This is a genomic window from Janthinobacterium sp. PSPC1-1, assembly GCF_049897625.1.
GTDB lineage: Bacteria > Pseudomonadota > Gammaproteobacteria > Burkholderiales > Burkholderiaceae_D > Janthinobacterium > Janthinobacterium tructae.
Genome location: NZ_JAFCWP010000001.1, coordinates 626,853 through 681,971, shown reverse-complemented (window position 1 = coordinate 681,971; position 55,119 = coordinate 626,853). Strand labels below are relative to the sequence as shown.

The following is a 55,119-nucleotide window of genomic DNA, read 5'->3' as shown; positions in this document are numbered from 1 at the left end:
TGCTGGAAAAGGTCAAGCTGGGATGAGCGCCGCCTGCCGGCATCGCGTCTTATAATTGGCTGTCTCGTTGAACTTCCAGGGAGCCGTCTCATGCATGATGACTTGATCCACACCTTGCAAACCCGCTTCAGCCGGCACATGCAACGCCATGCCGGCCTGGCTTGGGATGCAGTGCTGTCCCGCCTGAACGCCGCTCCCGCCAGCTTGGCCGTCTTGCAGCAAATGGAAGACACGGGCGGCGAACCGGATGTCATCGGGCACGTCAGTGATACTGGCGCCGTCACGTTTTGCGATTGCTCAGTAGAAAGTCCGATCGGCCGGCGCAGCCTGTGTTTCGATGCCGCGGCCCTGGCCGCGCGCAAGACCAACAAGCCGGCCGGCAGCGCCATGGCCATGGCGCAAGCGATGGGTATCGCATTGCTGACGCAGACGCAGTACCGCCAATTGCAGGAGCTAGGGCCGTTCGACCGGAAAACCTCGAGCTGGATTGCGACGCCGGACAATATCCGGGCGCTGGGCGGCGCCCTGTTCTGCGACCGCCGCTATGAACAGGTCTTCATCTATCACAATGGCGCCGAATCGTATTATGCGAGCCGAGGCTTTCGTGGCTTGCTACGCGTCTGATCGCCGCTTGCTCAGGCCAGCTCTTCCAGCCGCAACTGCCGGCCTTCATCGAGCATCAGCTCGAATTCGGCCGCCGGCACGGCAGGACTGAACAGATAACCTTGCAGCTGGTCGCAGCCGAGTTCGCGCAAGAAACGCATCTGCTCGGCCGTTTCCACCCCTTCGGCGACGATTTCCTGGCGCAGCTGCTGCGCCATGGTGACGATGGCGCGGGCGATGGCGCAATCGTTTTCCTCGAACGGCAAGCCGATGACAAACGAGCGGTCGATTTTCAGGGTGCTGATGGGGAATTTCTTCAAATACGCCAGGCTGGAATAACCGGTGCCGAAGTCGTCCAGCGCCAGCGCCAGGCCCATGGCCACCAGCTGGTTCATGATGTCGATCACCTTGTCGGCACCGCGCATCAACAGGCTTTCCGTGATTTCCAGCATGATCTGGTCGGGCCGCACGCCGTAGCGTTCCAGCACGGCCGCTATGCGCGCCGGCAACTGTTCATCGAACTGGCGCGCCGACAGGTTGACGGCGATGGCCGGCATGTGCAGGCCACGGTCTTCCCAGTTGCGGATCTGGCGGCAAGCCTCGTCCAGCACCCAGGTGCCCAGTTCCAGAATCAAACTGGTTTCCTCGGCAACGGGAATGAAGAGGCCCGGCGAGACCATGCCGCGCATCGGATGCTTCCAGCGCAGCAAGGCTTCCGCGCCCACGATGCGCCCGCTGGCCAGGCTCACTTTCGGCTGGTAATGCAATTCCAGTTCCTTGTCGCCCAGGGCCAGGCGCATTTCGCTTTCCAGGCGCAAATGTTCCTTGGCCCGCCGGTTCATGTCTTCGCGGTAAAACAGGAAGGTCGATTCGATGGTCTGCCCCGCCTTGGCCACGGCCACGTCGGCAAAGCGGAACAGGGCCGGCGCTTCCAGGCCGTCTTCCGGATACACGGTGATGCCGATGCTGGCGCCCACGTGCAGCGCGTGCGCATCGATATTGATGGGCGCCTCTAACAGGTTGAGCAGCTTTTGCGCCACGTTCGCCGCGTGTTCGCGCTTTTCGATATGCAACAGCGCCACGACGAACTTGCTGTTGTCGACCCGCGCCAGGATGTCCGCGTCGCGCAAGGCGCCACGGAACAGCTGGCCGATGGCGATCACCAGCTGGTCGCCCACTTCGTGGCCCAAGGTGTCGCTGATGGAACCGATGCGGCTGATGTCGATGACCATCAGCGCGCCATGCGTGCCTTGCCGTTTCGCTTCGGCCAGGCCCTGGCCCACCAGCTGGTTCAGCAGGCAGCGGTTGGGCAAGCCCGTCAGGCTGTCGTAGTTGGCCATGCGCTGCATGCGCGCCTCGGCATCCTTGTGCACCGAGATATCGGAAAACAGGGAAAACACATGGCTGATTTCGCCAAATTCGTCGCGCACGACGCTGATGGTGACGTCTTGCGGGAAGAGTTCGCCATTCTTGCGCTTGCCGATGATTTCGCCGCGCCAGGAGCCGTGCCCGCGCATGGCGGCGCGCACCTTGGCGCGGAAGTCGGGGTCGTGCACGCCCGAGCGCAGCAAGTCTGGCGTACGGCCGATGGCTTCGGCCGGCGAAAAGCCGGTGATGCGGGAAAACGAACTGTTGATGGAGACGATGCGCTCTTCCGCGTCCGTGATCAGCACGGCTTGCTCGCTATCTTCGATGATGCGTGCGTGCAACCTCACCTTGTCCACGTCGGACAGCGGTTCGCTCATGGCCGACAGGCGCACGGCCATGCCGCAAGCCTTGCCCGCCTGGTCGTGGATCACATGGCGGTGCATGCGCAGCCACGTTACCATGCCCGACTTCTTGCGCCGGCGCACATCGGTGGCCACCTCACCCTGCTTGAAATGCAGTTCCAGCACGCTCGCTTCCGCGTCGTCTTCCGGATACAAAAACAGGATGTGCTGGCCCAGCGCTTCCAGTTCGGAATAGCCGAACATCTGTTCGGCACCATGGTTCCAGCCGATCAGGAAGCCATCGGGATCGATTTCCAGCAAAGCGTCGGCGGGCGCCACGCGCACCACGGGCCGGCTGACGCCGCGCAGCCGCTCCAGCTCCTCCTGCAGCCGCGCCAGGGTGGCGGCCTGCTGCGGCCCCGCCTGTTCACGGGCGTCCTGGGCCAGGCGCAGGCACAGCGCGACCTTCGCCTCAAGCATGGCAGCCCCGCGCGTGTGGCAGGTCAGGGGAACATATCAGGGGCGCTGCGGTATATGTAATCATCAAAATCCCACGATGGGGCGTGCAAGTCGGAGCAGAAAGACGGTCGAAATACTATGAATATGGTAACTTAAAAATGTTGGCATATGTCAACATTTTAAGACCTAGGCCGAATGGCCCGGCAGATGCTGCGCCAGGCGGGCAAACACATCCGGTTCGCGCATGCGCGCCATCCACCAGCGCAGCGCGGCGCCATCCTCGCCCACTCTCCACGCCAGGTAAAACGTTTCCGACGGTTTCGGCTCTTCCACGGCCTTTTCCACCAGCTGGCCGCGCGCAATGGCGGCGCGCGCGCACGGTCCCGGCAGGAAGCCAAAGCCCAGTCCCAGCACCTGGTAGTCGAACTTGACCTGCATGCTCGGCACGCTCAAGGCATCTTGCCCCAGCAGCAGCCCCACCGTGCGCGGCGCCATCTGGCGCGCCGAGTCGGCCACCACCACGGCCCGGTACTGCTGCAGATGGCCGCGCGACAAGGGCTCCGCCACCTGCGCCAGCGGATGCGTGGGCGCCACGGCAAAGACGAAGTCGAGCATGCCGATCGGCTGCGCGATATAGCCGCCGCCCGCCGGCCCGTCGCCGGGCGCGCCCACCAGCAAGTCAACCCGCCGGTCCAGCAACGCTTCCCAGGTGCCCGACAGGGTATCTTGCGACAGGCGCAAGCGCGTCTGTTGCGCAACCTCATAGAAGGCGCGCACGTCGTCGGCCAGGGCCACGGCGGAAAACATGGAATCAATGCCGATGGACAATTCCGTTTCCCAGCCGGACGCCACCCGGCGTACGCGGTGTTCGAGGTCCTGTGCCGCCTTCAGCAGATAGCGGCCCTCTTTGAGCAATTCCTGGCCGGCCGCCGTCAGCATGACTTTGGGACCATTGCGCCGGAACACTTGCACGCCCAGGTCGTCTTCCAGCTTGGCCACCGTATAGGAAATGGTGGATGGCACTTTATGCAATTCCTTGCCGGCCGACGAGAACGATCCGCGGCGGTCGATGGCGTCAACGATTTGCAAGGCTTCCAGGCTCAGTCTTAACATTCGATTTTTTCGATCATAGGTCGCAAGATTTTCCGTTTTTCTTTCTGGAGCGGGCGGCCTATACTTTCTCCATCGTACAGCGAAGGGCAGCAAAGGCGACACGGCAACTGCCAGGCAACGGTCCTTCGAAATTATCGCACATTCATTCATAGAAACGGAGTCCACCATGTTACAGATTCGTCACAGCGAAGAACGCGGCGCCGCCAACCACGGCTGGCTCAATTCCCACCACAGCTTTTCCTTCGGCAGCTACCACGATCCGTTGCACATGGGTTTTGGCCCCTTGCTGGTGATCAATGAAGACCGGGTCACGCCGGGCCAGGGTTTCGGCACGCACGGCCACCGCGACATGGAAATCATTTCGTATGTGCTCGACGGCGCGCTGGAGCACAAGGACAGCATGGGCACCGGTTCCGTGCTGCACTACGGCGATGTGCAGCGCATGAGCGCCGGCAGCGGCGTGCGCCACAGCGAGTTCAATCATTCCGCCACGGACGGCTTGCACTTCCTGCAGATCTGGATCCAGCCGAACGTGACGGGCATAGCGCCCAGCTATGAAGAGAAACATTTTACGCCGGAAAGCAAACGGGGCAAGCTGCGTCTGATCGCCTCCTCCGACGGGCGCCAGGGTTCCGTGCTGATCCACCAGGACGCGGCCATCTACGCCAGCATCCTGCAGGAAGGCGAGCAAGCCGAACATGCGCTGGACGAAGGCCGCCTCGCGTATGTGCACCTGATCCGCGGCAGCCTGGTGGTCAACGGCACGCCCCTGAAAGCGGGCGATGCGCTGAAATTGACACAAGAGGCAGCAGTGACGTTGACGCAGGCCGAGGATGCCGAGGTGCTGGTCTTCGATCTGCCTCGATAAGGATCGCTGGCCAAACCCGCATGCGGTTGCCGGTGGAACGGGGCTTCGGCAAGGCCAGCCGTCTTGCAAAAGGCTGATCCGGCCGCAATTAGAGGGATAGTACCAGGCATTCCAGCCTTCAAATCTCAGCCAGGGGAAATGGTTTCCCCTGCTTTTTGGTATGATGACAGCGCACGCCGGCACCGCAGTGGTACGGCGCGCCTCTATTTTTGACAATTACCTATATGAGCACAACCATGCAAAGCGGCGCAGACCTCCTGGCGACAGGCGAATTGGATTACACGACTTCCTGCGCACTGCCGACGCCGTGGGCCCAGTTCACCCTGCACGCCTTTGTCGAACACGCCACGGGCAAGGAACACCTGGCCATGGTGCTGGGCGATGTCGGCAACGGCGAACCGGTACTGGCACGCGTGCATTCCGAGTGCCTGACGGGCGACGTGCTGTTTTCCCAGCGCTGCGACTGCGGCGCCCAGCTCGAAGGCGCCTTGAAGCGCATCGCCGAGGAAGGCCGCGGCATTTTGCTGTATCTGCGCCAGGAAGGGCGCGGCATCGGCCTGATCAACAAGATCCGCGCCTATCGCCTGCAAGAAGCAGGCGCCGACACGGTGCAGGCGAATGAACAGCTGGGCTTCAAGGCCGACGCGCGCAACTACACCTTGTGCAAACCCATGTTTGCGCAATTCGGCATCAACAGCCTGCGTTTGATGACGAACAACCCGCGCAAGATCGCCGCCATGGAAGGGCTGGGCATCACGGTGGCCGAACGGGTGCCGCTGCTGGTCAACCGCAACGCCTTCAACCAGCACTACCTGAACACCAAGCAAAGCAAGCTCGGTCACATGATGACGCCGGAAACGGCGCCGGCGCTGGAAGACGGCGCCCTGTAATTGCCCGGGCTGGCGCGGAATGGCGCGTCACTTGGGCGCCGGGCCGGCCTCGCTCCGGCTCACGCACAAAGGATGCATGAAATTATCTAACTTCGCCTTCTTGCTGGCCAGCCTGTGCGCTGCCGCAGGCGCCCACGCGGCCCCCACTGCCTCGACTCCCCCCGCCAAGCCGCCACCGGCCACCGCCGCACCCGCTGCCACCGAACATGCAGCCTTGCCGCCGCCCTCGTCCGCCGCGCAAAAACTGTACACGGCCGCGCGCGCCGACATCCTGCAAGTGCGCGTGCTGCTGAAAAACGGCCGCACGCAATCGTCGGTGGGCTCGGGCTTTTTGATCGGCACGGGCGACCTGGTAGTGAGCAACTATCACGTCGTGTCGCAATTCGCGCTCGACCCCGATACCTACGTGGGCGAATGGGTCGACACCAGCGGCCAGCGGGGCAATGTGGAATTGCTGGCCGTCGACGTGCTGCACGACTTGGCCGTGCTGCGCGTGAACCGCCATGGCACGGGCTTTTTCAAGATGCCGGAATCGCTGGCACCCCTGACGCAGGGCCAGTACCTGTATTCGATGGGCAATCCGCTGGACCTGGGTTTCGCCATCTCGGAAGGCTCGTACAACGGCGTCGTCACGCGCAGCTTCTACGACCAGCTGATGTTTACGGGACCGATCAATGCCGGCATGAGCGGCGGCCCCAGCGTCACGGCCAGCGGCGACGTGGCCGGCGTGAACGTCTCGAAACGCCTCGATGGCGAACTCGTGAGTTTTCTCGTGCCGGCCCGCTATGCCCAGCAATTGCTGGCCAAGGTGGCCCAGCAAGGCAAGGCGCCGAAAGACTTCAAGCCGCTGGTGACGGCGCAGCTGCTGGCGCACCAGGAAGTGATGCTGGCGCGCCTGCTCGACACGCCCTTGAGCCTGAAAGCCATGGGCCCGTATCGCGTGCCCGTGCGCGAATCGGACCAGATGCGCTGCTGGGGCCGCTCCAACGTCAAGTCCGACAAGCCCTACATGCTCGACAACACCAGTTGCGCCATGGAATCGGCCATCTTCATCTCGGGCGCCCTGCAGACGGGGCAAGTGTCGATGCGCCACGAATTCCTGCGCAGCAGCGAACTGGGTGCACTGCGCTTTTCCGAGCTGGCCAGCGCCTCGTTCAAGAATGAAAGTTTTGGCAGCTACAAAAGCGTGCACCTGACGGCCCCCCATTGCACCGAACAGTTCGTCAAGAATGCCACCCTGCCCTTGCGCGCCGTGCTGTGCGTGCGCGCCTACCGCAAGTTTACCGGCCTGTACGACTTTGCCCTGCTGGCCGCCAGTACCGATGAACCACTGATGAGCCTGCAAAGCCGCATCGACGCGCGCGGCGTGTCCTACGCCAACGGCATGCGCGTCACGCGCACCTTCCTCGACGCGCTGTCGCGCGCACCATCGACCACCGGGACGCGCAAGCCATGACAGCACCGTATTTCATCGAAATCCTCACCGAGAATGGCGAAGTACAGCAGCGCCAGCGCATCGATGCCTTGCCGATCCGCATCGGCCGCGGCTACGACAACGACTTCATCCTCGACGACGCGCACACGGCGGCCAGGCACGCCATTGTCGAAGACGATGGCGCAGGCGGCCTGCTGCTGCGCGACCTGGGCAGCCAGAATGGCGTGATCCACCGGGGCCAACGGCAACTGCAAGTGGCCCTGAGCGGCAACAGCATCGTACGCCTGGGCCACACGCGCCTGCGCGTGCGCGCCAGCGACCAGCCTGTTGCGCCTGAATTGAGCGATACCACCAGGCACGACTGGGAAGGCTTGCGCCCCGCCGTCGCCGGCCTGGCCATGATCGGCGCCTCGGCCGCCTTCAGCAACTGGCTCAGTGATGCGGACGCCTTCGAGCCGATTTCCTACCTGATGATCATCGCCTACGCACTGGCCGGCGGCCTCGTGTGGGCGTCGATCTGGGCCGTAGCGAACCGCCTGTTCGGCCATGTGGCGCGCTTCGGCCGCCACCTGTTCATCATCGGCTGCGGCTTGCTGGCCATGGAAGTGTGGGAACTGGGCAGCAATGTGGCGGCGTATGCACTGTCGCTGGAAGTGCTGACGCGCTATGGGCGGCATATGTTCATCGTCATCGTCTGTACCATGATCTACTACCATTTGCGCACGATCAAACCCCAGCATCCGCGCCGCTTCGGCCTCGTCGCCGTCGTGCTGGCCATCCTCGGCTCGACCCTGATCCTGCTGAGCAACCTGCAGATCAGCGGCCGCCTGGCCGACGAGGCCTACATGTCGGTGATCTACCCGCCGGCACTGCGCCTGAGTCCAAATCAGACGACGCAGGCCTTCTTCCGCGATGCGGCCGGCCTGCAGCGCGCCGTCGACGCCGAGCGCGGCAAGGCGGCCAGGGGGGCCGACGAAGACGAGGACAGCGGCGATTAACAAAGCGCATGCAAAAAGCCCGCCGGTCTGTCAAGACACGGCGGGCTTTTTTACGTGCGCCGCGAGGTGCGCAGAGTATGGCTGCTTAGAACTTGCGCTTAAAACTTCGCGTCCTGCTTGCGGCGCGCCGTAAAGCCCAGCAGGCCCAGGCCGATCAGCAGCATGGCATAGGTGCTTGGCTCCGGCACGGCCGACACCAGGCCATCGGTGCTGGTAAAGCTGGCGAAATTGCTGTTGCCCGCCTTGAACTGGGCTTGCTGGCCACCATCGCAGCAGCCTTCCAGGCCATAGATGCTCAGGGTATGGTTGCCGGCCGCCAGCAAGCTCGAACCGCTGAGGTACTGGCTGCTATTGTTGTAGTTGCCTGCCCACCACATGTCGTTGCTTTTGAAGTCCAGCGCCACGCCATCGAGGAACAGGGCGCCGCCCTTGCCGAAGTCGACGCCGCTACGGAAGCTCCAGGCGCCCGCATCGGCCGTGCTGACGCCAAAATTGATCACCGACTTGAAGGCGATGTTCGAACCACTGCCGAACAGGCTGCTATTCGTGACATTGTCGTAGCTGGCAATCGTCGTCGTGCCATAACCGGCGCCCGGCGTAGCCACGGCGGCATTCACCACGGACTGGTAAGCGGCGGCGGAAGCTTGCGCGCTGGCGTTCGAGAAACCGGTGGACACGGTGACGGTGCTGGCGTTCGCGTGGGCAAACACACCGACAGCGATCAGGGACAGGGCAATTTTAGGCAAATTTTTCATGATTATATCCAGTAGTTATTCAGTAGGCATGCGGGTGATTGGAATCAATGCACGCTGCACTGAGGCGTGTCGGTGGGAGCGCTAGAGACTGCAAAGATGAGCGGTCGGGGGCTGGAACTACCGCGCAAGATCGCGGACTTGCTACGCAATTGCACTGCGCTGCAAGCGTCCAGGAAAGGGGTCGGGTTTCCGGGACAGGTTCAGACGGTTGACGGGTCGGGCAAGACGATGAAGCTATTTTATCCTAATTTTCTTTTAAGAAAAGTATTTTTCTTTTAACCACTAAAGATTCTATTATAACAAGCATCATCGCCTGCCCCGATTGTCGCGACCACGCCACAGATGGCGCCGCCACTGTCGCATCTTGCGCATTTCTTTTCACATGCCGCTGCACCACGGGGCGAAACAGCATGGCAAAATGCAGTCATGCAGCTATCTGTCCGATGAGGGGGAAAGAGGAAATGGTCGACCTGGAAGAACTACGCTATCTGGCACTGTCGTTTCCCGACGCCACCGAGGAAGAACACCACGACCGTCCAGCCTTCCGCGTGGGCGGGAAGATCTTTGCCACCCTGCCCGACGACGAGCACATCAACGTGCTGCTCGATGCGGAAGCGGCGCATATCGCCACCGTCATCACACCGTCCGGCTGTCAAAAGCTGTGGTGGGGCGAGCGCCTTGCCGGCATCACGGTGCGCCTGGCGGATGCCGAGCTGGACATGCTGGCCGCCGCCCTGACGGCCGCCTGGCGGCGCAAGGCGCCCAGCGACCTGGCCAAGACTATCGCCCCGACCGGGTAGTTACATCGGCCAATTGCGCAGCAGCAAGCCCACCATCTGCTGCAATTGCTCGCGCGATACGCCCGCCGCCGCCTGGATGGCCATGCCCTGCGACAAAGTCACGACAAAGCGCGCCTGCTGCTCGGGACAGGAATCAGGCGGCAAATCGCCCTCCTCCCTGGCACGCCGCAAGCGGTCGCGCAATTTGATTTCACCGCGCAGCCGGCGCGCAAACAATTCATCGCGGATCGGCAAGGCATCGTCGCTGCAGGCGAGCGCCGCATTGACGCCCATGCAGCCGTGCGGGCCGTCCGGCATGGTTTGCGCATCGACATACTGCGTTAACAGGGCTTCCACCACCTGGCGCGCCGTCGGCTGTTCCAGCGCCGCATCGAAAAACTGCATGCGCGTGTCGCTGTAGCGTTCGAGCGCCTTGTGAAATAGCTGCTCCTTGTTGCCGAAGACGGCATACAGGCTGGGCCGGTTCATGCCCATGGCTTTCGTCAGTTCCGGCAGGGAACTGCCTTCATAGCCCTTTTCCCAGAACACTTTCATGGCGCAATCGAGCGCTTCGTCGGCGTCGAAGGTGCGTGGCCGGCCCGTTTTCGCCTTGACCGCTGGCTCTTTTTTATCTTGTTTCATACCGATCGGTAAAAAATTATTGACAACACTGTCTGCCTGCCCCGATTATATACCGACCGGTTAAAAACCTCCCGGCTTTTCAGGAACCTCATATGCAAACACTTTCCAACGCTACTGACAACGATACCACCGTGGCGCCCTGGCTGGCCGTCTTATCTGTCGGCATCGGCGCCTTCGCCCTCGTCACGTCCGAATTCCTGCCCGTCGGGCTGCTGCCGGCCATGGCCGCCGAACTGGCCATCAGCAAGGGCCAGGCGGGACTGATGATCACCACGCCCGGCATCGTTGCCGCGTTTGCCGCCATCTTCGTCACCGTCGGCTCGGGCCGCCTGGACCGCCGCATCGTGCTGCTGGCCCTCACCGCCCTGCTGGTCGCATCGAACCTGCTGGTGGCACTGGCCCCCTCGTATGCGTGGATACTGCTGGGCCGCGCCATGCTCGGCGTGGGCGTGGGCGGCTTCTGGGCCATCGGCAGCGCCATCGGCCCGCGCCTGGTGGCGCCGCAACATGCGTCGCGCGCCATGTCCATCATCTTTGCCGGCGTCTCGCTGGGCACGGTGGCGGGCGTGCCGGCCGGTGCGCTGGTGGGCGAGCTGGTCGGCTGGCGCGTGGCCTTTGGCGCTGCCAGCGCCATTGCCGTGCTGGTCTTCCTCGGGCAGCTGTTGCTGTTGCCCAAGCTGCCGCCGACGCAGGCCATCCGCCTGCGCCAGTTGCCGATGATTTTCAGCATCCGCAAGGCCAGGCTGGGCCTGATCGCCACGGCCATGCTCTTCACGGGACAGTTCGCCGCCTACACGTATATCGCGCCCTTCCTCACACAGATTTCACACCTGGCGGCCGGCACGGTCAGCGCCATGCTGCTGGTGTATGGCGCTTCCGGCTTCATCGGCAACCTGGTGGGCGGCTGGGCCGCCGGCCGCTACGAACGGGCCGCGCTGATGCTGACGGGCGCCGTGCTGGGCTTGTCCACGCTGGCGCTGGCCGCGTTCGGCAGCCATTCGGTGACGGCGATGCTGCTGGTGGCCGTGTGGGGCTTCGGTTTCGGCGCGATGCCGATCGCCGTGCAGACGTGGATGTTCAAGGCTGCGCCACACTTGATGGAAGGCAGCAGCGCACTGTTTGTCGCCATCGTGCAAGTGTCACTGGCGTCGGGCGCCTTGCTCGGCGGCATGGCCGTCGACCGGCTGGGCGTGTCCAGCGCGATGGTGCTGGGCGGCGTATTCGCCCTCGGCTGCGCGCTGACGATAGGAACATTCGGCAAGCAACAGCCTGTCAAACAGGCTGCCGCCTGCGGCGCCTGAGCGGCGCTCAAGCCGGCTGGCTTGCCGCTTTCACACGCAATGACTTGCCGGCATGCTGGCGGCGGGCCAGCAGCACGCCCAGGCCAGCCAGCAGCAGATACACCGTGGTCGGCTCCGGCACGGGAGCGGCGAACGTGCGGAAGGCATAGTCGAAGTTGGCAAAGCTTTGATAGCCCGTGTTCGCATAGACCTGGCCCAGGCCGTAACCATTGTTCGTGTCGCCGGCGATGGACAAGGTATTATTGCCGCCGAACACCAGGTAATACGTCGTATTGGCGGCGATGGCAACAGGCGACCAGAACACGTCCGCCCATTGGCCGGCGGTCCCGGCAACGGAAGCTTGCGCCAGCATAGTGCCGGCGGCGTTCGGCAAATTATTCCACAAGGAAATGGTCACGGTATCCGTGTTGCCCAGATTCGGCGCCAAAAAGATACCTGCGCCCGCAATCGTCGCCGCCGATTGCTGGAACGACTGGGCCAGGTCTCCCTGCCAAAAATGGGCCATGTTCACCGCATGGACATTGGCTTCCTGATTGATGAGGGGCGTCGCGCCGGCCAGCGGCGCTGCGGCGAGCACGGCCATGCTGCAGAGCCAGGATTTCCAAGAATTTTTCATTTGCATTCCCTTTTTGATGGCCGCCTATCGAGCAGGCCTGATTATTTTATTGTCACTATAAGTTACCATTTTAATAGTAGCATATAGATATTTCCAAGTATCAATAAAATAACAGCCATCATGCAGTGTATGCCGCGCGCCACACAGCCACGACGCGCTGGCGCAAGGGTTCATGCAGGGGGGGGAACAGCGGGCTTGCGGGAGACCCGGTGGTTCAGATGCGCCCGCGGCGAAATTCGCCGAGAAATTTCGTCACGTCGGCCGGCGTCATCACCACATCCGCGTCGCCATGATATGCATACAGGAAGGGCGTACCGCCCAGGCGGTCCGTCAGCTTGGCAAAGAGTAAAAAGCGGCTGCCGAGCGGATAGCGCTGCAGGTCGACCAGGCGGCGCGAGCACTGCACGGCCAGTTCGGGCGAAAAGGCCTGACCCGGCACGGGGCGAATTTCCACGCGGCCATTGATCGCGCGCGATTCGACGGCGACGTGCCGGTATGCATAAGTATCACGGGCCATGCCGCCACCTTGAATGAAGTAAAGGCGCCATCTTAAGCGAAGTGGGCGCCTGCCGTATTACTGCGGCACGATGCGCAGCAGACGGCCGTTGTCTTCATCCGTCAGCGCATACAGGTAGCCATCCGGCCCCTGGCGCACGTCGCGCACGCGCGCGCCGATGGCCAGGCGGTCCTGCCCCGTCACCTTGCCATTCGCATCGACGGCGATGCGGCGGATATCCTTGGCCGCCAGGCCGCCGCTGAAGATGCTGCCACGCCAGGCGGCAATCTTGTCGCCCGTGTAGACGGCCAGCCCCGACGGGGCCGGCGATGGCACCCAGGCCACGCTCGGGTTGAGCATGCCCGGCACTTCATGCTGGCCAACGGGTTCATGCGTCTTGTAGTCGGCGCCATAGCTTTGCAGGGGCCAGCCGTAGTTGCCGCCCGCCACCACCAGGTTCAGCTCGTCGCCGCCGTACGGACCGTGCTCCGTGGCCCATACGCGCCCCGAAACGGGATCGAGCGCCAGGCCCTGCACGTTGCGGTGGCCAACCGACCAGATTTCCGGCAAGGCGCCCTTGGCCGCCAGCGGATTGCCGGGCGCCGGTTTGCCATCTTCCGTCAGGCGCAGGATGGAACCCTGGTGCGTGGCCAGGTTTTGCGCCTGCTCGCGCGCCAGGCGGTCGCCTATGCGCAGCGGCGGATTGCCGCCATCGGCCACGCTCATCAGCAAAGTGCCGTCCGGCAGCCACAGCAAGCGCGAGCCAAAATGCTGGCCGCCGCTCTTGTCGTTGGCCACCTGGAACAGGGTCTGGATGCCCGTCACACGCTTGCCATCGAACACGCCGCGCACCAGGGTCGTGCGGTTGGCGTCATTCGTGCCCGTCGATACCGTCATGTACACGCGCGGGTTCGGCTTGTCGGCATCTTGCGGATGCAGCACGATATCGAGCAAGCCGCCCTGCCCGCCCGTGAAGACTTTGGGCATGCCTTCCAGCGCGACATCCTCGAAGCTCTTGCCATTCAGCAGATGCAATGTGCCCTGCTTGCTGGTGACCAGCGCGCGCCCCTCGCCCAGCCAGGCGATGCCCCACGGCTGGCGCACCCCCTGCGCAACGGTCTCGGCCTTCCAGCCCTGTCTGGCGGCGGGCGGCTCGCCCGTGGCTTGCAGTTCGGCCCAGGCCGATGGCGCGGCGGTCAGTGCCAATGCAAGCAAGATGCTGGTGCGGCGTAACTGGAACATGCTCTCTCCTGTTGGTCAATGCTGCGAAGGTGGTGGTTCAGGCGCGCAACAGCAAGGCCACGGCTTCGGCCGCGATGCCTTCTTCACGGCCCAGGTAGCCCAGCTTTTCATTCGTCTTGGCCTTGATGTTCACCTGGCCCACACTCACGCCCAGGTCTTCGGCCACGTTGGCGCACATGGCGGCGATGTGCGGCGCCATTTTCGGGCGCTGGGCGATGATGGTGGCGTCGATATTGCCGATGATATAACCGGTGGCTTGCACGCGGCGCACGGCTTCGCGCAGCAGGGTGCGCGAATCGGCGCCCTTGAATTGCGCGTCCGTGTCAGGGAAATGGCGGCCGATGTCGCCCAGGGCGGCGGCGCCGAAGATGGCGTCGGTAATCGCGTGCAGCAGCACGTCCGCGTCGGAATGGCCGAGCAAGCCCAAATGATGGGGAATCTTCACGCCGCCGATGATCAGGTCGCGGTGTTCCACCAGCGCGTGGCAGTCATAGCCCTGGCCGATGCGGAAAGGCAGTACGGGAGTGGTGATGGTCGTCATGCGGTCTTTCTGTTCAGGATTCAAGGATGGGCCAAGTACAGCTCGGCCGTGTGTATGTCGCGCGGCAGGGTTACCTTCAGGTTGCGCGGGTGGCCCTCAATGAGCCTGGGCGCCAGGCCCAGCGCTTCGACGGCGCTGGCGTCGTCCGTGATGGCCTGCGGATCGGGCGCTTGCGACAGCGCCCGGTGCAGCAAGGCATAGCTGAACATTTGCGGCGTCTGCGCCAGCCACAGGCCGTCGCGCGGCACCGTTTGCGCCGACACGCTCGCCGGCCCGGCCCGCTTGACGGTGTCGACCACGGGCAAGGCCAGCAAGCCGCCGGCCGGATGTGCACCGACTTCGGTAATGAGCTTTGCAATCAGCGCCGGCGTCAGGCCGGGCCGCGCCGCGTCGTGCACCAGCACATGGTCGTGTGCATCGATGCTGCCGTGCAGCGCCTGCAGGCCATTCAAGATCGTTTCCATGCGCGTGGCGCCGCCGCAGCGCAGCACAGTCACGCCGCTGTTGTTCCCTTGCGGCACGACGGCATCTATCTGGCCATCCTCCGCGCTGACGACGACATACGTATGCGCGATCAGGGGGCTGGCGAGAAAGGCGTCGAGCGCGTGGCGCAGCATGGGCTTGCCCGCGATGGGTAAATATTGCTTGGGACTACCCGCCTCCATGCGTGCGCCCACGCCGGCGGCGGGGATCAGCGCAAAATAACGGGGACGATTCGATACTGCTGTCATGCGCTTCCTTGTCTTGTCACTGCTGGGCGGACTGTACCTTGCCCGCCAATATGTTCTGGATTTCGCCTTTGCACGCCTTGCCCAGGCGCGCATATTCCTGCGGCGAATCGATGGCCGCCTGCAAGACTTCCACCTTGCGCATCTCGGCCTTGATATACGGCAACCAGCCCGTATCGATCTCGCGCGCCAGCGCCGCCCTGGCCGTGCCGCTGGGCGCGTACAGGGGGCGCGCCTCGAAACGCCTGGCCAGCGCGGCGCGCACGGTCTTTTCCACGCGCGGCAAATGCTCCATATAGGTCTTCATGTGCCGCAGTTCATGCGCGAGTATCTCATCATACGCGCAAGTGCCCGGGGCAAATTCACGGCCGATATAGATCACCACGGGAGCGTAGTTGAGCTTGACGGAAATCTGCGGCGCCACGCATTCGTAGCCGCTGGCAGGATCTTGCAGCATGGGCCCGGCCAGGCCAATTTGCACTTGCGACTCGGTCTTCGTCAGGCCCAGCACCCAGGTATTCGCGCGCGCCGTGCCCTTCATGACGGTCAGCGCCTTGTACGGCAGATGCGTATCGATGCTGTAGCCGTTCTGTTGCGCCGTCAGCACGGACACCGTCTTGCTGATCGTGTCTTCGCAGCGCACCTGGAACGGCGTGCGCGCCTGCGCCTGTGCACCCAGGGTGACACAGGCAAGCAGCAGGAAAATGGGCAGGCGCAGGCGCAGGCGCAAGATCAAGCCGCTTGCCAGGCGCCGCTGGTGATCTTGTCGAGCCAGAAGATGCCGATGACGGTTTTCACGTCGGTGATCGTGCCATCCTTGACCCAGTCGAGCAGCTGCGGCACGGTGGCCGTAAACGTTTCCAGGAACTCGCCCTCGTCCAGACTGCGCTCGCCGGCGACCAGGCCCCGCGCCAAAAACAGTTCCAGGTGTTCATCCGAATACGCGATGGCGTTATGGATGGTGGAGACGAATTGCCAGTCGCTGGCCGTGTAGCCCGTTTCTTCCAGCAACTCGCGCTGGGCGCAGGCCAGGTGGGACTCACCGGCGTCGATCTTGCCGGCGGGGAATTCAATAAAGACCCTGTCCAGCGGATAGCGGTACTGGCGTTCCATCAGCACCGTGCCATCGTCGAGCAGCGGCAGGATGACGACGGCGCCCGGGTGCAGGATGAATTCGCGCGCCGTGATCTTGCCGTCCGGCAGGGTCACGCGGTCGCGCTGCACGCGCAGGAAGCCGCCCTGGTAGACGAGCTCGCCGTCCACCTTGGTTTCAGTTAAGTTCATATCCATGCGTTCTGTATCCATACGTTGATTATGCTCAATAAAAAAAAACGGCGCCAGAGGCGCCGCTTTCGGTCGATGGGGCTAGCGCCGCTTGCGCAGGTAGCGTCCGACAAAGCCGGGGAAAGCCAGCACCAGGAACAAACACCCGGTGATGGCATAAAACTCCCACGTCTGCGGGAAAGCGTTGCCGATGCGCGCTTCGAGCGCGATCGCCACGGCGCCGACGATGAAATACAGAATCACCATCTCCAGCAGGCGCAGCGCCAGCGGCTTGCGCCAGCCCTGCTCTGCCTGCGCCGCCTTCTTCAGCGGCACGGCGGCAAACAGTTTCTCATTCAGAAATGGCAGGTTGGCGCCCAGGATACCCAGGGCGATCACCAGCCAGCTCGAGGCGGTGACATCCATCGATCAGGACGCCAGCGTCTTGGTAATCGCTGTCGCGCAGGCAGCCAGGATGCTGTTAGGCATCACACCGAGGGCCAGGACAAACACGCCGTTCAGGGCCAGCACGACGCGCATGTCGCCATGCACGACCAGCGCGTTGGTGTCCGTCGGCTCGTCGAACCACATCATCTTCACGACGCGCAGGTAGTAGAAGGCGCCGATCAGCGAGAACAGCACGGCAGCGATGGTCAGCCACAGCTGGCCCGTGGCCAGCACGGAAGCGAGCACCGAGTACTTGGCCATGAAGCCCATCAGCGGCGGCACGCCGGCCAGCGAGAACATGAACAGGGTCATCACCAGCGCGAAGATCGGGCTGCGTTTGCCCAGGCCCTTGAAGTCGGCCAGTTCTTCTGCTTCGAAACCATTGCGTGCCAGCAACATGATCACGCCAAAGGTACCCAAGGTGGTGAACACGTAGGTGATGACGTAGTACATCGAGGCGCCGTAGGCGGTGGCTGCGCCAGCCGCGTTCAGGGTATTGTTCGGTGCGTCAACGGTGCCCGACAGCAGACCCAGCAGCACGAAGCCCATTTGCGCGATGGTCGAGTACGCCAACATGCGCTTCAAATTGGTTTGCGCGATGGCGGTGAAGTTACCGATAGCCAGCGACATCACGGCCAGCACCAGCAGCATTTGCTGCCAGTCATGCGCCATCGGCAGCAAGCCCTCGCCCAGCAAACGCAGGGTGATGGCAAACGCGGCCAGTTTCGGCGCGCCGCCCAGCAGCAAGGTCACGGCCGTTGGCGAACCTTGATACACGTCAGGCACCCACATGTGGAATGGCACGACGCCCAGTTTGAAGGCCAGGCCCGCTACCAGGAACACCAGGCCGAAGACCATGATGGTGCCGTTGGTCTTGCCGTTTTCCAGCGCCACGCGCAGTTCGCCCAGGTCCAGCGTGCCGGAGGCGCCGTACAGCATCGAGATACCGTACAACATGAAACCGGAAGCCAGCGCGCCCAGGATGAAGTATTTCATGGCCGCTTCCGTGGCCTTGGCATTGTCACGGCGCAAGGCGATCAGTGCGTACAGCGACAGCGACATCAGTTCCAGACCCAGGTAGATGATCAGGAAGTTGTTGGCCGAGATCATGATCATCTGGCCCAGCAGTGCAAACAGGGCCAGCACGTAGAACTCGCCGCCCAGGTTACCCGACAGCATGCTGCGGTCGGTGGCATAGGCACGCGAGTAGATCAGGGTCAGCGCCACGGCGCCGTACGAGAACAGTTTCAGCAGCTGCGACATCGGGTCCGACACGAACATGTTATGGAACGTGTAGACGGTGGTGCCCGCGTTGAAGTCGCCCACGGTCAGCAAGGCGCAGCCTGCCAAAGTCAGCAGCGACAGCGCATAGGTGATCGAACGCTTCGCCGCAGGCAAGAACATATCGATCAGCAAGAGCGCCGACGTGGCGATCAGCAGAAAGATTTCCGCGTACAGCGGTACCAGATTAGGTGCATTAGTCATGTTATCGGTCTTCTATTTAAGGCAACTTGCTGATGGCGACATGCTGCAGCAGGTCGGCAACCGAAGTTTGCATCGTGTCGGTGAACGGGGCTGGGTACAGACCCATCACGAGCACGGCGATGGCCAGCACAGCAAGCATGAAGAATTCACGTTTGTTGATGTCGGTCAATTCGGCCACATGCTTGTTCTTGATCTTGCCGAACACCACGCGCTTGGCCATCCACAGCGAGTACGCCGCGCCCCAGATCAGTGCCGTTGCAGCCAGCAAGCCGATCCAGAAGTTGTATTGCACCGCGCCCAGGATCACCATGAACTCGCCGACGAAGCCGGAAGTCGCTGGCAGACCGCAGTTGGCCATCGAGAACAGCACGAACAAGGCGGCAAATTTTGGCATGCGGTTCACGACGCCGCCGTAGTCGGCGATGTTGCGGGTATGCATGCGGTCATACAGCACGCCGATGCACAGGAACATCGCAGCGGAGATGAAGCCGTGCGAGACCATCTGCACGATACCGCCCTGCACCGAAATGTCGTTGAACATGAAGAAGCCCAGGGTGACAAAACCCATGTGCGCGATCGACGAATAGGCGACCAGTTTTTTCATGTCGGTTTGCACCAGGGCAACCAGACCGATGTAGATGACGGCGATCAGCGACAAGGCGATCATGAAGCCCGACAGGTAGTGGCTGGCGTCCGGCGTGATCGGCAGCGAAAAACGCAGGAAGCCGTAGGCGCCCAGTTTCAGCATGATGGCGGCCAGCACGGCGGAACCACCGGTAGGCGCTTCCACGTGGACGTCCGGCAACCACGTGTGGACCGGGAACATCGGCACTTTCACCGCGAAGGCCATCAGGAAGGCCAGGAAGATGAAGATCTGTTCGTTCATCGTCAGCTTGAACGCATGCCAGGCCAGGATGTCGAAGGTACCCGACACATTGCGCAGGTAGATGATGGCAACCAGGGTCAGCAGCGAACCGAAGAAGGTGTACAGGAAGAACTTGAACGACGCGTACACGCGGTTCGAGCCGCCCCAGATACCGATGATGATGAACATCGGGATCAGGGTTGCTTCAAAGAAGAAGTAGAACAGCAAGCCGTCCAGCGCACAGAACACGCCGATCATCAGACCCGACAGGATCAAGAAGGCACCCATGTACTGGGCGATGCGCTTCTCGATCACTTGCCAGGCCGAAATGACGACGATGACCGTGATAAAGGCCGTCAGTGGAATGAACCACAGCGACAGGCCATCGATACCCAGCGAGTACCAGATATTGAAAGTTTCAATCCACGGTGCTTTTTCGACGAATTGCATGCCGTGTGCGGCGTTGTCGAAATGCTGGATCAGCGGCAAGGTGCACAGCATGCTGAGCACGGCGCCAGCCAGCGACAGCCAGCGGGTAAAGCCCGCTTTGCTGTCACGGCCAAGAGCCAGGACCAAGACGCCGCAAATGATCGGCACCCAGATCGACAGACTCAGGTAAGGAGGTAATGTAGAAATCGTAGACTGCATCATGGTTCTCAGTATTCTTTTATCAGGTCAGCTTACTTAGCGGGCCAGAATGGCAGGAAATAGATCAGGAAGCCCAGCACGCCCAGGATCATCACGAATGCATAGTGATAGATGTAGCCGGTCTGCAAGCCTCGCGACAGCGAGGACAGCCAGGCGACGACCTTGGCGCTGCCATTGACGACGAAACCGTCGATCAGCTTCTTGTCACCGAAGTTCCACAGGCCATTACCCAGCAAACGGGCACCGCCGGCGAACACGACTTCATTGAACTTGTCCAGGTAGTACTTATTGTCCAGCAGGGTGTGGATCGCGTGGAACTTGGCAAAGAACCAGGCCGGTACACGCGGGTTGACCATGTAGCAGTAGTAGGCTGCCACCACGCCGGACAATGCCAGCCAGAACGGTGCCGTCGACAGGCCGTGGATCGCCATCGCCATCGCGCCGTGGAATTCATGCGACAACTCTTCCATTGCTGGATGGTTTTCGCCGACGAAGATCACGCCCTTGAAGAAATCGCCATGCAGCATCGGGCCGATCGTCAGGTAACCGATCAGCAGCGACGGGATCGCCAGCATCACCAGCGGGAACCACACGACGAATGGGGATTCATGCGGCTTCTGGCCAGGTTCCAGACCGTGGTGCGCGTGGTCGTCTTCGTCTTCTTCATCGTGCGCGTCCGAATCATGCTTGGCCGCAGGCGCGTGGTGGTCGTCATGGCCGTGCGCATGCGCCTGACCGAAACGTTCCTTGCCGTGGAAGACGAGGAAATACATGCGGAACGAGTAGAAGGCGGTGACGAACACGCCAGCCAGCACGGCGAACTGGGCAAAGCCAGCGCCCCAGATGTGCGTCGCTTCGACGGCTTCGATGATGCTGTCTTTCGAGTAGAAACCGGAGAACAGCGGCGTGCCGATCAGGGCCAGCGAACCGACCAGGGATGTGATCCAGGTGATCGGCATGTACTTGCGCAGGCCACCCATGTTGCGGATGTCCTGGTCGTGGTGCATGCCGATGATGACGGAACCGGCGCCCAGGAACAGCAGTGCCTTGAAGAAGGCGTGCGTCATCAGGTGGAACACGGCCACGGAGTACGCGGACGAACCCAGCGCGACGGTCATGTAGCCGAGCTGCGACAGGGTCGAGTAAGCGACGACGCGCTTGATGTCGTTCTGGATGATGCCCAAAAAGCCCATGAACAGCGCCGTGATGGAACCGATCACCAGGATGAAGGACAGTGCCGTGTCGGACAGTTCGAACAGCGGCGACATGCGCGAGACCATGAAGATACCGGCTGTCACCATCGTCGCGGCGTGAATCAGTGCCGAGATCGGGGTAGGACCTTCCATCGAGTCAGGCAGCCACACGTGCAGCGGGAACTGCGCCGATTTGCCCATCGCGCCGATGAACAGGCAGATGCAGGCGACGGTCAGCAGGGCCCAGTCGGTACCTGGCAGTGTCAGGAGGGACAAGGCTTCCTTCTTGGCGAAGATTTCCTGGTAATCCAGCGATTGACCATACGCCAGCAGCAGGCCGATGCCCAGGATGAAGCCGAAGTCGCCCACGCGGTTGACCAGGAAAGCCTTCATGTTGGCCACGATGGCCGTCGGACGCTGGTACCAGAAACCGATCAAGAGGTAAGAGACCAGGCCCACGGCTTCCCAACCGAAGAACAGTTGCAGGAAGTTGTTGGCCATGACCAGCATCAGCATCGAGAACGTGAACAGCGAGATGTAGGCGAAGAAGCGGTTGTAGCCTTCGTCGTCCTTCATGTAGCCGATCGTGTAGATGTGCACCATCAGGGAGACGAAGGTGACCACGCACATCATCATCGCCGACAGCGAATCGATCTGGAAGCCCACTTCCATCTTCAGGGTGCCGATCGTCATCCAGTTATAGATCGTGCCATTGAATGTCGCGCCATCCATCACTGCCAGCAGTGTCTGCACGGACAGGATGAACGCTATCAGTACGCCCAGGATCGTCGCGGTATGCGACGTCTTGCGTCCGACCAAATTACCCAGGAACTGGGTGCCAAGCAAACCTGCAATCGCGGCACCGGCCAGCGGCGCCAGCGGTACGGCAAGAAGGAGGTTAGGGTTGAGGAGTTGCCCCGCCATGATGAACCTTAATCGTTATTATTCGAGAGATCGAGTCTGAAAAACATCAGCCTTTGAGGCTGTCCAGGTCTTCGACGTTGATGGTATCCAGATTACGGAACATCACCACCAGAATAGCCAGACCGATAGCCGACTCAGCGGCGGCAACCGTCAGGATGAAGAAAACGAAGATCTGACCGGCCGCGTCGCCCATGAAATGGGAGAACGCGATGAAATTCATATTCACCGCCAGCAGCATCAATTCGATTGCCATCAGCAATACGATGATGTTCTTGCGGTTCAGGAAAATACCGACGATCGAGATTGCGAACAGGATCGCGCCCAGGACCAAAAAATGTGTGAGCGATAATGTCATGGTGCCTCCTTAACTTCCGGCTCAGCCGCAGGACGCTCGACGACCGCGTCCATCTTGATGATCTTCAGGCGGTCGTTGCGCTTGACGCGTACCGCATCGCCTGGAGCAAAATGCTTGGTGTCCTTGCGTTTGCGCAGGGTCAGTGCAACTGCGGCTACGATGGCCACCAGCAGCACGACGGCAGCGATCTCGAAGGCGAACACATATTCCGTGTAGATCAGCAGGCCCAGTTCCTTGGTGCCGCCCAGGTTGACGTTCACCGGAGCGATGCTAGGCGTAAAGTTGCGGAAACCATGCCACAGGACAGCGGCCATTTCCAGCACGATGATCACGCCCACCGTCACCGACAAAGGCAGATAGCCCCAGAAACCTTCGCGCATGCGGTCGATATTGATATCGAGCATCATGACCACGAAGAGGAACAGCACCATCACGGCGCCGACATACACCAATACCAGCACGATGGCCAGGAATTCAGCTTGCAGCAGCATCCAGATGCCCGCTGCGGAAAAGAAGGACAGTACCAAAAACAGTACTGCGTGGACCGGATTACGGGCCGTGATGACGCGCGTCGCTGCCAGAATCAAGATCAGCGCGAAGGCGTAAAACAAAATTGTTTTAAAGTCCATAAAAAACCCAATAGACGTACAGATGAACGAGGGGCGCGCCGCAGCCAAGGGCTACGGCGCATCCATCAGCGATAAGGTGCGTCGGCGGCGCGCGCAGCGGCGATGTCATTTTCATAACGATCACCCACGGCCAGCAACATCTCTTTCGTGTAATACAAATCCCCGCGTTTCTCGCCGTGGTACTCCAGGATTTGCGTCTCGACGATCGAATCGACCGGGCAGGACTCTTCGCAGAAACCGCAGAAGATGCACTTGGTCAAGTCAATATCGTAACGCGTGGTGCGGCGCGAACCGTCGTCACGCTGTTCCGATTCGATCGTGATGGCCATCGCCGGGCAAACTGCTTCGCACAGTTTGCAGGCGATGCAACGTTCCTCGCCGTTCGGGTAGCGGCGCAGCGCGTGCAAGCCACGGAAACGCGGCGAGATCGGTGTCTTCTCTTCCGGGAATTGCACCGTGATCTTGCGCGAAAACATGTACTTGCCTGTCAACGCCATGCCCTTGATCAGCTCGCCCAACAACAGGCTGCTGAGGAAATCTTTTACCTTATCCATTCGTATGCACTCTCTTACTTCCAAATATTCCAGGATGTCTGCATCCAGGCAGCGACGAAGACCAGGTAGACCAGCGTCAACGGGATAAACACTTTCCAGCCGAGGCGCATGATCTGGTCATAACGGTAGCGTGGGAACGTACCGCGCACCCAGATGAACACCGAGACGATGAAGAAGGTCTTGGCGAACAGCCAGAAGAAGCCGCCGAAACCACCCCAGAACTCAAGGAAAGCAAACGGTGCGGACCAGCCACCGAGGAACATGATCGCAGCCAGCGCGCCGATCAGGATCATGTTGGCGTATTCGGCCAGCATGAACATGGCGTAGGCCATGCCCGAGTACTCGACCATGTGGCCGGCAACGATTTCCGACTCGCCTTCGACGACGTCGAACGGGTGACGGTTGGCTTCAGCCAGGCCCGACACCAGGTAGATGACGAACATCGGCAGCAGCGGCAGCCAGTTCCACGACATGAAGTTCACGCCCTTGTCGGCGAAGTAGCCGATTTGCTGGCCGCCGACGATGTCGATGAAGTTCAGGCTACCCGAGACCATCAGCACGATGACCATCACGAAGCCCATCGGGATTTCATACGAAATCATCTGTGCCGAAGCGCGCATGGCGCCCATGAACGAGTACTTCGAGTTCGACGCCCAGCCGGCGATGATGATGCCGTAGACTTCCATCGAGGTAATCGCCAGCAGCAGCAGCAAGCCCGCGTTGACGTTGGCCAGCACGGCTTCCGGACCGAACGGCACGACCGACCAGGCGGCCAGGGCCGGCATGATGGTCATGATCGGGCCGATCACGAACAGGCCCTTGGCGGCCTTGGCCGGGATGATGATCTCTTTGAACAAGAGTTTCAGCGCATCGGCGATCGGTTGCAGCAAGCCCAGGGGACCCACGCGGTTCGGACCGACGCGGATCTGGATCCAGCCGATCAGCTTGCGCTCCCACAGGGTGGCGTAAGCAACCAGGCCCATCAGCGGCAACAGCACGCACAGGATCTTGATCAGGGTCCAGAAGAACGGCCAGGTACCGCCCAGCAAATCCTGGCCGGTACTGTTGATGACGTTTACAAATTCAGGCAGAGCCATCAGATTTTCCCCTCTGCTGTTTCAACTGTGATGTCACCGAACATGCCGCCCAGGCTAGCCGTCGAGGCATGCGCCGCCGACACTTTGACCACATTGGCTGGCAGGCCGGCATGGATTGCCGCCACCAGGATGACGCTGCCGGAGCCTTGCGCCACTTTGACCTTGTCGCCCGCCTTGATGCCCAGCTTGCCAGCCAGTTCGGCGGACAAATGCGCTTGCGGCGCGGCGCCGTCAACCGTGCGCAGCAGCGGTTCGGAGCGGCGTACCAGCGCGTCGGCGAAGTAGATCGGCACGTCGGCGATGCGTTGCAGCGCTGGCGAAGCCGGTGCGTAGCTTGCCGCTGCCGGTGCGTTCTTGGCGATGTTGTTCAGCTGTGCCGACAAATCGGTCACGCCGGCACCAAACGCTTCGTCGCGGATCGCTTCGGAGGTGTCGTAGTCGAAACCGGCCAGGCCCAGGATGTTGCCCAGGACACGCAGCACTTTCCAGGCTGGACGGGTATCGGCCAGCGGTTTGACGGTGCCGTTGAAACTTTGCGCGCGGCCTTCGCAGTTCACAAAGGTACCCGAGGTTTCAGCGAACGGGGCGATCGGCAGCAAGACATCGGCGTAATCCATGCCATGCTTGAAGGCCGACATCGCCACGACCATGTCGGCGCCATCGAGGGCGGCGCGCGCCGCCTGTGGATTGGCGGCATCCAATTCCGGCTCGGCGTGCAGCAGCACGTAAGCTTTTTTCGGCACGGCAAAGGCAGCTTGCACATTGGTGCGCGGCTTGGCGACCAGGTGCGCGCCTACCGTGTTGGCCGCTTCCGTCAGGTAACCGAGCTTGGCGCCCGTCTGTTCGGCGATCCATTGCGCGGCAGCATGCAATTGCGACGCTTGCGGGTGTTGCGTTGCCGCGTTACCCAGCAGCACGGCGCCATGGTCGCCGGCCATCAGGCTGGCAGCGATGGCGACAGCCACGTCCGAAGCGACAACTGCTTCAAAACCGGCTGGCGCGGCGATTTCTTTCGCCTTAGCAACAGCGACGAGCACTTCCGACAAGGCCGCCAGCCAATCGCTTGGTGCCACGATCATCTTGTTGGCGATGCTGATCAATTGATCATCGTCGGACGCGTGCAGGATCGACAGCTTGGCGCCGCCCTTGACGGACGCGCGCAGACGCGTGGCCAGCAATGGGTGATCCTTGCGCAGGAACGAGCCGATGACGAAGGCGCGCTTGATCTGGCCAAATTCGCTGATCGGCATGCCCAGCCATGGTTTCACATTGGCGTCGAGCGCGAAGTCGGTCTGGCGCAGGCGGAAGTCGACGTTCTCGGAACCGAGGCCGTGGGCGACTTTTTGCAGCAGGACCAGTTCTTCGACGGTCGAATGCGGGGTGGCCAGCGCGGCGATGGCGTCAGCGCCATGCTCGTGCTTGATATTTTTCAAACCGTGCGCCACGTATTCCAGCGCGGTCTGCCAATCGACTTCTTTCCACTCGTTGCCTTGTTTCAGCATCGGGGAAGTCAGGCGTTCGGCACTGTCCAGCGCTTCGTACGAGAAACGGTCCTTGTCCGAGATCCAGCACTCGTTGACGGCTTCGTTTTCCAGCGGCAATACGCGCTTGACCTTGCCAGCTTTCACTTGCACGATCAGGTTGGTACCCAGACCGTCATGCGGGCTGACCGATTTGCGGCGCGACAGTTCCCACGTACGGGCGCTGTAGCGGAACGGCTTCGAGGTCAGTGCGCCAACGGGACACAGGTCGATCATGTTGCCCGACAGTTCGGAGTCGACCGTCTGGCCGACGAAGGACACGATTTCCGAGTGTTCGCCGCGGCCGATCATGCCCAGCTCCATCACGCCGGCCACTTCCTGGCCAAAGCGTACGCAGCGGGTGCACTGGATGCAGCGCGACATTTCCTGCATGGACACCAGCGGACCGGCTTCCTTCGGCTGCACCACGCGCTTGTCTTCCTTGTAGCGCGATTCGCTCTTGCCGTAGCCCACTGCCAAGTCTTGCAACTGGCACTCGCCGCCCTGATCGCAGATCGGGCAATCGAGCGGGTGGTTAATCAGCAAGAATTCCATGACCGACTTTTGCGCCTGCACAGCTTTATCGCTGGCGGAGCGCACGATCATGCCGGCACTGACCGGGGTCGCACAAGCGGGCAAAGGCTTCGGAGCCTTTTCCACTTCGACCAGGCACATGCGGCAGTTCGCTGCGATCGACAATTTCTTGTGATAGCAGAAGTGCGGAATGTAGGTTCCCAATTTGTTGGCGGCGTCCATCACCATGCTACCAGCAGGGACTTCGACTTTTTTGCCGTCTATTTCGATTTCAACCATGGTGATCGTTACCTGACGCAGCTTAGATATATGCGGGCACTAAGCAATGCTTGTGCTCGATATGATATTCAAATTCTTCACGGAAATTCTTAATGAAGGCCCGTACCGGCATGGCAGCCGCATCGCCCAGCGCGCAAATGGTGCGGCCCTGGATGTTGTCGGCGATCGAGTTGAGCATGTCCAGGTCGTCTGGACGACCCTGCCCCTGCTCGATGCGGTGCACCATGCGGTACATCCAGCCTGTGCCTTCACGGCAAGGCGTACACTGGCCGCACGATTCTTCAAAGTAGAAGTAGGACAGGCGCTCCAGCGCCTTCACCATGCAGCGTGTTTCGTCCATCACGATGACAGCGCCCGAACCCAACATCGAACCGGCTTTCGCGATCGAGTCGTAGTCCAGGTCGGTCTGCATCATGATGTCGCCGCGGATCACCGGCGCGGACGAGCCGCCAGGGATCACGGCCTTGATCTTTTTGCCACCGCGCATGCCACCTGCCAGTTCCAGCAGTTTGGCGAACGGCGTGCCGAGCGGCACTTCGTAGTTGCCCGGCAATTCCACGTCGCCCGAGATCGAGAAGATCTTCGAACCGCCATTGTTCGGCTTGCCCATCGCCAGATATTTCTCTGGGCCGATGTTCAGCACGAATGGCACGGCCGCGAAGGTTTCCGTGTTGTTGATCGTCGTCGGCTTGCCGTACAGGCCAAACGAGGCAGGGAAAGGCGGCTTGAAGCGCGGCTGGCCTTTCTTGCCTTCCAGCGATTCGAGCAAAGCCGTTTCTTCGCCGCAGATGTAGGCGCCATAACCATGGTGCGCATGCAACTGGAACGAGAACTCGCTGCCCATGATCTTGTCGCCCAGGAAACCGGCGGCACGCGCCTCTTCCAGCGCTTCTTCGAAACGGGCGTACTCGGCCCAGATTTCGCCGTGGATATAGTTATAGCCGACGGTGATACCCATCGCATAAGCGCCAATGGCCATGCCTTCGATCAGCGCATGGGGATTGTAACGAATGATGTCGCGGTCCTTGAAAGTGCCCGGTTCGCCTTCATCTGTATTGCAGACGAGGTATTTTTGACCCGGGAACTGGCGCGGCATGAAGCTCCACTTCAAGCCGGTAGGAAAACCCGCGCCGCCACGGCCGCGCAAGGACGAAGCCTTGAGGTCGGCGATGATCTGTTCCGGCGTGATTTTCTCTTCCAGGATACGCCGCAGGGCGCTATAGCCGCCGCGGTTCACATAATCTTGCAAATGCCAGTTCTTGCCATCCAGATCCTTCAGGATCAATGGATCGATATGGCGGTTGTGGAGTGACGTCATTTCTTGAGTTCCTCCAGCATGGCGTCGATTTTCTCGTTCGACATCCAGCTGCACATGGTTTTATTACTGACCAGCAAGACTGGCGCATCGCCGCAAGCACCCATGCACTCGCCTTCAACCAGGGTGAACTGGCCATCGGCGGTGGTTTCGCGGAAATCGATACCCAGTTTCTGCTTCAGGTATTCCGCAGCGCGCACGCCGCCCGACAGGGCGCATGGCAGGTTGGTGCACACGGTGATCTTGTGCTTGCCCACGGGTTTCACGTTGTACATATTGTAGAACGTGGCCACTTCCTGCACGGCAATCGCCGGCATGCCGATGTAATCGGCCAGTTCCTTCATGGTGTCCGGCGCCAGCCAGCCCAGTTCATCCTGGGCGTGGGCCAGCGCGGCCATGACGGCCGACTGACGCTGGTCGGCCGGGTACTTGGCCAGCTCGCGGTCAATTTTCTTATAGCATTGCTCTGATAACAACATACTTTTTGCCTCTTAGCGGTCAATACTGCCGAACACGATATCTTGCGTCCCGATGATGGTCACGGCGTCGGCAAGCATGTGCCCACGCGCCATCTCGTCGAGCGACTGCAAGTGAGCGTAGTCTGGCGCGCGCAGTTTCATGCGGTACGGCTTGTTGGCGCCATCGGACACCAGGTACACGCCGAACTCGCCCTTCGGATGTTCCACGGCGCTGTAGGCCTCGCCTGGCGGCACGTGGAAACCTTCCGTGAACAGCTTGAAGTGGTGAATCAAGGATTCCATGTTGGTCTTCATGTCGACGCGGCCCGGAGGCGCCACCTTGCGGTTGCTGGTCATGACAGGACCTTCATTGTTGCGCAGCCACTCCACGCATTGCTTGATGATGCGGTTCGACTGGCGCAACTCTTCCACGCGGACCAGGTAGCGGTCGTAGCAATCGCCGTTGGTGCCGATAGGAATGTCGAAATCCATCAGGTCGTACACTTCGTACGGCTGTTTCTTGCGCAAATCCCACTGCACGCCCGAGCCGCGCAACATGGCGCCCGTAAAGCCCATGGCCAGCGCATCTTCCGGCGAGACCACGCCGATGCCGACGGTACGCTGTTTCCAGATACGGTTGTCGGTCAGCAACGTTTCGTACTCGTCCACGGAATTCGGGAAACGGCGCGCGAAGTCTTCGATGAAGTCCAGCAGGGAACCCTGGCGGTTTTCATTCAGCTTGCTGATCGCCTTGGCGTTGCGGATGATCGAGGCCTTGTGCTGCGGCATCGAATCCGGCAAGTCGCGGTACACGCCACCCGGACGGTAGTAGGCCGCGTGCATGCGCGCGCCCGAGACTGCCTCGTAGGCGTCGAACAAGTCTTCGCGGTCGCGGAAGCAATACAGGAACGGGCCCATGGCGCCGACGTCCAGCGCGTGGGTACCGAGCCACATCAGGTGATTCAAGATGCGCGTCATCTCGTCGAACATGACGCGGATGTATTGCGCGCGCAGCGGCACTTCCAGGCCCAGCATCTTTTCGATGGCCATCACGTACGCATGTTCATTGCACATCATCGACACATAGTCGAGACGGTCCATGTACGGCACGGATTGCAGATAGGTCTTCTGTTCGGCCAGCTTTTCGGTAGCGCGGTGCAGCAGGCCGATATGCGGGTCGGCACGCTGGATGACTTCGCCATCCATCTCCAGCACCAGACGCAGCACACCGTGCGCGGCAGGATGCTGTGGCCCAAAGTTCAGGGTGTAGTTCTTAATCTCAGCCATTATTTCATCCCGTAATGTTCTTCGCGGATCACGCGCGGCACGTTTTCCCGCGGCTCGATCGTCACGGGCTGGTAAATCACGCGCTTCTGTTCCGGATCGTAACGCATCTCGACATAGCCGGAGACGGGGAAATCCTTGCGGAACGGATGGCCGATGAAACCATAGTCGGTCAGCAGGCGGCGCAAGTCGTTGTGGCCTTCGAAGAGGATGCCCAGCAGGTCGAACGCTTCGCGCTCATACCAGTTGACGGCACGCCAGATGTTCACCACGGACGGCAGCAACGGCATGTCATCGTCGGGCGCGAACACGCGCACGCGCACGCGCCAGTTGTGCTTGACCGACAGCAAGTGCGAGACGGCCGCGAAACGCAGGCCATCCCAGCTACCGTCGCCATAGGTCGAGTAGTCGACGCCGCACAGGTCGAGCATTTGCTCGAAATGCAGGGTCGGATCGTCGCGCAAGGTCTGCATCACGGCCAGGTAGTCCTCGGCCTTGACGACCAGGGTAACTTCGCCCAGTGCAACCGTGGTGCTAACGCGATCGCCCAGGGCAGTGCCGAGGGCGTTTTGCAATACTTCTAAATGTGTTGTCATAATCTGAAGCGGCCCGGTTAGCGTGCGATCGTGCTGGTACGCTTGATCTTGTTCTGCAACTGCATGATGCCGTACAGCAAGGCTTCAGCGGTCGGAGGACAGCCAGGCACATACACGTCGACGGGCACGATGCGGTCGCAACCGCGCACCACAGAATAGGAGTAATGGTAGTACCCGCCGCCATTGGCGCAGGAACCCATCGAGATGACCCAGCGTGGCTCTGCCATCTGGTCGTAGACCTTGCGCAGGGCCGGCGCCATCTTGTTGCACAGGGTGCCGGCAACGATCATGACGTCGGACTGACGCGGCGACGGACGAAACACGACGCCGAAACGGTCCATATCGTAGCGGGCTGCGCCCACATGCATCATTTCGACCGCACAGCAGGCCAGACCGAACGTCATCGGGAACATAGACCCGGTGCGCGCCCAGTTGATCAGCTTGTCGGCCGAGGTGGTGATGAAACCTTCGCTTAATACGCCTTCAATAGCCATGGCTTATTCCCAGTCAAGGGCACCTTTCTTCCAAATGTACCAAAATCCGACCACGAATTCAGCGATGAACACCATCATCGTGACGAAACCGGCCCAGCCCAGGTCGCGCATTGCAACGCCCCATGGGAAAAAGAATGCCGTTTCCAGATCGAACAAAATAAACAGGATTGCGACCAGATAGTAGCGCACATCAAATTTCATGCGCGCGTCTTCGAATGCTTCAAAGCCACATTCGTACGGGGAGAGTTTTGCTGCGTCAGGCTTGTGAGGGCCTAACAGGCGCCCCAGGAGCTGGGGAGCGATACCGACACCAAGGCCGATAATAATAAACAGCAGGACGGGGAAGTAATTTTCGAGGTTCACGATTGATAAGCTTATATTGAACGATCGGTTAAATGAGGACGCTGCGATCATTTGCAGCGTATCTAACGCACGACCCCAATCAAAGCTAAGACCAGGATCGAACGACACATCCTCGTAAAAAAAGCCAGCAACTTTGTACGAGCCATGGCTCGTGCGCCGTTGCTGGCTTCTGATTTCTGGTGCCGACGACGAGACTCGAACTCGTACAGCTTGCGCCACTACCCCCTCAAGATAGCGTGTCTACCAATTTCACCACGTCGGCGGTAAGGCCCGTATTCTACTCTGCTTTGCCGCTAAAGTTAATGCACAAATGCATCAAAACACAGATAAAAACGATAAATTTTTACATCTTCCAGCGCACCACGATTTTTTCCTGCTGCGCTGCCAAAACATTGAGCAATAATCTGCCCGTAATGAGAATTACTCTCGATGAGGTATCGAGATACTCATCAACAACCACTCAGTGACTATCCAATTACTTCGGAATCGCGCCTGCCGGGGTGCTGGCAACAGGGGCTGCTGCCGCTGGAGCGCTGGCCGCTGGAGCCGCAGCAGGTACCGCCGTCGGGATCGCGCCCGCGCCGGTGACTGGCACTGGCTTGACGACTTTATCCATCACGCCGCCGCCCACCGTGGTGGCGCGCTGATTGGCCATCAGCGACAGGGCCAGGGTGGCGCCGAAGAAGATCGCAGCGGCAACGCCCGTCGATTTCGACATGAAGTTCGACGAACCCGTCGCACCGAACAGACTGCCCGAGGCACCTGAACCAAACGCGGCACCCATGTCGGCGCCCTTGCCGTGCTGCAGCAACACCAGCGCGATAATCGATAATGCCGAAATAACCTGTACTACCACTACCAGATTGAACATCATGTTCATTGCAATTCCATTCTTAGTTTAAATTAATTCAATCAGCGGCGTGAATAATCGCCAGGAAATCCGCCGCCTTCAATGCCGCCCCACCGATCAGACCGCCATCGATATCCGGCATCGCCATCAATTCTTTTGCGTTCTCCGGCTTCATGCTGCCGCCGTACAGGATCTGCACGCCGGCGGCCGCTACCGCATTCTTTGTCGCCAATTGCGCGCGCAATACCTGGTGCACGTCCTGCGCCATTTGCGGGGTGGCTGTCTTGCCCGTGCCGATGGCCCAGACCGGCTCATAGGCCAGCACCAGTTTCGCCACGTCGTCGGCGGAAATCGCCGCCAGCACGGCACCCAGCTGCTGCGCCACGACCGCGTCGGTCTGGCCCGCTTCGCGCTGCGCCAGCGTCTCGCCGATGCAGACGATAGGCGTGATGCCCGCCGCCAGCACGGCAACCGTCTTGGCAGCCACCTGTGCATCGCTCTCGCCGTGGTAGGCGCGGCGCTCGGAATGCCCGATTACCACATAACCGCAGCCGAAATCCTGCAGCATGGCGACCGAGATTTCTCCCGTGTAGGCACCACTGGCGTGCGCGGAAACATCTTGCGCACCCCAGCCGAGAGGCGAGCCTGCCAATTGCGCCTGGCACTGCGCCAGATATGGCGCGGGCACACAGACGGCGCTGGCGGCGCCAGAGGCAGCCAGGCCAGCAACTATTTCAGACAATAACACCGCGTTCGAGGTGCGACTGCCGTTCATTTTCCAATTTCCGACGACGAGTTTGCGACGCATAGTAGCCTAAATTTTAATAACCCGTCATTCTAACCCCGGCACCGATGCCGGTCAAACAGGCAGCGCCCCGTTTCAGGCAACTTGCAACATGATCTTGCCCACGTGCGTGCTCGCTTCCATCAAGGCATGCGCCTCGCTGGCCTTCTCCAACGGGAAAGTCTGATAGATGACGGGCTTGATCTTGCCCGCTTCGATCAGCGGCCAGACGGTCGTGCGCAAGTGGTGCGCAATGGCAGCCTTGAAGGCGACCGGGCGCGGACGCAGGGTCGAGCCGCTGACGCTCAGGCGGCGGCGCAGCACTTGCCCCAGGTCCAAGGTGGCCTTGCTGCCGCCCTGCACGGCGATCAGGCCGATGCGGCCGTCGTCGGCCAGGCAATCGATCTCGCGCGGCAGATAGTCGCCACCCACCATGTCGAGGATAACGTCGACGCCTTTGCCATCGGTCAACTCCTTGACGACGGCGACGAAATCTTCCGTGCGGTAATTGATGCCCCGTTCGGCGCCCAGCGCCTCGCAGGCGCGCGCCTTCTCGTCGCTGCCGGCCGTGGCGAACACGCGGTGACCGAGCGCAGCGGCCAATTGAATGGCCGCCACGCCGATGCCGGACGTGCCGCCCTGCACCAGCAACGTTTCGCCACTGACCAGCGCGCAGCGGTCGAACACATTGCTCCACACGGTAAAGAAGTTTTCCGGCAGCGACGCGCCTTCCAGCGCCGTCAAGCCTTTGGGCAAGGGCAGGCACTGGCCGCTTGGGGCGGCGCAGTATTCGGCATAGCCGCCGCCCTGCACCAGCGCACAGACCAGGTCGCCCTTCTTGAATGCCGTGTTGGTGAAATCGCCATCGACGACTTCGCCCGCCACTTCCAGGCCCGGCAAGTCGGACGCGCCGGCGGGCGGCGCGTACTTGCCCAGGCGCTGCAGCACGTCAGGGCGGTTGATGCCGGCCGCGTGCACCTTGATCAGCAGTTCGCCCGCCTTGTATTGCGGCATGGGACGTTCGGCGATCTGCAAAACGTCGGCGGGACCTGGCTGGCTGATGGCAACTGCACGCATGGCGGGACTCTTTCAAGGGAAAACGGCGATTGTACGCCAAGCCGCCAGCCCTTGCAGACTGCCACCTCACCCGTCAGGCACCACCCGTCTTCGACTGGCGCGGCAGCGGCGTGCCGGGCTTCCATTTGGCCGACAGGGCTTGCCCTTCCTCGACTTGCTCATGCGTCATCTTGCGCACCACGGCGGCGCGCTGGTCGGCCGCATTCGCGTTGCCATTCGCCGCAGCCAGGTTCCACAGCATGTAGGCAATGACGTTATCCTGCGGCACGCCACCCATGTGGTAGCGGTACATCAGGCCCAGCACCTGCTGCGCCTCCGCATGGTTCTGCTCGGCCGCCTTGCGGAACCAGCCCACGGCCTGCTTGTGATCCTGCAGCACGGCGTTGCCCGTGTAATACATGGCGCCCACCACGTACTGGGCATCGGCCTTGCCCTGCTCGGCCGCCTTGCGGTGCCAGAACATGGCTTGCTTGTAATCCTGCGGCAAGCCCCGCCCCATGTAGTACATCAAGCCCAGCAAATGCTGGGCATCGGCGTTGCCGGTCTTAGCAAGGGGTAATATTTCCTTGTAAGCCAGCGAGTAATTCTTGTTGTTGTAGGCGCTGGCGCCTTCGGCGAAGCCAGCCCGCGCGGGTAGCTGTATCGTCAACAGCATGAGTAATGTAATGATCAGTTTTTTCATCGGAATGGGATGTGGTCTGACTACTTATTCTTGTCCTGCAGAAGGCCTGCGGCAGGATGCTTTTACTTCCAGCTAACTTTGCCCAGGCCCTCGACGCTGACATCGCGGTTGGCCGGCTTGCCGTACACCACCACCGAACCGAGTCCGCTCAGGTTCAGCTTGGCATTCGTATGGGCATTCACCGTGGCATTGCCGAGGCCGCTCAATTCCAGGTTGACGGCGTCCGCCTCGAATTGCTGCGCATTCAGGCTGCCCAGGCCGCCCAGGCTGGCTTTCAGGATGCGCCCGCGTCCGCCCAGCACCACCGAGCCGGCGCCCTGCAAGTCCAGCTCGGCGCGTTCATTGTTGCCGATCCAGAGCTGCATGCTGCCCACACCGCCCAGGCTGGCATTGAGCTTGCGGTAATCGCCCACCAGCTTGATACTGCCCGCCCCTTCCAGCGACAGGGTCAGCTCCTCCCCCTTGAAACCCGTGATGTCCGTGCTGCCAAAGCCTTCCGAGCTCAATTCTCGCAAGTTCGGCAAGACCAGGTCGGCGCGGATCGACGAGGGGCCGATCTTGAAGCCGCGCACTTCCGTCTCGATGTGCAGGGTGTCGCCGCTTTGCGCCGTACTGACATCGGCGATGTAGCGCTTGTCGGCCGTGATGCTCAAGGACGCCACGTTGCCCTGGCGAATGCGCACCTCCATCACGCCGTCGAGCTTGACGCGTACTACGCGCGCGTCGATGTTGCGCATTTCCAGCAAGCGGGTCTCGGCGGCCACACCGCGCACCAGGCCAAAAGTCGCCAGGAACAGCAGCGCCAGTTGCAGTATCTTCTTCATGTAGTGCATCCTCGGTATCTTGTTTTTATCTGTTGGCCGCCCTCTTGGGGCGCCTGCATTGCTCGCGCAGCACCACTGTAGCAGCGCCGAAAATTGCTGACAATCAATTATGCGAAACGGGCTTTTTCGGTAGCGCTCAGGCGCTTGGCCTTGACCACCACCACGTGCATGGCAGCCTTGCCCGCTGGCGCGGCCACGGTGGCCGTGGAACTGGCCACTTGCAGGGCAGGAGCGGCCGGGGCGATGGCGTAGCAGCTGGCGCCGAGCAGGATGGCGGCGGCAACGGCAATGACTTCCATGTTTTTAGCGACGTTCATGTGAATCTCCTCGGGTGTCTGGCAGTGGGCTTGCGGTATGGTGTCACTATAGCCATACCGCCCCCGGCCAACACGCCGATTGCGACGAACTGCGCTTTTTGCAGGCTGGCCTGACAAAAACGCGGATAAACGCGCAGGTCGCTACGCTCGCAACTTAAAACTCTTCCCACTCGTCGGCGCCGGACTTGGCTGCCTTGACGGGCTTGGCCGCCGACAGCGCACGGGCCGGCGCACGTGGCACCGATGCGGCCGGCTTCGCCCTGAGGCGCGTCACGGGCGCGGGCGCTGCAGCAGGGCCGGCATCACCGAGGCGGAACATGCCAACGGCCTGCGCCAGGTCCACGGCCTGCTCCTGCAGGCTTTCCGCAGCAGCGGCCGCTTGCTCGACGAGTGCCGCGTTTTGCTGTGTCATGGTATCCATGTGCGTGACAGCCGTATTGATCTCGCCGATGCCGGCGCTCTGTTCGCGGCTGGCCACCGTGATCTCGCTCATGATGGTCGTCAATTGCTGCACCGAGGCCACCACCTGATCCATGGTCTGGCCCGCTTCATTGACGAGGCGCCCGCCCGCATCGACTTTTTCCACCGAGTCGCCGATCAGCTCCTTGATTTCCTTCGCCGCGCCAGCGGAGCGTTGCGCCAGGTTGCGCACTTCGGACGCCACCACGGCAAAGCCCCTGCCCTGCTCGCCCGCGCGCGCCGCCTCGACGGCCGCGTTCAAGGCCAGGATATTCGTCTGGAATGCGATGCCGTCGATGACGCCGATGATGTCGACGATCTTGCGCGAGCTTTCCTGGATGCCAGCCATGGTGCCCACCACTTGCTGCACCACGCGGCCGCCCTTGGCCGCCACTTCCGAGGCGGACATGGCCAGTTCGTTGGCCGCATGCGCGTTTTCCGCATTCTGTTTCACCGTCGAGGTCAACTCATCCATCGAACTGGCCGTCTGTTCCAGTGCGCCCGCCTGCGCTTCCGTGCGCGAAGACAGGTCGGCGTTGCCGGCGGCAATATCGGCCGACTCGCTGCGCACCAGGGTGCTGATGCTACGGATCTGCACCAGCACGGTGGCGATCTTTTCGACGAACAAGTTAAAGGCCTTGGCGATCTGCGCCAGTTCGTCACTACCTTCCGCGTCGAGGCGGCTGGTCAGGTCGCCGTCGCCCGTGGCGATCGCTTCCATCGCATCGCGCACCAGGCCCAGGCGGCGCAGGGCGCGCGCCACCAGCACACTCAATACTGCGGCGGCCAGGGCCAGCACCAGCAAGGCCGTCAGGGCCGAGGCGCGCAGCATGGAGCTCAGGGCTTGCGTCGCTTCCGCGCGGTCGAGCACGGTAGCCAGCAGCCAGTCGCTGCCGGGAACTTTACTCACATGCAGGATGCCGTTACGTTCGCCGAGGCGAATGGCGGCGCCGTCGCCGCTCTTTTCGATATCGGCCAGCGCCTGCGCGCTCAGGCCCGGGTCCAGCTCGGCCAGCGGTTTCAGGGTCAGCTTGCCGTCAGGATGGGCGATGATCTTGCCGCCGCCATCGACGAGAAAGCCGTAGCTGGACGCCGTCGGCTTGATCGAGGCGACGTTTTGCACCACGGCATCCATCATCACATCGGCCGCCATCACACCCGTCACGCTGCCCTTGCCGCCCAGCGGCTCGGCAAACGTCACCACCAGCTTGCCCGTGCTGGCACCGATATACGGCGCCGTGATGACGGGGCCGCCCGTTTCGGACGCCAGCTTGTACCAGGGCCGCGCCGTGGGATCGTAGTCGGCGGCACGCTGGCGCTCCTGCGAAAAGACGGCGTGCTTGTCGGCAAAGCCGATATACGCCATGTCAAACGTGCCCGCCTGCTCGGCCGCCTTCAGGGTCGGCAGCGGATCGGCCGCCGTGGCGCCCTGCTTGAGCGAAGCGACCACGGCTTGCTTGGAACGCAGCCATTCGCCGATCGCCTGCGCGTGGCTGTGCGACAACTGCAGCATCTGCGTGTCGAGCGCAGCCAGGGTGCTGGAGCGCGTGGTGAAGAAATTGGCGATGGCGACGGCCAGCATGGCCAGCACGACGATGGAAACGGCGATGGCGATCAGCCGCGCCTTAAGGGAGGACAACATGGTGCATCCAATAAAAAAGAGAAAATCGGGAGGGATGCACCATGGTCGGGGAATAAGATTTTGTCGTCAAGCAATACCGACTCTCAATTACCCAGAAACAACAATTGATACCTTATATTAACTTTACATTAACGATACATTAACTATATCTTGCCGCGCAGCTTGCGCAAGGCGGGCGATTCGCCGCCCGTCGCTTCGATGCGGAAGCGGGCAAATGCCTGTTCCAGCTCGGGGTACTGGCGCAAGCCGCCTTCCGTAAAATAACGCCCGCCGGGGATATCGCCCCATGGCAGGGGCGCGCTCAAGGCGCCGCTGCCCGCCAGGGCCAGCAGCGGCTCGACCGCGCTGCGCAAGTCGGCCACCTCCCCATCGACGAGCGCCAGGCGCGCCAGCAACTGTTCCAGTTCGGCGGCACGGGCTTGCAAGCGCTGCTGGTCCATCATCTCTCCTCAGTTCCTGATCGTGCCGATCAGCACGGGCGCCGACCACAAGTTGCGATTTGGCAATAAATACTGTTGCGCCCCGCCACGGCGCCGCACCAGCCCGCCCAGCTCTTGCGTGGGCGCCACCTGACTGACGAAGACGTTCACCGTGCCCTTGGGCATGATCTGGTACACATCATACAGCGGCGCCTCGCTCCTCAGGGGCAAGCCGAAACAGTCGGCCAAGCTGGCGCACTGGCCAGATGCCAGCTGCAATTGCGCGCTGGTGGTGAAATACGGCGAATACGGCGACACATTCTGGCCATGCGGCACGATTTTTACCAATGCGGCCGACATGGCTAGCAAGTCGGGCAAGGTGCTACCGGAAGCGAGCTGCTCGACCGCGCGCGCATAAATCGTCTCGGCCGGGGCGGCCGGATCGGCGGCGCGCAGTTCGCGCAGGAACTGCTGTCCTGGTCCGCTATCGAGATAGGAGTCGATCGCTTCGCGCTGCAAGCCCGCCGTCTTGAAGGTGCTGAGGTCATTGATTTCGCGCGCGTGCACGGCGCGCAAGGCGTCGATATCCTGCACCGGCATGGCCGTGGATGCGGCGGCGATGGGAATGGGCAGCGGCACCGGCGTGGGCGCGTTGTCCAGCTGGGCCCGGACGCCGGGCGCGACGGCAAGCAGAAAGGCGGCGGCCAGCCCGCAGAATGTGCGCATGCTGCATCTCCTTGGAAGACTCGTTCAGGGGAAGATCCCCTCCCGAATCTACAAGGCGTAAAACTGGCCAATACGAGCTGGATCAAGGCCGATGCGCAAAGCGGCATCTACCTTGATGCAGCACAAACGCGGCGCAAAAAAAACCGCCAGGGCTTGCGCGCTGGCGGTTGTTGAGCATGCGGCCGAGGCCGCATTCAGCCTGACTTAAGCGGCTGGCGCTTCGTTACCTTCAGCAGCTTTCATCGACAGCTTCAGACGGCCGCGGTCGTCCGTTTCCAGCACTTTGACGCGGACCAGCTGGCCTTCTTTCAGGTAGTCGGCCACGGCGTTGACGCGCTCGTTGGCGATCTGGCTGATGTGCAGCAAGCCGTCTTTGCCTGGCATGACTTGCACGATGGCGCCGAAGTCCAGCAGTTTCAGCACGGTGCCTTCATAGGTCTTGCCCACTTCGACGGAAGCGGTCAGTTCTTCGATGCGGCGCTTGGCTTCCTGGCCGGCGGCGGCGTCAACGGAAGCGATGGTGACCACGCCTTCGTCGCTGATGTCGATCTGGGTGCCCGTCTCTTCGGTCAGCGCGCGAATCACGGCGCCGCCCTTGCCGATCACGTCACGGATTTTTTCCGGGTTGATCTTGATGGTGATCAGACGCGGTGCGAAATCGGACAGTTCGGTTTTGACGTGCGGCATGGCTTTTTGCATTTCGCCCAGGATGTGCTCGCGGCCTTCCTTGGCTTGCGCCAGTGCCACTTGCATGATTTCCTTGGTGATGCCCATGATCTTGATGTCCATCTGCAGCGCCGTGATACCGTTGCGGGTACCGGCTACCTTGAAGTCCATGTCACCCAGGTGATCTTCGTCGCCCAGGATGTCGGACAGCACGGCAAACTTGCCGCCTTCCTTGATCAGGCCCATGGCGATACCGGCCACGTGTTCTTTCATCGGCACGCCGGCGTCCATCAGTGCCAGGCAGCCGCCGCACACCGAAGCCATCGACGAAGAACCGTTCGATTCCGTGATTTCCGATACCAGACGCACCGAGTAGCTGAACTCTTCAGCTGCTGGCAGGGCGGCGATCAGCGCGCGCTTGGCCAGGCGGCCGTGGCCGATTTCGCGGCGTTTTGGCGTACCGACGCGACCCGTTTCGCCGGTGGCGAACGGAGGCATGTTGTAATGCAGCATGAACGAATCGGTGAACTCGCCCATCAGCGCGTCGATCTTCTGGCTGTCGCGGGCGGTGCCCAGGGTAGCGACGACCAGCGCCTGCGTTTCGCCGCGCGTGAACAGGGCCGAACCGTGGGTGCGTGGCAGCACGCTGGTGCGGATCGAGATCGGACGCACGGTGCGCGTGTCGCGGCCGTCGATGCGTGGCTCGCCGTCGAGGATTTGCGTACGCACGATTTTCGCTTCGATGTCGAACAGGATGTTGTTCACTTCGGCACTGTCGATCGACGCGCCACCGTTGGCAGCCGCTTCAGCCGACAGGTCGGCGATCACTTCCGACGTCGCTGCTTTCAGCTTGGCCGTACGCTCTTGCTTGTCCTTGGTTTGATACGCGTCATTGATCTTGGCGTTGGCGAAATGCGCGACGCGGGCGATCAGAGCTTCGTTTTTCGGCGCAGGCGCCCATTCCACTTCCGGCTTGCCGCCGTCACGCACCAGGTCGTGAATCGCGTCGATGACGACTTTCATCTGGTCGTGGCCAAAGACCACGGCGCCCAGCATGATTTCTTCGGACAGCTGTTTCGCTTCCGATTCGACCATCAGCACAGCCGTTTCGGTACCGGCGACTACCAGGTCCATTTCCGACGTTTTCAGTTGCTGGACGGTCGGGTTCAGGATGTACTGGCCATTCGCGTAACCGACGCGCGCAGCGCCGATAGGACCGCTGAAAGGCACGCCCGATACGCACAGGGCAGCCGATGCGCCGATCATGGCGGCGATGTCCGGATCGATTTCAGGGTTGACCGACAACACGTGAATGATGACTTGCACTTCATTCAGGTAGCCTTCCGGGAACAGCGGACGGATAGGACGGTCGATCAAACGGGATGTCAGTGTTTCTTTTTCGGAAGGACGGCCTTCGCGCTTGAAAAAACCGCCCGGGATTTTACCGGCAGCATAGGTTTTTTCAACATAATCAACCGTCAAAGGGAAGAAATCCTGGCCTGGTTTGGCATCTTTGCGTGCCACTACCGTTGCCAGCACGACGGTATCTTCGATCGACACCAGCACTGCGCCGGATGCCTGACGTGCGATTTCGCCGGTTTCCAGGGTCACTTGGTGTTGACCGTACTGGAAGGTTTTCGTAACTTTGTTAAACATGGGGTATCCCTTTTCTAATTGCCGACAGATTTTCAGGGGCTGTCGTTCACCTCACCACAGGCGGTGGAAAAACCGTTGCCGCCTTTACTACTTTACTTTTAAAGCATGATATCGGTAGGAGCATACTGCACTTACCGACATAAATCCGGAATTCAAATGACAAAATGCCCGCGTCAGCGAACTGGCGCAGGCATTTCTGTATAAACCTTGTACGGCAAAAATTACTTGCGCAGACCAAGTTTAGCGATCAGGTCGCGATAACGGGTAGCGTCTTTCGACTTCAGGTACGACAACAGGCTCTTACGACGGTTGACCATCATGATCAGGCCGCGGCGGGAGTGGTGATCTTTCGAGTGGGCTTTGAAGTGGCCGTTCAGTTCGTTGATGCGAGCTGTCAGCAGTGCAACTTGCACTTCAGGGGAGCCGGTGTCGTTTTGACCACGTGCGTTGTCCGCGATGATAGCGGCTTTGTTGATGTTTTCTACTGTCATGATAAACCTTTCACATGCGGTGCACAGAGTCTGAACCCTATCCACCGTGAACTACGATTATTAAAATACTGGCCTATGCTTCCAACCAGACGCGCAAGTATATCGGAAAAAAGCCCGCCTGTATCCTGCCACGCGGCCTTTTCTCGGCGCATGATAGGATTTTCCTGTATTTCAGGAGGATAAACATGAAAAAACTGCTCAAACTAGCAACACCTGTGCTGCTTGCCGTGCTGGCCGGCTGCGCCAACTGGAACGTTCCTCCGCCGCAAGCGGGCGAACCGCGCGCCGCCGTGGAAGCGCGCCTGGGCCGTCCCACGGCCATCTACCAGTTGGCCACGGGGCCGGAACTAGAATACGCCACGGGGCCGTACGGCCAGTACACGTATATGGCGCGCTTTGGCCGTGACGACAAGTTGATTTCCTACGAGCAAGTGCTCGACACGCCGGGCTTTGCCCGCATCAAGGTGGGCGTGTCGACCCAGCAGGATGTGCTGCACACCCTGGGCCGCCCAACGGAAACATCGTATCTGGCGCTGCCGAAACTGCACGTCTGGTCTTACCGCTACAAGGAATCGGGCGTATGGGATTCCATGATGCACGTGCACTTCGACCACGACGGCATCGTACGCATGATGATGAACGGCCCCGATCCGGCCAAGGAAGAGCGCCGGTTTTTCTGGTGAATAGCGTCTTGCACCAAGACTAGCGCCTATCCCAAATGCAAATTCTGGGGTCAGTTCTTGCGGAATCGGAATGCGTCCCATTGGGCCGCATTCCCCCGGCGGGTCTGACCCCGGCTTACGGCTGCGGGTCGATCCGCTCGTCCTTGGCGTGCAGTTTATTCAGCGCCGACAAATACGCCTTGGCCGAGGCGACGATGATGTCGGGGTCCGCACCCACGCCATTGACGATGCGCCCGTCGCGCGACAGGCGCATGGTGACTTCGCCCTGCGACTGCGTGCCCGTGCTGATGGCATTGACGGAGAACAAGACCAGCTCCGCGCCGCTGGCGGCCGCGCTTTCGATGGCGTTGACGGTGGCGTCGACGGGGCCGTCGCCCTGCCCTTCGCAGCTGCGCTGCACGCCGCCGACGAGAAACTCCACGCGCGCGTGCGGCACGGCGCCCGTCGTCGACTGCTGCATCAGGGAAATAAAACGGTAGTGCTCACTCTCCTGCGCCTGCTGTTCCTCGCTGACGAGGGCCATGATGTCTTCATCGAAAATCTCGGATTTCCGGTCCGCCAGTTCCTTGAAGCGCAGGAAGGCGGCGTTGACTTCTGCCTCCGATTCCAGCGCGATGCCCAGCTCATGCAGCCGCTGCTTGAAGGCATTGCGGCCCGACAGTTTGCCCAGGACGATCTTGTTGGCGGTCCAGCCCACGTCTTCGGCGCGCATGATTTCATACGTCTCGCGCGCCTTTAAAATGCCGTCCTGGTGGATGCCGGAGGCGTGCGCAAAGGCGTTCGCACCCACGACGGCCTTGTTCGGCTGCACGGCAAAGCCCGTGATCTGCGACACCATTTTGGAGGCCGCCACGATTTGCGTCGTGTCGATGCCGACCGTCAAATTGTAATAGGCGGCGCGCGTGCGCAGCGCCATCACCACCTCTTCCAGCGCCGTGTTGCCGGCCCGCTCGCCGAGGCCATTGACGGTACACTCGATCTGCCGCGCGCCGCCGATCATGACGCCGGCCAGCGAATTGGCCACAGCCAGGCCCAGGTCGTTATGACAATGGACAGACCAGATGGCTTTATCGGCATTCGGTATGCGTTCGCGCAAACGCTTGATGGTATTGCCGAAGATCTCAGGCACGGCATAACCGACCGTATCGGGGAAATTGATGGTGGTGGCGCCCTCGGCGATCACCGTTTCCAGCACGCGGCACAGAAAATCTTCGTCCGAGCGGCTGCCGTCTTCGGGGCTGAATTCGATATCGTCCGTGAACTGGCGCGCGTAGCGCACGGCGTTCTGCGCCTGCGTAAGCACTTGCTCAGGCGTCATGCGCAGCTTCATCTGCATGTGCAGGGGCGAGGTGGCAATGAAAGTGTGGATGCGCTTGCGTTCGGCAGGCGCCAGCGCTTCGGCGGCGCGCGCGATGTCGCGGTCGTTGGCGCGCGACAGCGAGCAGATGGTGGACTCGCGCACGGCGCCGGCAATCGCCCGTATCGACTCGAAGTCGCCTTGCGAGGCAGCGGCGAAGCCCGCTTCGATCACATCGACCTTCATGCGTTCGAGCTGCTTGGCGATGCGCAGCTTTTCCTCGCGCGTCATGGAGGCGCCCGGCGATTGCTCGCCGTCGCGCAAGGTGGTGTCAAAAATGATGAGTCGGTTGCTGGTGTTCATGGCTGCTCCTGGCTGGCTGAAGACTGGCGACGCTACCGACTCAGCGCATTAATGCTCGGGGTCGGTCTGGATGATGCTGACGGGCTTGCCCTTCGCCATGCGCCAGAAAAACACGGCGTAGCCGGACAGGCCATAGGCGACGAAAATCGGGAACAGCACTTTCGGCGGGTCGATGGAAATGAGCGCAAAGAACAATGCCAGCAGGAATACCACGATAAAGGGCACGGACTTGCGGAAATTCACATCCTTGAAGCTGTAGAACGGTACATTCGTGACCATGGTCAGACCGGCGAACAGGGCGATCGTCCACGATACCCAGGCCAGCTGGTTGCCGGCAAATTCCAGGTCGTTCATCAGCAGGATGAAGCCGGCCACCATGGCCGCCGCTGCCGGGCTGGGCAAACCCTGGAAGAAGCGCTTGTCGACCACGGCGATATTCGTGTTGAAGCGGGCCAGGCGCAAGGCGGCACCGGCGCAATACACGAAGGCGGCCAGCCAGCCCAGTTTGCCCATGCCGCGCAGCGACCATTCATAGATCACCAGCGCGGGCGCAGCGCCGAACGACACCATGTCGGACAGGCTGTCGTACTGGGCGCCGAATTCGCTCTGCGTATTCGTCAGGCGCGCGATGCGGCCATCGAGGCCGTCGAGGATCATGGCGATGAAGATGGCCCAGGCCGCGTGTTCGAATTTCTGGTTCATGGCCATGACGATGGCGTAGAAGCCGCAAAACAGGGCTGCCGTCGTGAAGGCATTCGGCAACAGGTAGATGCCGCGGCGGCGCAAGGTTTTCTTGCCAGTGCCATCGTTCACCGGCTGGCGCACGAATTTGCTGAAGCGGGACGCTTTGGAGACTGCGGGAGTGCCGTTCTTGCCTCTACGACGGGGGAAGTTTGCCATGTTGTTCCATATCTTGTGTACTGCGGGGATTCGGTGCCAGATGGCAGGCGCATTCATCTTTCGGCATGCGCCTGCCGATCTTGCCATTATAGAGGAGCCACCGCCAAAGAAAAGCGCGGCGGCGTCAAGCTGGCAATATTGACGCCGATTCAAGCTTTATTTGAAGCGGATCTTCGCCACCAGCCCCATGTTCAGGGTCGTTTCGCCCGCTTCAAAGCTCGGTTCGGCCACCTGGTTACCGCCATAGCCCATGGAGTCGGCACTCATGTTGCGCGCCCCCGTCACGCTGACGCGCTGCGCATAGTTGCCCGAACCTTCAAAATCGATGGTGTCGATCACGGCGTCATTGACATTGCGGCCCATGGCGCCGGCAATGGCGGCCACGCGTTCATTCAGGTTCTTGTAGGCGGCGGCGATGCGCTGGTCGTCGAGCTTGCGGATGGTGGCGGGCGCCAGGCCGAAGTTCAGACGATTCAGGGTCAGCACGCCTTGCGCTGCGGAAACTGTCTTCGGCAAGGCGGCCAGATTCGTCGTCGTCACCTGCAAGTACTGGCCCACTCTCCAGCCCGTCGGTACGCGTGGCTTGGCGGCGACGCCCGGCGGCAGGGGCGCCGTTTCCGGGTACACGGCGTACGTGTAGTAGCCCTGGGTCTTCAGCACGGCTTGCGGGTCGGCTTTCTTGACGATGGCTGCGCCCTGGTTCATCTTCTGGTTCACGCGCGAGGCGGCGGCGGCCTTGTCCTTGTCCTGCTCTTCGATGGCCAGGGTGACGGTCACCTGGTCGTTCGCATGCACCACTTCGCCATTCGCGGGCACCACCACGAGGGTGCCGGAGGTGGGCAAGGTCTGGGCGTGTGCGCTCAGGGCAACGGTAGCGACAGTAACAACAACGGCAGCAGCCAGCAGCGATTTCATGACGGTCATAGTGTTCTCCTGGAAAATAATGGGGCAAAAACGACCATGGGGCCAACAGCCCCATGATTTTTAAAATAGTCTAACGCGAAAACATTTCCACGTTGACGAGCTTACTCGCACTTACTTGAACTTGACCTTGCCGACGACACGCATGTCGAGCGTCGTTTCACCCGGCTCGAAGCTCGGCTCGGCGACGACACTGCTGTCTTCGGCCATCTTGGCGCTGCGCATCATCATCGGTGCGGCGGCAGCACGGTTTTCGGTGACATAGTTGCCCGAACCTTCGAAGTCCACCGTATCGAGCACGGCGTCGGACACATTGCGGCCCATGGCCTTGGCGATGGCGGCCACGCGATCATTGAGGTTTTTGTACGTGGCGGCGATGCGCTGGTCATCCAGCAGGCGGATGGTTTCCGGCTTCAGGCCGAAATTCAAGCCATTCAGGGTCAGCACGCCTTGCGCCGCCGACACGGTTTTTGGCAAGGACGCCAGGTTGGCCGTCGTCACTTCCAGGTACTGGCCGACTCTCCAGGCCGTTGGCAAACGCGGCTTGGCGACAGCGCCGGCTGGCAATGGGCGCTCTTCCGGATACACGGGATAGGTGTAGTAGCCATACGATTTCAGCGCTGCCGAGGGGTCGGCCTGCTTGACGATGGCGATGCCCTTGTTCATCTTCTGGTTGACTCTCGACGCGGCGGCAGCCTTGTCCTTGTCCTGTTCTTCGATGGCCAGGGTAGCGACCACCTGGTCATTGACATGCTTGACTTCGCCAAATGCGGGAACCACCACCAGGGTGCCGGAAGTTGGCAAGGTTTGCGCTTGTGCGCTCAGGGCAATGGTGGCTGCGGCGGCAACAAGGACGGATTTCATCACGGTCATGGGGGTACTCCTAGCTAGTTAATGTGGCTGACAGCCCGCGAAAGGGACGCTTTTGCCATCCCTTTCGCCTGAGAAACTTGTCAAACTGTGTAGATTCTAACGCCTCGTTCATTCCCGTGGCGCAAATTAACAAATCGTCACAAAATGCGCGTCCCAGTCACATCTGCTCACATTTCAACACGCTGCTATTGAAAATAACGTCGTTCTTAGTGACCCAGCACCGCACCACCGCTGCGCCGGCCCGGCTTGAAACTGTGGCGGTGCGCGCGCCAGGCGATGGTCAATGCCACCAGCAGCAAGGCCAGCATGGCCCACGGGAACGATGCCACGCCATAGCCGTCGAGCAGCATGCCGCCCGCCAGGCCGCCGCCCGCGATGGCCACGTTCCAGATGGTCGCCACCATCGCCTGCGCCACATCCATGCCATCGCCGGCCGCGTCCGCCGACGCCGTCTGCAGCAAGGTGCCGGCGCCGCCGAAGGTGACGCCCCATATGGCCATGCTGACATAGATGACGATGGGGGAGTCCATCGCCAGGCCCAGCGCCACTACCACCAGGGCAAAGGCGGCGATGCAGCCCAGCACGAGCGGGCGCAGCCAGCGGTCGATCAGCTGGCTGACCAGCCAGATACCGGCCAGCGAGCCCACGCCATACACGAGCAGCACCAGGTCGACGCGGGGGCGCAAGCCGGACGGCGCCAGGAACGGCGCGATAAAGGTATACAAAATATTATGCGCCAGCATCCAGGCGACGATCACAAACAGAATCGGCCGCACGCCCGGCGTCACGAACACCTGGCGGATCGACAGGCGTTCGCCATTCTTTTGCCCCGGATAATCGGGCACGACCAGCAATACCCACGCGACCAGCACCACGGCCATGCCGGACATGATGCCAAAGATGCTGCGCCAGCCCAGCACGCCGCCCATCAGGGTGCCCAGCGGCACGCCCAGCGACAGGGCCAGCGGCGTGCCGATCATGGCAATGGCCATCGCCCTGCCCTGCTGCTCGGGACGCACCATGCGGCGCGCATAGCCTGCCATCAAGCCCCAGGCCAGCCCGGCGGCCATGCCGGTGACGAAGCGCGCGACCAGGGCGACCATATAGTTGGGAGCCAGGGCCGTCGCCGTATTGAAGATCAGGAAGCCGATGATGGCCAGCAACAAGACATTGCGCCGGCGCCAGGTGCTGGTGAGCGCCGTCAGGGGAATCGCCGTCAGGATCGAGCCGATGGCGTACACGGTCACCAGCTGGCCCGTCATGACTTCGGAAATATTGAGATCCTTGGCAATCTGCGGCAGCAAGCCGGCCGGCAAGGTTTCCGACAGGAGGGCGAGGAACGCCGTCATGGCCAGGGCCAGCAAGGCCAGGATGGGAATGGAAGAGTCAACAGCAGCCTGCGAGGGCGCCGTGGCGGTGATACGGTCAGTCATGGGGGTCCTTCTTCTTGCGCAAGCGGCTAAGAAACTAGCGCCTGGCGTGCTACAAAAGCGGTGATGCGCGTTGCGGTCGGCAGATACCGAAACAGATGCAGTCCATAGGAAACTGCAAAGGAAGGGCGGTATTGTAAAGCAAACGCACCAACAGCGTGCGTACGAAAACAACCGTGCTCAGGCTGGCGTCATGCAGGCATCATTGGCCGCCTTGCGTGGCGAAAACCAGGCATTCGATTTCGGACTGTACAGCAAGGCGCAGATGACGGCGAACGTGAGCGCGCCAGGCAAGACGTGCATCTTGAGCGGCAAGGTCGCCAGGCAGAACGCAATGTCGATCACGCCCCACACCAGATACACCGTGCGCGCGCCACGCTGCCTTTGCAGCATGGCCAGCGCAGCCACCAGGGTAATGCCCTGGCTGAAGAGCAAAATCGCGTATTGCACCTCGGCGGGAATCACGCTGTGCCCCATTCCGGCCAGCATGGCGGGATCGTTGCGGCCGAGGTAAGCCGACACCAGCGCTGACAGCGAGCCGATAATCAGAAACCAGCAGCCGATGGCAACCGAGACGGGACGCTTGACCACATGCAGATTGCCGACAAAAACTTTAGAAAAAACAAGCATGGTGCTCACGGTATGTTTGAATGGCCCTGATTGTAATAAAAAAAGCCGGCTTGCGCCGGCTTCTTGTGAAGAACGATAACTGCTTAGTTTTTCGACTGGTCAACCATCTTGTTCTTGGCGATCCAAGGCATCATGGCGCGCAGTTTGGCGCCCACTTCTTCGATCGGGTGCTCGGACGTCAAACGGCGGCGCGAGATCAGGGTCGGAGCGCCTGCCTTGTTTTCCAGGATGAAGCTCTTCGCGTATTCACCCGTCTGAATGTCTTTCAGGCATTGACGCATCGCATCTTTGGTGGCCGAGGTCACAACCTTAGGGCCAGTCACGTATTCGCCGTATTCGGCGTTGTTCGAGATCGAGTAGTTCATGTTGGCGATGCCGCCTTCATAGATCAGGTCGACGATCAGTTTCAGTTCGTGCAAGCACTCGAAATACGCCATTTCAGGCGCGTAACCGGCTTCCGTCAGGGTTTCGAAACCGGCCTTGATCAGTTCCACGGCGCCGCCGCACAGCACGGCTTGCTCACCGAACAAGTCCGTTTCGGTTTCTTCACGGAAGTTCGTTTCGATGATGCCGGCACGGCCGCCACCGTTGGCCGAGGCGTACGACAGGGCGATATCGCGGGCGATGCCCGACTTGTCCTGGTACACGGCGATCAGGTGGGGCACGCCGCCACCCTGGGTGTAGGTGGCGCGCACGGTGTGGCCCGGTGCTTTCGGCGCAACCATGATCACGTCCAGGTCGGCGCGTGGCACGACTTGGCCGTAATGCACGTTGAAGCCGTGGGCGAAGGCCAGTACGGCGCCCTGCTTGGCGAACGGGGCGATGTTTTCGTTGTAGACCTGGGCGATGTTTTCATCTGGCAGCAAGATCATGATGACGTCGGCCGCTTTCACGGCGTCGTTGACTTCCGCTACTTTCAGGCCGGCTTGCTCGACCTTGGTCCACGAAGCGCCGCCCTTGCGCAGGCCGACGGTGACGTTAACGCCCGAATCGTTCAGGTTTTGTGCGTGTGCGTGGCCTTGCGAACCGTAGCCGATGATGGCAACGTTTTTGCCTTTGATCAAGGAGAGGTCAGCGTCTTTGTCGTAAAAAACTTTCATGGTATTTCCTATAATTTGATGATGCGTTGTTGTTTTAAATGCGGCGCCAGGGCCGCGTAGTGCTGCGTCTATGCTTTTATACTTTGAGGATGCGTTCGCCGCGGCCGATGCCGGAACCACCCGTGCGGACGGTTTCCAGGATGGAGGCGCGGTCGATCGAATCGATGAACGCGTCGAGCTTGACCTTGTTGCCGGTCAGTTCGATCGTGTACGTCTTTTCGGTGACATCGATGATGCGGCCACGGAAGATATCGGCGGTACGCTTCATTTCCTCGCGCTCCTTGCCCACGGCACGGACCTTGATCAGCATCAACTCGCGTTCGATATGCTGGCCTTCGGTCAGGTCGACCACCTTCACCACTTCAATCAGACGATTCAGGTGCTTGGTGATCTGCTCGATGATATCGTCCGAGCCGCTGGTGACGATGGTCATGCGCGACAGGGTCGAGTCTTCCGTCGGTGCCACCGTCAAGGTTTCGATGTTGTAGCCGCGCGCCGAGAACAGGCCCACCACGCGCGACAGGGCGCCCGCTTCGTTTTCCAGCAAGACAGAAATAATATGGCGCATGATTAGAGATCCTCCGAACCGAGCATCATTTCGGACAGGCCCTTGCCGGCTTTCACCATTGGCCACACGTTTTCGGACTGGTCGGTAATGAAGTTCATGAATACCAGCCTGTCTTTCATCGCAAACGCCTCTTTCAGGGCGCCGTCGACGTCGCCCGGTTTTTCAATTTTCATGCCCACGTGGCCATAGGCTTCAGCCAGCTTTTCGAAGTCGGGCAGCGAATCCATGTACGACTCGGAATAGCGCGAACCGTAATCGATTTCCTGCCACTGGCGCACCATGCCGAGGAAACGGTTGTTGAGCATGATGATCTTCGGCGTCAGGTGATACTGCTTGCACGTGGCAAGTTCCTGGATGCACATCTGGATCGAGCCTTCGCCGGTAATACAAGCGACGGTGGCGTCCGGATTAGCCATCTGCACGCCCATGGCGTACGGCAAGCCGACACCCATGGTGCCCAGTCCGCCGGAATTGATCCAGCGGCGCGGCTTGTCGAAACCATAGTATTGCGCCGCCCACATCTGGTGCTGGCCCACGTCGGAGGTGATGAAGGCATCGCCCTTGGTGAGCTGGAAGACTTTTTCCACCACCGATTGCGGCTTGATGACCAGGTCGGAAGTCGGATATTTCAGGCATTCGCGGCCACGCCATTCGGCGATCTGCTTCCACCAGTTGCTCAATGCATTGACGTTCGGCTTGGCTTCGGCCGCGTCGAGTTGCGCGAGGAACTCGATCAGCACGTCCTTGACGTTGCCGACGATGGGGATATCGACCTTGACGCGCTTGGAAATCGACGATGGATCGATGTCCACGTGGATGATCTTGCGCGGATGCGAGGCGAAATGTTTCGGGTTGCCAATCACGCGGTCATCGAAACGGGCGCCGATGGCGATCAGCACGTCGCAATTCTGCATCGCCATGTTCGCTTCGTAGGTGCCGTGCATGCCGGGCATGCCGACATACTGCTCGCTCGAGGCGCGGTAGCCGCCCAGGCCCATCAAGGTATTGGTGCACGGGAAACCCAGGCGGTCGACCAGCTTGTTCAGCTCGGGAGCCGCATTCGCCAGGATCACGCCGCCGCCCGTGTAGATCATCGGACGTTCGGCTTGCAGCAACAGCTGCACGGCCTTGCGGATCTGGCCCGAGTGGCCCTTGTCGACGGGACGGTAGGAACGCATCTCGACTTCCTTCGGATAGTCGAAATGGCATTTGTGCATGCTGATATCCTTGGGGATATCGACCAGCACGGGTCCCGGACGGCCGGTGCGGGCGATGAAGAAGGCTTTCTTGATCGTCGCTGCCAGGTCCTTGACGTCCTTGACGAGGAAGTTGTGCTTGACCACGGGGCGCGTGATGCCGACCGTGTCGCATTCCTGGAACGCATCCTGGCCGATGGCGTGGCTCGGCACCTGGCCGGAGATCACCACCATGGGAATCGAGTCCATGTACGCGGTCGACAGGCCCGTGACGGCATTCGTGACGCCCGGACCGGACGTGACGATGGCGACACCGACTTTGTTCGAGCTGCGCGAATAGGCATCGGCGGCGTGGATCGCGGCCTGCTCGTGGCGTACCAGGATATGCTGGAATTTGTTTTGCTGGAAGATGGCGTCGTAGATGTAGAGTACGGCTCCGCCCGGGTATCCAAAGACGTGCTCGACGCCCTCTTCAGCCAGACAGCGCACGACAATTTCTGCGCCGGTAATTGGTCCTGCTGCTGCTTCGGTATTCATGAAACATTCCTTTCAAGGTCCATTGGAGATTGATCGGATGTTCTTTCCTGACGAAGTTCGCTGTGCGCGACAGTGCTCCTGCTTCCCTTTTCATGCGGTCACGCAATTTCTTTGGGCACCCATAGATACCTTACAAAACAACGCTTAACGCAACTCGTTTGGCCGGAGTTTCTGTGGCGCCTGTACGAACCGCTCGCGCTTGTGGCACGGGTTAGAACAAACTGCCTACAAATGAAAGCGCGTCTTGCCGCGGATGGCCTTGTGTGCCGGTCGCGACCTGACCATAGGGCTTTGGGGTGTTCAAAGCGTCCCATACGTTATCGCGTTGCACCATTATGGTCAAGGAAAATGTCAGCATCCCTGCACTTTTGCTCGCACGACGTGCAAAAACCCTGCGGAAACGCACATTTTTTGCTAGCATGCACGGGGTTGCAAAAAGCATACCCGCCCCCCCCCAATTCGCCCACCGCACCCGCAGCCGCTAAGATCCCCATACCGCATGGCAACAGACAAAGAATTATCCGACTTTCTAGAAAATGTCGAGCGGCGCGCTTTCAAGCAGGCCGCCTACGCGGTCCGCAAGGAAGAATCGGCACTCGACATCGTGCAGGACGCCATGATCAAGCTGGCCGAAAAATACGGCGACAAGCCGGCCGCCGAGCTGCCGATGCTGTTCCAGCGCATCCTGCAGAACACCATCCTTGATTATTTCCGCCGTGAAAAAGTTCGCAACACCTGGGTCAGCCTGTTTTCCGGCATGAAGCCCTCGGGCGACGAGCATGAAGATTTTGATATACTTGACACGTATGAATCGGAACAGGGTTCGAGTGCCGCCGAATCATCGGCCGACCAGGTCGAACGCGCGCAAATGCTTGATTTGATTGATGCAGAGGTACAAAAACTGCCGTCACGTCAACGCGAAGCCTTCCTCATGCGTTACTGGCAGGACATGGATGTGGCTGAAACAGCGGAAGCGATGGGTTGCTCCGAAGGTAGCGTGAAAACACATTGCTCTAGAGCTACCCACACGCTCGCCGAATCGCTGAAAGCCAAGGGAATAAAATTATGAACACCGACGATCTCAATTTCGCTTACAAAGTGCGCCATGCACTGAACGAAAAACTCGACGACCTGCCCGCATCGACCACCGATCGCCTGGCAGCGGCACGCAAGCTGGCCCTGTCGCGCAAGAAGGCGGACGCGCCCGCTGCCGTTGCCGTGCGCAAGGACGTGTTCGCCGGCATCGCCAGCAGCCTGTTTATCGAGCCGCTGTCGTGGCTGGGCCGCATGAGCGTGATCATCCCCCTGCTGCTGCTGGTCGGCGGCCTGGTGGGCATCTATCAGTTTGAGCAAGAACAACATATTGCCGAACTGGCAGAAATCGACGCCGCCGTACTATCGGACGAATTGCCGCTCTCCGCCTACATGGACCATGGCTTCAACGCCTACCTGACGAAACGCGAGCAATAAGCATGGCACGCTTGAGCGTACGCAAAGGCTGGCTGGCGGGCGGCATTGGCCTGGGCGCCTGCGCCCTGGCTGGCGCCGCATGGGTAGGCGCGCAACAACATCCTGTGCCCGCCGCCCCTCCTGTGATGGCGGCGCCCGTGGTGGCGCCGGCGCCGGCCGTCAAGCCCGGCTCGGCCCGCACGGCCGGCAAGGGTGGCACGCCGCCCAAGGCCAGCGACAACCCGTCCTGGAACAAGCTGTCGCACGCGCAGCAGGAAGCCCTGCAGCCGCTGGCGGGCGAATGGAACAAGCTGGAACCGCTGCGCAAGCAGAAATGGCTCGATATCGCCAGCCGCTTTGCCTCCATGTTGCCCGACGAACAAACCCGCGTGCATGAACGCATGCGCGAATGGATCAAGCTGACACCGGAACAGCGCCGCCTGGTGCGCGAAAACTATACGCGCACGAAGAAGATTGATCCTGGCCAAAAAACCGCGCAGTGGGAGCAATACCAGCAATTGCCGGAAGATCAAAAGAAAAAGCTGGCGACGGAACTGGTGCCGAAAAAGCCGCTGGAGAAAGTGCCGGCGATCAATTCGAACACCAGCAAGCCAGCCGTGATCCTGGCCCCGGCCGCGCCCGTCCTGCCGCCGGCTCCCGCAGCGACGGCAGTGCCGGCCAGCGACCCTGCCGCGGTCGCGGTCCCCGCCACCGTGCCCGTCACGCCACCTGCCACGTCTGCCCCACTGCCAACCAATGCCAAATAGCACCAATAGCACGCCTGCCGCCAGCATCACCCACCCCACGATCAAGCGCCGCCTGATTTCCATGGTGTACGAGTCACTGCTGGCCCTGGCCGTGCTGTTCTTGCCTTTCCTGCTGTTTGAACTGGCCGTGCAAGGCGCGCATACGCCACTGACGGAACACATGCGCCAGTGCCTGGCCTTCCTCGTCATGGGGGCGTATTTCATCCATCAATGGAGCCGCGAAGGGCAAACCCTGGCCATGAAGACCTGGCGTCTGAAAGTCGTTCTGCCAGGCCACACCCACGTGCCGCTGCGCGTGGCCGCCTTCCGCTACATCCTGTCATGGATGTGGCTG

Annotated in this window: 60 protein-coding genes and 1 tRNA gene (2 of these 61 running past the window's edge); 13 read left to right on the top strand and 48 right to left on the bottom strand. The window is 61.0% G+C overall.

Going from position 1 to position 55,119, the window contains the following annotated elements:
• Both ACP7EG_RS03105 and ACP7EG_RS03100 read left to right on the top strand, forming a co-directional pair.
• On the top strand, positions 1-26 hold the 3' portion of the coding sequence (locus tag ACP7EG_RS03105; protein ID WP_426086371.1) for a LysR family transcriptional regulator. It extends 895 nt beyond the left edge of the window; only the last 26 of its 921 coding nucleotides appear in the window; its start codon lies off the left edge, out of view; its stop codon occupies positions 24-26.
• Positions 27-90: 64 nt separating this feature from the next.
• Positions 91-624: a DUF4256 domain-containing protein gene (locus tag ACP7EG_RS03100; protein ID WP_426086370.1), complete on the top strand. Its 534-nt coding sequence runs from the start codon at positions 91-93 to the stop codon at positions 622-624.
• 11 nt (positions 625-635) lie between these two features.
• Here the strand turns inward: ACP7EG_RS03100 and ACP7EG_RS03095 are convergent, their stop codons facing one another.
• Both ACP7EG_RS03095 and ACP7EG_RS03090 read right to left on the bottom strand, forming a co-directional pair.
• Entirely contained in the window at positions 636-2,792 is a 2,157-nt protein-coding gene (locus ACP7EG_RS03095) for a putative bifunctional diguanylate cyclase/phosphodiesterase (RefSeq protein ID WP_426086369.1), read from the bottom strand.
• Positions 2,793-2,957: 165 nt separating this feature from the next.
• Positions 2,958-3,884, bottom strand: a complete 927-nt coding sequence (locus ACP7EG_RS03090) for a LysR family transcriptional regulator (RefSeq protein ID WP_099763046.1) — start codon at positions 3,882-3,884, stop codon at positions 2,958-2,960.
• Positions 3,885-4,050: 166 nt separating this feature from the next.
• Between ACP7EG_RS03090 and ACP7EG_RS03085 the strand changes: the two genes are divergently transcribed.
• From ACP7EG_RS03085 to ACP7EG_RS03070, 4 genes are all read left to right on the top strand, one after another.
• Positions 4,051-4,752 carry a pirin family protein gene (locus ACP7EG_RS03085; protein WP_426086367.1) on the top strand — a complete coding sequence of 234 codons (702 nt, stop codon included), beginning with the start codon at positions 4,051-4,053 and terminating at the stop codon, positions 4,750-4,752.
• Positions 4,753-4,988: 236 nt separating this feature from the next.
• The gene (gene ribA, locus ACP7EG_RS03080; protein ID WP_071076378.1) at positions 4,989-5,642 is read left to right on the top strand and encodes a GTP cyclohydrolase II; all 654 of its coding nucleotides are present in this window, start codon (positions 4,989-4,991) and stop codon (positions 5,640-5,642) included.
• 76 nt (positions 5,643-5,718) lie between these two features.
• The gene (locus ACP7EG_RS03075) at positions 5,719-7,098 is read left to right on the top strand and encodes a S1 family peptidase (RefSeq protein WP_426086366.1); all 1,380 of its coding nucleotides are present in this window, start codon (positions 5,719-5,721) and stop codon (positions 7,096-7,098) included.
• Positions 7,095-8,075, top strand: a complete 981-nt coding sequence (locus ACP7EG_RS03070) for an FHA domain-containing protein (RefSeq protein WP_426086365.1) — start codon at positions 7,095-7,097, stop codon at positions 8,073-8,075. Before ACP7EG_RS03075 ends, ACP7EG_RS03070 begins: the two co-directional genes overlap by 4 nt.
• Before the next feature lie 98 nt (positions 8,076-8,173).
• Here ACP7EG_RS03070 and ACP7EG_RS03065 read toward each other — a convergent pair whose 3' ends face one another.
• Both ACP7EG_RS03065 and ACP7EG_RS03060 read right to left on the bottom strand, forming a co-directional pair.
• Complete coding sequence (locus ACP7EG_RS03065) at positions 8,174-8,830, bottom strand: CCXG family PEP-CTERM protein (protein ID WP_426086364.1); 657 nt, start codon at positions 8,828-8,830, stop codon at positions 8,174-8,176.
• 244 nt (positions 8,831-9,074) lie between these two features.
• On the bottom strand, positions 9,075-9,242 hold the full coding sequence (locus tag ACP7EG_RS03060) for a hypothetical protein (RefSeq protein ID WP_426055472.1): 168 nt from the start codon (positions 9,240-9,242) through the stop codon (positions 9,075-9,077).
• A 49-nt stretch (positions 9,243-9,291) separates the two neighbouring features.
• Here ACP7EG_RS03060 and ACP7EG_RS03055 point away from each other — a divergent pair, with 49 nt between their 5' ends.
• Positions 9,292-9,630 carry an MmcQ/YjbR family DNA-binding protein gene (locus ACP7EG_RS03055; RefSeq protein WP_071076375.1) on the top strand — a complete coding sequence of 113 codons (339 nt, stop codon included), beginning with the start codon at positions 9,292-9,294 and terminating at the stop codon, positions 9,628-9,630.
• On the opposite strand, the gene ACP7EG_RS03050 is transcribed toward ACP7EG_RS03055, so the two are convergent.
• Positions 9,631-10,251, bottom strand: a complete 621-nt coding sequence (locus tag ACP7EG_RS03050; protein WP_071076374.1) for a TetR/AcrR family transcriptional regulator — start codon at positions 10,249-10,251, stop codon at positions 9,631-9,633.
• 92 nt (positions 10,252-10,343) lie between these two features.
• Here ACP7EG_RS03050 and ACP7EG_RS03045 point away from each other — a divergent pair, with 92 nt between their 5' ends.
• Positions 10,344-11,552, top strand: coding sequence for an MFS transporter (locus ACP7EG_RS03045; RefSeq protein ID WP_426086363.1), 1,209 nt, complete (start codon positions 10,344-10,346; stop codon positions 11,550-11,552).
• A gap of 7 nt (positions 11,553-11,559) precedes the next feature.
• On the opposite strand, the gene ACP7EG_RS03040 is transcribed toward ACP7EG_RS03045, so the two are convergent.
• The 34 genes from ACP7EG_RS03040 to rpsO all read right to left on the bottom strand — a co-directional run bounded on the left by ACP7EG_RS03040 (position 11,560) and on the right by rpsO (position 42,071).
• The gene (locus tag ACP7EG_RS03040) at positions 11,560-12,168 is read right to left on the bottom strand and encodes a PEP-CTERM sorting domain-containing protein (RefSeq protein WP_426086362.1); all 609 of its coding nucleotides are present in this window, start codon (positions 12,166-12,168) and stop codon (positions 11,560-11,562) included.
• A gap of 214 nt (positions 12,169-12,382) precedes the next feature.
• Positions 12,383-12,685, bottom strand: coding sequence for a hypothetical protein (locus ACP7EG_RS03035; RefSeq protein WP_426086361.1), 303 nt, complete (start codon positions 12,683-12,685; stop codon positions 12,383-12,385).
• Positions 12,686-12,742: 57 nt separating this feature from the next.
• Positions 12,743-13,906: a PQQ-dependent sugar dehydrogenase gene (locus ACP7EG_RS03030; protein ID WP_426086360.1), complete on the bottom strand. Its 1,164-nt coding sequence runs from the start codon at positions 13,904-13,906 to the stop codon at positions 12,743-12,745.
• A 37-nt stretch (positions 13,907-13,943) separates the two neighbouring features.
• Positions 13,944-14,447: a 2-C-methyl-D-erythritol 2,4-cyclodiphosphate synthase gene (ispF, locus tag ACP7EG_RS03025; RefSeq protein ID WP_426086358.1), complete on the bottom strand. Its 504-nt coding sequence runs from the start codon at positions 14,445-14,447 to the stop codon at positions 13,944-13,946.
• A 20-nt stretch (positions 14,448-14,467) separates the two neighbouring features.
• A complete protein-coding gene (gene ispD, locus ACP7EG_RS03020) occupies positions 14,468-15,178 on the bottom strand; it encodes a 2-C-methyl-D-erythritol 4-phosphate cytidylyltransferase (protein ID WP_426086357.1) in 711 nt (236 codons plus the stop codon).
• 16 nt (positions 15,179-15,194) lie between these two features.
• A complete protein-coding gene (locus ACP7EG_RS03015; RefSeq protein ID WP_426087125.1) occupies positions 15,195-15,905 on the bottom strand; it encodes a hypothetical protein in 711 nt (236 codons plus the stop codon).
• Between the two features lie 2 nt (positions 15,906-15,907).
• The gene (locus tag ACP7EG_RS03010; protein ID WP_426086356.1) at positions 15,908-16,465 is read right to left on the bottom strand and encodes an NUDIX domain-containing protein; all 558 of its coding nucleotides are present in this window, start codon (positions 16,463-16,465) and stop codon (positions 15,908-15,910) included.
• Between the two features lie 75 nt (positions 16,466-16,540).
• Positions 16,541-16,864 (bottom strand): DUF2818 family protein, encoded by a 324-nt coding sequence (locus ACP7EG_RS03005; RefSeq protein WP_426086355.1) that lies wholly within the window; start codon positions 16,862-16,864, stop codon positions 16,541-16,543.
• Positions 16,865-16,867: 3 nt separating this feature from the next.
• Positions 16,868-18,370, bottom strand: a complete 1,503-nt coding sequence (gene nuoN, locus ACP7EG_RS03000) for an NADH-quinone oxidoreductase subunit NuoN (protein WP_096236656.1) — start codon at positions 18,368-18,370, stop codon at positions 16,868-16,870.
• A 16-nt stretch (positions 18,371-18,386) separates the two neighbouring features.
• Positions 18,387-19,886, bottom strand: a complete 1,500-nt coding sequence (locus ACP7EG_RS02995; protein ID WP_219133602.1) for an NADH-quinone oxidoreductase subunit M — start codon at positions 19,884-19,886, stop codon at positions 18,387-18,389.
• 29 nt (positions 19,887-19,915) lie between these two features.
• Positions 19,916-22,000, bottom strand: coding sequence for an NADH-quinone oxidoreductase subunit L (nuoL, locus tag ACP7EG_RS02990; RefSeq protein WP_096236660.1), 2,085 nt, complete (start codon positions 21,998-22,000; stop codon positions 19,916-19,918).
• A 46-nt stretch (positions 22,001-22,046) separates the two neighbouring features.
• Positions 22,047-22,355 carry an NADH-quinone oxidoreductase subunit NuoK gene (nuoK, locus tag ACP7EG_RS02985; RefSeq protein ID WP_010399724.1) on the bottom strand — a complete coding sequence of 103 codons (309 nt, stop codon included), beginning with the start codon at positions 22,353-22,355 and terminating at the stop codon, positions 22,047-22,049.
• Positions 22,352-22,984 (bottom strand): NADH-quinone oxidoreductase subunit J, encoded by a 633-nt coding sequence (locus tag ACP7EG_RS02980; protein WP_071076364.1) that lies wholly within the window; start codon positions 22,982-22,984, stop codon positions 22,352-22,354. The genes nuoK and ACP7EG_RS02980 overlap by 4 nt, the downstream gene beginning before the upstream one ends.
• A gap of 65 nt (positions 22,985-23,049) precedes the next feature.
• Complete coding sequence (nuoI, locus tag ACP7EG_RS02975; RefSeq protein ID WP_096236664.1) at positions 23,050-23,538, bottom strand: NADH-quinone oxidoreductase subunit NuoI; 489 nt, start codon at positions 23,536-23,538, stop codon at positions 23,050-23,052.
• A gap of 14 nt (positions 23,539-23,552) precedes the next feature.
• Positions 23,553-24,635 (bottom strand): NADH-quinone oxidoreductase subunit NuoH, encoded by a 1,083-nt coding sequence (nuoH, locus tag ACP7EG_RS02970; RefSeq protein ID WP_099763029.1) that lies wholly within the window; start codon positions 24,633-24,635, stop codon positions 23,553-23,555.
• Positions 24,635-26,968, bottom strand: coding sequence for an NADH-quinone oxidoreductase subunit NuoG (nuoG, locus tag ACP7EG_RS02965; RefSeq protein WP_426086354.1), 2,334 nt, complete (start codon positions 26,966-26,968; stop codon positions 24,635-24,637). The genes nuoH and nuoG overlap by 1 nt, the downstream gene beginning before the upstream one ends.
• 22 nt (positions 26,969-26,990) lie before the next feature.
• The gene (gene nuoF, locus ACP7EG_RS02960) at positions 26,991-28,286 is read right to left on the bottom strand and encodes an NADH-quinone oxidoreductase subunit NuoF (protein WP_426086353.1); all 1,296 of its coding nucleotides are present in this window, start codon (positions 28,284-28,286) and stop codon (positions 26,991-26,993) included.
• Entirely contained in the window at positions 28,283-28,762 is a 480-nt protein-coding gene (gene nuoE, locus ACP7EG_RS02955; RefSeq protein WP_071076360.1) for an NADH-quinone oxidoreductase subunit NuoE, read from the bottom strand. The genes nuoF and nuoE overlap by 4 nt, the downstream gene beginning before the upstream one ends.
• Before the next feature lie 12 nt (positions 28,763-28,774).
• The gene (locus tag ACP7EG_RS02950; RefSeq protein WP_071076359.1) at positions 28,775-30,028 is read right to left on the bottom strand and encodes an NADH-quinone oxidoreductase subunit D; all 1,254 of its coding nucleotides are present in this window, start codon (positions 30,026-30,028) and stop codon (positions 28,775-28,777) included.
• The gene (locus tag ACP7EG_RS02945) at positions 30,028-30,621 is read right to left on the bottom strand and encodes an NADH-quinone oxidoreductase subunit C (RefSeq protein WP_099763027.1); all 594 of its coding nucleotides are present in this window, start codon (positions 30,619-30,621) and stop codon (positions 30,028-30,030) included. The genes ACP7EG_RS02950 and ACP7EG_RS02945 overlap by 1 nt, the downstream gene beginning before the upstream one ends.
• 17 nt (positions 30,622-30,638) lie before the next feature.
• Positions 30,639-31,115 carry a NuoB/complex I 20 kDa subunit family protein gene (locus tag ACP7EG_RS02940; protein ID WP_010399733.1) on the bottom strand — a complete coding sequence of 159 codons (477 nt, stop codon included), beginning with the start codon at positions 31,113-31,115 and terminating at the stop codon, positions 30,639-30,641.
• A gap of 3 nt (positions 31,116-31,118) precedes the next feature.
• Positions 31,119-31,478, bottom strand: coding sequence for an NADH-quinone oxidoreductase subunit A (locus tag ACP7EG_RS02935; RefSeq protein WP_071076971.1), 360 nt, complete (start codon positions 31,476-31,478; stop codon positions 31,119-31,121).
• A 177-nt stretch (positions 31,479-31,655) separates the two neighbouring features.
• A tRNA-Leu gene (locus ACP7EG_RS02930) sits at positions 31,656-31,740 on the bottom strand.
• Between the two features lie 213 nt (positions 31,741-31,953).
• Positions 31,954-32,358: a preprotein translocase subunit SecG gene (secG, locus tag ACP7EG_RS02925; protein WP_071076357.1), complete on the bottom strand. Its 405-nt coding sequence runs from the start codon at positions 32,356-32,358 to the stop codon at positions 31,954-31,956.
• A gap of 28 nt (positions 32,359-32,386) precedes the next feature.
• Positions 32,387-33,136, bottom strand: a complete 750-nt coding sequence (tpiA, locus tag ACP7EG_RS02920; RefSeq protein ID WP_426086352.1) for a triose-phosphate isomerase — start codon at positions 33,134-33,136, stop codon at positions 32,387-32,389.
• A gap of 72 nt (positions 33,137-33,208) precedes the next feature.
• Positions 33,209-34,189 carry an NAD(P)H-quinone oxidoreductase gene (locus tag ACP7EG_RS02915; protein ID WP_426086351.1) on the bottom strand — a complete coding sequence of 327 codons (981 nt, stop codon included), beginning with the start codon at positions 34,187-34,189 and terminating at the stop codon, positions 33,209-33,211.
• Between the two features lie 73 nt (positions 34,190-34,262).
• Positions 34,263-34,871, bottom strand: a complete 609-nt coding sequence (locus tag ACP7EG_RS02910) for a tetratricopeptide repeat protein (RefSeq protein WP_426086350.1) — start codon at positions 34,869-34,871, stop codon at positions 34,263-34,265.
• Between the two features lie 62 nt (positions 34,872-34,933).
• Positions 34,934-35,695 carry a GIN domain-containing protein gene (locus ACP7EG_RS02905; protein WP_426086349.1) on the bottom strand — a complete coding sequence of 254 codons (762 nt, stop codon included), beginning with the start codon at positions 35,693-35,695 and terminating at the stop codon, positions 34,934-34,936.
• Between the two features lie 107 nt (positions 35,696-35,802).
• A complete protein-coding gene (locus ACP7EG_RS02900) occupies positions 35,803-36,012 on the bottom strand; it encodes a hypothetical protein (RefSeq protein ID WP_426086347.1) in 210 nt (69 codons plus the stop codon).
• A gap of 154 nt (positions 36,013-36,166) precedes the next feature.
• Positions 36,167-38,113, bottom strand: coding sequence for a methyl-accepting chemotaxis protein (locus ACP7EG_RS02895; RefSeq protein WP_426086345.1), 1,947 nt, complete (start codon positions 38,111-38,113; stop codon positions 36,167-36,169).
• A 143-nt stretch (positions 38,114-38,256) separates the two neighbouring features.
• On the bottom strand, positions 38,257-38,556 hold the full coding sequence (locus ACP7EG_RS02890) for a hypothetical protein (RefSeq protein ID WP_426086344.1): 300 nt from the start codon (positions 38,554-38,556) through the stop codon (positions 38,257-38,259).
• Between the two features lie 6 nt (positions 38,557-38,562).
• Positions 38,563-39,258 (bottom strand): hypothetical protein, encoded by a 696-nt coding sequence (locus tag ACP7EG_RS02885; protein WP_426086343.1) that lies wholly within the window; start codon positions 39,256-39,258, stop codon positions 38,563-38,565.
• Between the two features lie 204 nt (positions 39,259-39,462).
• Positions 39,463-41,580, bottom strand: a complete 2,118-nt coding sequence (gene pnp / locus ACP7EG_RS02880) for a polyribonucleotide nucleotidyltransferase (RefSeq protein WP_071076349.1) — start codon at positions 41,578-41,580, stop codon at positions 39,463-39,465.
• A gap of 221 nt (positions 41,581-41,801) precedes the next feature.
• The gene (rpsO, locus tag ACP7EG_RS02875; RefSeq protein ID WP_071076969.1) at positions 41,802-42,071 is read right to left on the bottom strand and encodes a 30S ribosomal protein S15; all 270 of its coding nucleotides are present in this window, start codon (positions 42,069-42,071) and stop codon (positions 41,802-41,804) included.
• Between the two features lie 185 nt (positions 42,072-42,256).
• Here rpsO and bamE point away from each other — a divergent pair, with 185 nt between their 5' ends.
• Positions 42,257-42,754 (top strand): outer membrane protein assembly factor BamE domain-containing protein, encoded by a 498-nt coding sequence (gene bamE / locus ACP7EG_RS02870; protein ID WP_426086342.1) that lies wholly within the window; start codon positions 42,257-42,259, stop codon positions 42,752-42,754.
• Positions 42,755-42,869: 115 nt separating this feature from the next.
• On the opposite strand, the gene ACP7EG_RS02865 is transcribed toward bamE, so the two are convergent.
• The 9 genes from ACP7EG_RS02865 to ACP7EG_RS02825 form a co-directional block, all read right to left on the bottom strand.
• Positions 42,870-44,414, bottom strand: a complete 1,545-nt coding sequence (locus ACP7EG_RS02865) for a 2-isopropylmalate synthase (RefSeq protein ID WP_426086341.1) — start codon at positions 44,412-44,414, stop codon at positions 42,870-42,872.
• Positions 44,415-44,462: 48 nt separating this feature from the next.
• Complete coding sequence (gene pssA / locus ACP7EG_RS02860; protein ID WP_426086339.1) at positions 44,463-45,314, bottom strand: CDP-diacylglycerol--serine O-phosphatidyltransferase; 852 nt, start codon at positions 45,312-45,314, stop codon at positions 44,463-44,465.
• A gap of 156 nt (positions 45,315-45,470) precedes the next feature.
• A complete protein-coding gene (locus ACP7EG_RS02855; protein ID WP_426086338.1) occupies positions 45,471-46,238 on the bottom strand; it encodes an SIMPL domain-containing protein in 768 nt (255 codons plus the stop codon).
• Positions 46,239-46,349: 111 nt separating this feature from the next.
• Entirely contained in the window at positions 46,350-47,108 is a 759-nt protein-coding gene (locus ACP7EG_RS02850) for an SIMPL domain-containing protein (protein WP_426086337.1), read from the bottom strand.
• Between the two features lie 206 nt (positions 47,109-47,314).
• On the bottom strand, positions 47,315-48,541 hold the full coding sequence (locus ACP7EG_RS02845; protein WP_426086336.1) for an MFS transporter: 1,227 nt from the start codon (positions 48,539-48,541) through the stop codon (positions 47,315-47,317).
• 177 nt (positions 48,542-48,718) lie between these two features.
• Positions 48,719-49,168 carry a hypothetical protein gene (locus ACP7EG_RS02840; RefSeq protein ID WP_426086335.1) on the bottom strand — a complete coding sequence of 150 codons (450 nt, stop codon included), beginning with the start codon at positions 49,166-49,168 and terminating at the stop codon, positions 48,719-48,721.
• Between the two features lie 83 nt (positions 49,169-49,251).
• Positions 49,252-50,268, bottom strand: coding sequence for a ketol-acid reductoisomerase (gene ilvC, locus ACP7EG_RS02835; RefSeq protein ID WP_096236700.1), 1,017 nt, complete (start codon positions 50,266-50,268; stop codon positions 49,252-49,254).
• 76 nt (positions 50,269-50,344) lie between these two features.
• On the bottom strand, positions 50,345-50,836 hold the full coding sequence (ilvN, locus tag ACP7EG_RS02830; RefSeq protein WP_071076341.1) for an acetolactate synthase small subunit: 492 nt from the start codon (positions 50,834-50,836) through the stop codon (positions 50,345-50,347).
• A 2-nt stretch (positions 50,837-50,838) separates the two neighbouring features.
• Complete coding sequence (locus tag ACP7EG_RS02825; protein WP_096236702.1) at positions 50,839-52,569, bottom strand: acetolactate synthase 3 catalytic subunit; 1,731 nt, start codon at positions 52,567-52,569, stop codon at positions 50,839-50,841.
• 499 nt (positions 52,570-53,068) lie between these two features.
• Between ACP7EG_RS02825 and ACP7EG_RS02820 the strand changes: the two genes are divergently transcribed.
• The 4 genes in view from ACP7EG_RS02820 to ACP7EG_RS02805 are tightly spaced (at most 2 nt apart) and all read left to right on the top strand, a layout consistent with a single transcriptional unit that may run on beyond the window.
• Positions 53,069-53,638 (top strand): RNA polymerase sigma factor, encoded by a 570-nt coding sequence (locus ACP7EG_RS02820; RefSeq protein ID WP_034750048.1) that lies wholly within the window; start codon positions 53,069-53,071, stop codon positions 53,636-53,638.
• Positions 53,635-54,039: a DUF3619 family protein gene (locus ACP7EG_RS02815; RefSeq protein WP_426086334.1), complete on the top strand. Its 405-nt coding sequence runs from the start codon at positions 53,635-53,637 to the stop codon at positions 54,037-54,039. The genes ACP7EG_RS02820 and ACP7EG_RS02815 overlap by 4 nt, the downstream gene beginning before the upstream one ends.
• A gap of 2 nt (positions 54,040-54,041) precedes the next feature.
• Entirely contained in the window at positions 54,042-54,785 is a 744-nt protein-coding gene (locus ACP7EG_RS02810) for a DUF3106 domain-containing protein (protein WP_426086333.1), read from the top strand.
• Positions 54,775-55,119, top strand: the 5' portion of a protein-coding gene (locus ACP7EG_RS02805) for an RDD family protein (RefSeq protein WP_426086332.1). It continues 198 nt past the right edge of the window; 345 of the gene's 543 nt are visible here — the first part of the coding sequence; its start codon is at positions 54,775-54,777; its stop codon lies off the right edge, out of view. Before ACP7EG_RS02810 ends, ACP7EG_RS02805 begins: the two co-directional genes overlap by 11 nt.

Bases quoted from the DNA above. Each gene is read 5' to 3' on its own strand.
- ACP7EG_RS03060 (WP_426055472.1), bottom strand. From the start codon at position 9,242: ATGCTGTTTCGCCCCGTGGTGCAGCGGCATGTGAAAAGAAATGCGCAA.
- ACP7EG_RS03030 (WP_426086360.1), bottom strand. From the start codon at position 13,906: ATGTTCCAGTTACGCCGCACCAGCATCTTGCTTGCATTGGCACTGACC.
- ACP7EG_RS02855 (WP_426086338.1), bottom strand. From the start codon at position 46,238: ATGACCGTCATGAAATCGCTGCTGGCTGCTGCCGTTGTTGTTACTGTC.
- ribA (WP_071076378.1), top strand. From the start codon at position 4,989: ATGCAAAGCGGCGCAGACCTCCTGGCGACAGGCGAATTGGATTACACG.
- ACP7EG_RS02895 (WP_426086345.1), bottom strand. From the start codon at position 38,113: ATGTTGTCCTCCCTTAAGGCGCGGCTGATCGCCATCGCCGTTTCCATC.
- ispD (WP_426086357.1), bottom strand. From the start codon at position 15,178: ATGACAGCAGTATCGAATCGTCCCCGTTATTTTGCGCTGATCCCCGCC.
- ACP7EG_RS03065 (WP_426086364.1), bottom strand. From the start codon at position 8,830: ATGAAAAATTTGCCTAAAATTGCCCTGTCCCTGATCGCTGTCGGTGTG.
- ACP7EG_RS02900 (WP_426086347.1), bottom strand. From the start codon at position 36,012: ATGAACGTCGCTAAAAACATGGAAGTCATTGCCGTTGCCGCCGCCATC.
- ACP7EG_RS03085 (WP_426086367.1), top strand. From the start codon at position 4,051: ATGTTACAGATTCGTCACAGCGAAGAACGCGGCGCCGCCAACCACGGC.
- ACP7EG_RS02905 (WP_426086349.1), bottom strand. From the start codon at position 35,695: ATGAAGAAGATACTGCAACTGGCGCTGCTGTTCCTGGCGACTTTTGGC.
- ACP7EG_RS03075 (WP_426086366.1), top strand. From the start codon at position 5,719: ATGAAATTATCTAACTTCGCCTTCTTGCTGGCCAGCCTGTGCGCTGCC.
- secG (WP_071076357.1), bottom strand. From the start codon at position 32,358: ATGAACATGATGTTCAATCTGGTAGTGGTAGTACAGGTTATTTCGGCA.
- ACP7EG_RS02890 (WP_426086344.1), bottom strand. From the start codon at position 38,556: ATGATGGACCAGCAGCGCTTGCAAGCCCGTGCCGCCGAACTGGAACAG.
- ACP7EG_RS02845 (WP_426086336.1), bottom strand. From the start codon at position 48,541: ATGACTGACCGTATCACCGCCACGGCGCCCTCGCAGGCTGCTGTTGAC.
- ACP7EG_RS03005 (WP_426086355.1), bottom strand. From the start codon at position 16,864: ATGGATGTCACCGCCTCGAGCTGGCTGGTGATCGCCCTGGGTATCCTG.
- ACP7EG_RS03090 (WP_099763046.1), bottom strand. From the start codon at position 3,884: ATGTTAAGACTGAGCCTGGAAGCCTTGCAAATCGTTGACGCCATCGAC.
- nuoK (WP_010399724.1), bottom strand. From the start codon at position 22,355: ATGACATTATCGCTCACACATTTTTTGGTCCTGGGCGCGATCCTGTTC.
- ACP7EG_RS02980 (WP_071076364.1), bottom strand. From the start codon at position 22,984: ATGGACTTTAAAACAATTTTGTTTTACGCCTTCGCGCTGATCTTGATT.
- ACP7EG_RS02915 (WP_426086351.1), bottom strand. From the start codon at position 34,189: ATGCGTGCAGTTGCCATCAGCCAGCCAGGTCCCGCCGACGTTTTGCAG.
- ispF (WP_426086358.1), bottom strand. From the start codon at position 14,447: ATGACGACCATCACCACTCCCGTACTGCCTTTCCGCATCGGCCAGGGC.
- ACP7EG_RS02815 (WP_426086334.1), top strand. From the start codon at position 53,635: ATGAACACCGACGATCTCAATTTCGCTTACAAAGTGCGCCATGCACTG.
- pnp (WP_071076349.1), bottom strand. From the start codon at position 41,580: ATGTTTAACAAAGTTACGAAAACCTTCCAGTACGGTCAACACCAAGTG.
- pssA (WP_426086339.1), bottom strand. From the start codon at position 45,314: ATGGCAAACTTCCCCCGTCGTAGAGGCAAGAACGGCACTCCCGCAGTC.
- nuoH (WP_099763029.1), bottom strand. From the start codon at position 24,635: ATGGCTCTGCCTGAATTTGTAAACGTCATCAACAGTACCGGCCAGGAT.
- ilvC (WP_096236700.1), bottom strand. From the start codon at position 50,268: ATGAAAGTTTTTTACGACAAAGACGCTGACCTCTCCTTGATCAAAGGC.
- ACP7EG_RS02995 (WP_219133602.1), bottom strand. From the start codon at position 19,886: ATGATGCAGTCTACGATTTCTACATTACCTCCTTACCTGAGTCTGTCG.
- ACP7EG_RS02885 (WP_426086343.1), bottom strand. From the start codon at position 39,258: ATGCGCACATTCTGCGGGCTGGCCGCCGCCTTTCTGCTTGCCGTCGCG.
- ACP7EG_RS02950 (WP_071076359.1), bottom strand. From the start codon at position 30,028: ATGGCTGAGATTAAGAACTACACCCTGAACTTTGGGCCACAGCATCCT.
- nuoE (WP_071076360.1), bottom strand. From the start codon at position 28,762: ATGTTGTTATCAGAGCAATGCTATAAGAAAATTGACCGCGAGCTGGCC.
- ACP7EG_RS03100 (WP_426086370.1), top strand. From the start codon at position 91: ATGCATGATGACTTGATCCACACCTTGCAAACCCGCTTCAGCCGGCAC.
- ACP7EG_RS03055 (WP_071076375.1), top strand. From the start codon at position 9,292: ATGGTCGACCTGGAAGAACTACGCTATCTGGCACTGTCGTTTCCCGAC.
- rpsO (WP_071076969.1), bottom strand. From the start codon at position 42,071: ATGACAGTAGAAAACATCAACAAAGCCGCTATCATCGCGGACAACGCA.
- ACP7EG_RS02840 (WP_426086335.1), bottom strand. From the start codon at position 49,168: ATGCTTGTTTTTTCTAAAGTTTTTGTCGGCAATCTGCATGTGGTCAAG.
- ACP7EG_RS02940 (WP_010399733.1), bottom strand. From the start codon at position 31,115: ATGGCTATTGAAGGCGTATTAAGCGAAGGTTTCATCACCACCTCGGCC.
- nuoG (WP_426086354.1), bottom strand. From the start codon at position 26,968: ATGGTTGAAATCGAAATAGACGGCAAAAAAGTCGAAGTCCCTGCTGGT.
- ACP7EG_RS03035 (WP_426086361.1), bottom strand. From the start codon at position 12,685: ATGGCCCGTGATACTTATGCATACCGGCACGTCGCCGTCGAATCGCGC.
- ACP7EG_RS03070 (WP_426086365.1), top strand. From the start codon at position 7,095: ATGACAGCACCGTATTTCATCGAAATCCTCACCGAGAATGGCGAAGTA.
- tpiA (WP_426086352.1), bottom strand. From the start codon at position 33,136: ATGCGTCGCAAACTCGTCGTCGGAAATTGGAAAATGAACGGCAGTCGC.
- ACP7EG_RS03095 (WP_426086369.1), bottom strand. From the start codon at position 2,792: ATGCTTGAGGCGAAGGTCGCGCTGTGCCTGCGCCTGGCCCAGGACGCC.
- bamE (WP_426086342.1), top strand. From the start codon at position 42,257: ATGAAAAAACTGCTCAAACTAGCAACACCTGTGCTGCTTGCCGTGCTG.
- nuoN (WP_096236656.1), bottom strand. From the start codon at position 18,370: ATGACTAATGCACCTAATCTGGTACCGCTGTACGCGGAAATCTTTCTG.
- ACP7EG_RS03010 (WP_426086356.1), bottom strand. From the start codon at position 16,465: ATGGATATGAACTTAACTGAAACCAAGGTGGACGGCGAGCTCGTCTAC.
- ACP7EG_RS02865 (WP_426086341.1), bottom strand. From the start codon at position 44,414: ATGAACACCAGCAACCGACTCATCATTTTTGACACCACCTTGCGCGAC.
- ACP7EG_RS02820 (WP_034750048.1), top strand. From the start codon at position 53,069: ATGGCAACAGACAAAGAATTATCCGACTTTCTAGAAAATGTCGAGCGG.
- nuoI (WP_096236664.1), bottom strand. From the start codon at position 23,538: ATGGATAAGGTAAAAGATTTCCTCAGCAGCCTGTTGTTGGGCGAGCTG.
- ACP7EG_RS02850 (WP_426086337.1), bottom strand. From the start codon at position 47,108: ATGACCGTGATGAAATCCGTCCTTGTTGCCGCCGCAGCCACCATTGCC.
- nuoF (WP_426086353.1), bottom strand. From the start codon at position 28,286: ATGACGTCACTCCACAACCGCCATATCGATCCATTGATCCTGAAGGAT.
- ACP7EG_RS02825 (WP_096236702.1), bottom strand. From the start codon at position 52,569: ATGAATACCGAAGCAGCAGCAGGACCAATTACCGGCGCAGAAATTGTC.
- nuoL (WP_096236660.1), bottom strand. From the start codon at position 22,000: ATGGCGGGGCAACTCCTCAACCCTAACCTCCTTCTTGCCGTACCGCTG.
- ACP7EG_RS02910 (WP_426086350.1), bottom strand. From the start codon at position 34,871: ATGAAAAAACTGATCATTACATTACTCATGCTGTTGACGATACAGCTA.
- ACP7EG_RS03050 (WP_071076374.1), bottom strand. From the start codon at position 10,251: ATGAAACAAGATAAAAAAGAGCCAGCGGTCAAGGCGAAAACGGGCCGG.
- ACP7EG_RS03045 (WP_426086363.1), top strand. From the start codon at position 10,344: ATGCAAACACTTTCCAACGCTACTGACAACGATACCACCGTGGCGCCC.
- ACP7EG_RS02945 (WP_099763027.1), bottom strand. From the start codon at position 30,621: ATGACAACACATTTAGAAGTATTGCAAAACGCCCTCGGCACTGCCCTG.
- ilvN (WP_071076341.1), bottom strand. From the start codon at position 50,836: ATGCGCCATATTATTTCTGTCTTGCTGGAAAACGAAGCGGGCGCCCTG.
- ACP7EG_RS02810 (WP_426086333.1), top strand. From the start codon at position 54,042: ATGGCACGCTTGAGCGTACGCAAAGGCTGGCTGGCGGGCGGCATTGGC.
- ACP7EG_RS03040 (WP_426086362.1), bottom strand. From the start codon at position 12,168: ATGAAAAATTCTTGGAAATCCTGGCTCTGCAGCATGGCCGTGCTCGCC.